At 71.7% G+C, this 56792-nt stretch carries 54 protein-coding genes and 2 tRNA genes (1 of these 56 running past the window's edge); 37 read left to right on the top strand and 19 right to left on the bottom strand.

The window, feature by feature from the left end; genetic code table 11:
* Nucleotides 1-1056, top strand: the 3' portion of a protein-coding gene (locus GVL05_RS11235) for an O-acetylhomoserine aminocarboxypropyltransferase/cysteine synthase family protein (RefSeq protein ID WP_159573192.1). It extends 252 nt beyond the left edge of the window; 1056 of the gene's 1308 nt are visible here — the last part of the coding sequence; the start codon falls outside the window, past its left edge; its stop codon occupies nt 1054-1056.
* A gap of 9 nt (nt 1057-1065) precedes the next feature.
* Entirely contained in the window at nt 1066-1998 is a 933-nt protein-coding gene (locus GVL05_RS11230; RefSeq protein ID WP_111084697.1) for a 4-(cytidine 5'-diphospho)-2-C-methyl-D-erythritol kinase, read from the top strand.
* 48 nt (nt 1999-2046) lie between these two features.
* On the opposite strand, the gene GVL05_RS11225 is transcribed toward GVL05_RS11230, so the two are convergent.
* Nucleotides 2047-3699, bottom strand: a complete 1653-nt coding sequence (locus GVL05_RS11225) for a glycosyltransferase family 39 protein (RefSeq protein WP_159573191.1) — start codon at nt 3697-3699, stop codon at nt 2047-2049.
* A gap of 95 nt (nt 3700-3794) precedes the next feature.
* Here GVL05_RS11225 and GVL05_RS11220 point away from each other — a divergent pair, with 95 nt between their 5' ends.
* Genes GVL05_RS11220 through GVL05_RS11195 form a run of 6 tightly spaced genes read left to right on the top strand, consistent with a single transcriptional unit; the run spans nt 3795 to nt 9079 of the window.
* Complete coding sequence (locus tag GVL05_RS11220; RefSeq protein ID WP_159573190.1) at nt 3795-4865, top strand: HesA/MoeB/ThiF family protein; 1071 nt, start codon at nt 3795-3797, stop codon at nt 4863-4865.
* A 52-nt stretch (nt 4866-4917) separates the two neighbouring features.
* Complete coding sequence (locus tag GVL05_RS11215) at nt 4918-5334, top strand: molybdopterin-binding protein (protein ID WP_159573189.1); 417 nt, start codon at nt 4918-4920, stop codon at nt 5332-5334.
* Complete coding sequence (gene modA / locus GVL05_RS11210) at nt 5331-6140, top strand: molybdate ABC transporter substrate-binding protein (RefSeq protein WP_159573188.1); 810 nt, start codon at nt 5331-5333, stop codon at nt 6138-6140. The genes GVL05_RS11215 and modA overlap by 4 nt, the downstream gene beginning before the upstream one ends.
* Before the next feature lie 3 nt (nt 6141-6143).
* On the top strand, nt 6144-6944 hold the full coding sequence (locus GVL05_RS11205; RefSeq protein ID WP_131846675.1) for an ABC transporter permease: 801 nt from the start codon (nt 6144-6146) through the stop codon (nt 6942-6944).
* Nucleotides 6941-7966, top strand: coding sequence for an ABC transporter ATP-binding protein (locus GVL05_RS11200; RefSeq protein ID WP_159573187.1), 1026 nt, complete (start codon nt 6941-6943; stop codon nt 7964-7966). Before GVL05_RS11205 ends, GVL05_RS11200 begins: the two co-directional genes overlap by 4 nt.
* 12 nt (nt 7967-7978) lie before the next feature.
* Nucleotides 7979-9079 carry a calcium:proton antiporter gene (locus GVL05_RS11195; RefSeq protein ID WP_131880481.1) on the top strand — a complete coding sequence of 367 codons (1101 nt, stop codon included), beginning with the start codon at nt 7979-7981 and terminating at the stop codon, nt 9077-9079.
* Nucleotides 9080-9366: 287 nt separating this feature from the next.
* Here the strand turns inward: GVL05_RS11195 and GVL05_RS11190 are convergent, their stop codons facing one another.
* From GVL05_RS11190 to GVL05_RS11180, 3 genes are read right to left on the bottom strand one after another with little or no spacing between them, the layout of a single operon-like run.
* Nucleotides 9367-9606, bottom strand: coding sequence for a MoaD/ThiS family protein (locus GVL05_RS11190; protein WP_159573186.1), 240 nt, complete (start codon nt 9604-9606; stop codon nt 9367-9369).
* A gap of 3 nt (nt 9607-9609) precedes the next feature.
* Nucleotides 9610-10656 carry a GTP 3',8-cyclase MoaA gene (gene moaA, locus GVL05_RS11185; protein WP_123338578.1) on the bottom strand — a complete coding sequence of 349 codons (1047 nt, stop codon included), beginning with the start codon at nt 10654-10656 and terminating at the stop codon, nt 9610-9612.
* Between the two features lie 5 nt (nt 10657-10661).
* Complete coding sequence (locus GVL05_RS11180) at nt 10662-12101, bottom strand: glycosyltransferase family 87 protein (RefSeq protein ID WP_159573185.1); 1440 nt, start codon at nt 12099-12101, stop codon at nt 10662-10664.
* Nucleotides 12102-12122: 21 nt separating this feature from the next.
* Between GVL05_RS11180 and GVL05_RS11175 the strand changes: the two genes are divergently transcribed.
* The 4 genes from GVL05_RS11175 to pheA all read left to right on the top strand — a co-directional run bounded on the left by GVL05_RS11175 (nt 12123) and on the right by pheA (nt 15558).
* A complete protein-coding gene (locus GVL05_RS11175) occupies nt 12123-13523 on the top strand; it encodes a molybdopterin-dependent oxidoreductase (RefSeq protein ID WP_200849203.1) in 1401 nt (466 codons plus the stop codon).
* On the top strand, nt 13520-13969 hold the full coding sequence (locus GVL05_RS11170; RefSeq protein ID WP_159573184.1) for a hypothetical protein: 450 nt from the start codon (nt 13520-13522) through the stop codon (nt 13967-13969). The genes GVL05_RS11175 and GVL05_RS11170 overlap by 4 nt, the downstream gene beginning before the upstream one ends.
* A gap of 9 nt (nt 13970-13978) precedes the next feature.
* Nucleotides 13979-14524, top strand: a complete 546-nt coding sequence (locus tag GVL05_RS11165) for a MarR family winged helix-turn-helix transcriptional regulator (RefSeq protein ID WP_133937665.1) — start codon at nt 13979-13981, stop codon at nt 14522-14524.
* Between the two features lie 77 nt (nt 14525-14601).
* A complete protein-coding gene (gene pheA / locus GVL05_RS11160) occupies nt 14602-15558 on the top strand; it encodes a prephenate dehydratase (protein WP_123338582.1) in 957 nt (318 codons plus the stop codon).
* 217 nt (nt 15559-15775) lie between these two features.
* Here the strand turns inward: pheA and GVL05_RS11155 are convergent, their stop codons facing one another.
* Nucleotides 15776-16852: a diacylglycerol kinase family protein gene (locus tag GVL05_RS11155; protein WP_159573183.1), complete on the bottom strand. Its 1077-nt coding sequence runs from the start codon at nt 16850-16852 to the stop codon at nt 15776-15778.
* A 72-nt stretch (nt 16853-16924) separates the two neighbouring features.
* Between GVL05_RS11155 and serS the strand changes: the two genes are divergently transcribed.
* The 5 genes from serS (at nt 16925) to GVL05_RS11130 (ending at nt 20325) form a co-directional block, all read left to right on the top strand.
* Nucleotides 16925-18187 carry a serine--tRNA ligase gene (serS, locus tag GVL05_RS11150; RefSeq protein WP_131880489.1) on the top strand — a complete coding sequence of 421 codons (1263 nt, stop codon included), beginning with the start codon at nt 16925-16927 and terminating at the stop codon, nt 18185-18187.
* The gene (locus GVL05_RS11145; RefSeq protein WP_159573182.1) at nt 18184-19047 is read left to right on the top strand and encodes an HAD-IIB family hydrolase; all 864 of its coding nucleotides are present in this window, start codon (nt 18184-18186) and stop codon (nt 19045-19047) included. The genes serS and GVL05_RS11145 overlap by 4 nt, the downstream gene beginning before the upstream one ends.
* A gap of 88 nt (nt 19048-19135) precedes the next feature.
* A tRNA-Ser gene (locus GVL05_RS11140) sits at nt 19136-19223 on the top strand.
* Nucleotides 19223-19765: a GNAT family N-acetyltransferase gene (locus tag GVL05_RS11135; RefSeq protein WP_133937663.1), complete on the top strand. Its 543-nt coding sequence runs from the start codon at nt 19223-19225 to the stop codon at nt 19763-19765. Before GVL05_RS11140 ends, GVL05_RS11135 begins: the two co-directional genes overlap by 1 nt.
* Nucleotides 19762-20325, top strand: a complete 564-nt coding sequence (locus GVL05_RS11130; RefSeq protein ID WP_159573181.1) for a GrpB family protein — start codon at nt 19762-19764, stop codon at nt 20323-20325. Before GVL05_RS11135 ends, GVL05_RS11130 begins: the two co-directional genes overlap by 4 nt.
* Nucleotides 20326-20335: 10 nt before the next feature.
* On the opposite strand, the gene GVL05_RS11125 is transcribed toward GVL05_RS11130, so the two are convergent.
* A complete protein-coding gene (locus GVL05_RS11125) occupies nt 20336-20737 on the bottom strand; it encodes a hypothetical protein (protein ID WP_123314187.1) in 402 nt (133 codons plus the stop codon).
* Between the two features lie 43 nt (nt 20738-20780).
* Entirely contained in the window at nt 20781-21476 is a 696-nt protein-coding gene (locus GVL05_RS11120; protein ID WP_159573180.1) for an SDR family oxidoreductase, read from the bottom strand.
* A gap of 85 nt (nt 21477-21561) precedes the next feature.
* On the opposite strand from GVL05_RS11120, the gene GVL05_RS11115 reads away from it, so the two are divergent.
* Nucleotides 21562-22017 carry a helix-turn-helix domain-containing protein gene (locus tag GVL05_RS11115; protein ID WP_131880498.1) on the top strand — a complete coding sequence of 152 codons (456 nt, stop codon included), beginning with the start codon at nt 21562-21564 and terminating at the stop codon, nt 22015-22017.
* 57 nt (nt 22018-22074) lie between these two features.
* On the opposite strand, the gene GVL05_RS11110 is transcribed toward GVL05_RS11115, so the two are convergent.
* Together GVL05_RS11110 and GVL05_RS11105 are read right to left on the bottom strand one after the other, a co-directional pair.
* Nucleotides 22075-23088: a LacI family DNA-binding transcriptional regulator gene (locus GVL05_RS11110; RefSeq protein WP_235035939.1), complete on the bottom strand. Its 1014-nt coding sequence runs from the start codon at nt 23086-23088 to the stop codon at nt 22075-22077.
* 74 nt (nt 23089-23162) lie between these two features.
* Nucleotides 23163-24398, bottom strand: a complete 1236-nt coding sequence (locus tag GVL05_RS11105) for a Gfo/Idh/MocA family protein (protein WP_123339021.1) — start codon at nt 24396-24398, stop codon at nt 23163-23165.
* 197 nt (nt 24399-24595) lie between these two features.
* On the opposite strand from GVL05_RS11105, the gene GVL05_RS11100 reads away from it, so the two are divergent.
* The 4 genes from GVL05_RS11100 to GVL05_RS11085 all read left to right on the top strand — a co-directional run bounded on the left by GVL05_RS11100 (nt 24596) and on the right by GVL05_RS11085 (nt 28658).
* Nucleotides 24596-25573 (top strand): carbohydrate ABC transporter permease, encoded by a 978-nt coding sequence (locus tag GVL05_RS11100; RefSeq protein ID WP_228506149.1) that lies wholly within the window; start codon nt 24596-24598, stop codon nt 25571-25573.
* 15 nt (nt 25574-25588) lie between these two features.
* Nucleotides 25589-26530, top strand: coding sequence for a carbohydrate ABC transporter permease (locus GVL05_RS11095; RefSeq protein WP_123291849.1), 942 nt, complete (start codon nt 25589-25591; stop codon nt 26528-26530).
* Nucleotides 26531-26554: 24 nt separating this feature from the next.
* Entirely contained in the window at nt 26555-27928 is a 1374-nt protein-coding gene (locus GVL05_RS11090) for a sugar ABC transporter substrate-binding protein (protein WP_123938368.1), read from the top strand.
* A 97-nt stretch (nt 27929-28025) separates the two neighbouring features.
* Nucleotides 28026-28658, top strand: coding sequence for a ScbR family autoregulator-binding transcription factor (locus GVL05_RS11085; RefSeq protein WP_134194579.1), 633 nt, complete (start codon nt 28026-28028; stop codon nt 28656-28658).
* Here the strand turns inward: GVL05_RS11085 and GVL05_RS11080 are convergent.
* From GVL05_RS11080 to GVL05_RS11060, 5 genes are read right to left on the bottom strand one after another with little or no spacing between them, the layout of a single operon-like run.
* On the bottom strand, nt 28621-29049 hold the full coding sequence (locus GVL05_RS11080; RefSeq protein WP_159573179.1) for a BLUF domain-containing protein: 429 nt from the start codon (nt 29047-29049) through the stop codon (nt 28621-28623). The two genes, GVL05_RS11085 and GVL05_RS11080, sit on opposite strands and share 38 nt — an antisense overlap.
* 12 nt (nt 29050-29061) lie before the next feature.
* On the bottom strand, nt 29062-30207 hold the full coding sequence (locus tag GVL05_RS11075) for an AI-2E family transporter (protein ID WP_123291852.1): 1146 nt from the start codon (nt 30205-30207) through the stop codon (nt 29062-29064).
* A 59-nt stretch (nt 30208-30266) separates the two neighbouring features.
* Complete coding sequence (locus GVL05_RS11070; protein WP_159573178.1) at nt 30267-31481, bottom strand: MFS transporter; 1215 nt, start codon at nt 31479-31481, stop codon at nt 30267-30269.
* Nucleotides 31482-31527: 46 nt separating this feature from the next.
* Nucleotides 31528-32148, bottom strand: coding sequence for a response regulator transcription factor (locus tag GVL05_RS11065; protein WP_123291854.1), 621 nt, complete (start codon nt 32146-32148; stop codon nt 31528-31530).
* Entirely contained in the window at nt 32145-33314 is a 1170-nt protein-coding gene (locus GVL05_RS11060) for a sensor histidine kinase (RefSeq protein WP_123938365.1), read from the bottom strand. The genes GVL05_RS11065 and GVL05_RS11060 overlap by 4 nt, the downstream gene beginning before the upstream one ends.
* Before the next feature lie 150 nt (nt 33315-33464).
* Here GVL05_RS11060 and GVL05_RS11055 point away from each other — a divergent pair, with 150 nt between their 5' ends.
* From GVL05_RS11055 to GVL05_RS11035, 5 genes are read left to right on the top strand one after another with little or no spacing between them, the layout of a single operon-like run.
* Nucleotides 33465-34583, top strand: coding sequence for an ABC transporter permease (locus GVL05_RS11055; RefSeq protein ID WP_123938364.1), 1119 nt, complete (start codon nt 33465-33467; stop codon nt 34581-34583).
* Nucleotides 34580-35281, top strand: a complete 702-nt coding sequence (locus GVL05_RS11050; RefSeq protein ID WP_132099876.1) for an ABC transporter ATP-binding protein — start codon at nt 34580-34582, stop codon at nt 35279-35281. Before GVL05_RS11055 ends, GVL05_RS11050 begins: the two co-directional genes overlap by 4 nt.
* A gap of 10 nt (nt 35282-35291) precedes the next feature.
* Nucleotides 35292-36014, top strand: coding sequence for an MSMEG_4193 family putative phosphomutase (locus GVL05_RS11045; RefSeq protein WP_123338602.1), 723 nt, complete (start codon nt 35292-35294; stop codon nt 36012-36014).
* A gap of 33 nt (nt 36015-36047) precedes the next feature.
* The gene (locus GVL05_RS11040) at nt 36048-36575 is read left to right on the top strand and encodes a DUF3090 domain-containing protein (RefSeq protein WP_123291859.1); all 528 of its coding nucleotides are present in this window, start codon (nt 36048-36050) and stop codon (nt 36573-36575) included.
* The gene (locus GVL05_RS11035) at nt 36572-37330 is read left to right on the top strand and encodes an SCO1664 family protein (RefSeq protein ID WP_159573177.1); all 759 of its coding nucleotides are present in this window, start codon (nt 36572-36574) and stop codon (nt 37328-37330) included. Before GVL05_RS11040 ends, GVL05_RS11035 begins: the two co-directional genes overlap by 4 nt.
* Before the next feature lie 363 nt (nt 37331-37693).
* Here the strand turns inward: GVL05_RS11035 and GVL05_RS11030 are convergent, their stop codons facing one another.
* Entirely contained in the window at nt 37694-39712 is a 2019-nt protein-coding gene (locus GVL05_RS11030; RefSeq protein ID WP_123673934.1) for a VWA domain-containing protein, read from the bottom strand.
* Nucleotides 39705-41090 carry an AAA family ATPase gene (locus GVL05_RS11025; protein WP_123673932.1) on the bottom strand — a complete coding sequence of 462 codons (1386 nt, stop codon included), beginning with the start codon at nt 41088-41090 and terminating at the stop codon, nt 39705-39707. The genes GVL05_RS11030 and GVL05_RS11025 overlap by 8 nt, the downstream gene beginning before the upstream one ends.
* A gap of 203 nt (nt 41091-41293) precedes the next feature.
* Between GVL05_RS11025 and GVL05_RS11020 the strand changes: the two genes are divergently transcribed.
* The 4 genes from GVL05_RS11020 to GVL05_RS11005 all read left to right on the top strand — a co-directional run bounded on the left by GVL05_RS11020 (nt 41294) and on the right by GVL05_RS11005 (nt 45659).
* Nucleotides 41294-42748, top strand: a complete 1455-nt coding sequence (locus GVL05_RS11020) for an MFS transporter (protein ID WP_327785639.1) — start codon at nt 41294-41296, stop codon at nt 42746-42748.
* Nucleotides 42749-42918: 170 nt separating this feature from the next.
* Nucleotides 42919-43599, top strand: coding sequence for a GntR family transcriptional regulator (locus GVL05_RS11015; protein WP_123938362.1), 681 nt, complete (start codon nt 42919-42921; stop codon nt 43597-43599).
* A 170-nt stretch (nt 43600-43769) separates the two neighbouring features.
* Nucleotides 43770-45083: an LCP family protein gene (locus GVL05_RS11010; RefSeq protein ID WP_159573176.1), complete on the top strand. Its 1314-nt coding sequence runs from the start codon at nt 43770-43772 to the stop codon at nt 45081-45083.
* A 487-nt stretch (nt 45084-45570) separates the two neighbouring features.
* Nucleotides 45571-45659, top strand: a tRNA-Ser gene (locus tag GVL05_RS11005).
* 141 nt (nt 45660-45800) lie between these two features.
* On the opposite strand, the gene GVL05_RS11000 is transcribed toward GVL05_RS11005, so the two are convergent.
* Nucleotides 45801-46997 carry an MFS transporter gene (locus GVL05_RS11000; protein ID WP_159573175.1) on the bottom strand — a complete coding sequence of 399 codons (1197 nt, stop codon included), beginning with the start codon at nt 46995-46997 and terminating at the stop codon, nt 45801-45803.
* 171 nt (nt 46998-47168) lie between these two features.
* Between GVL05_RS11000 and GVL05_RS10995 the strand changes: the two genes are divergently transcribed.
* A complete protein-coding gene (locus GVL05_RS10995) occupies nt 47169-47618 on the top strand; it encodes a MarR family winged helix-turn-helix transcriptional regulator (protein ID WP_123291868.1) in 450 nt (149 codons plus the stop codon).
* A gap of 64 nt (nt 47619-47682) precedes the next feature.
* Here the strand turns inward: GVL05_RS10995 and GVL05_RS10990 are convergent, their stop codons facing one another.
* A complete protein-coding gene (locus tag GVL05_RS10990; protein ID WP_123291869.1) occupies nt 47683-48678 on the bottom strand; it encodes a LacI family DNA-binding transcriptional regulator in 996 nt (331 codons plus the stop codon).
* Between the two features lie 97 nt (nt 48679-48775).
* Between GVL05_RS10990 and GVL05_RS10985 the strand changes: the two genes are divergently transcribed.
* The 5 genes from GVL05_RS10985 to GVL05_RS10965 all read left to right on the top strand — a co-directional run bounded on the left by GVL05_RS10985 (nt 48776) and on the right by GVL05_RS10965 (nt 55835).
* Complete coding sequence (locus GVL05_RS10985; protein ID WP_123291870.1) at nt 48776-49996, top strand: Gfo/Idh/MocA family protein; 1221 nt, start codon at nt 48776-48778, stop codon at nt 49994-49996.
* Nucleotides 49993-50997 (top strand): sugar phosphate isomerase/epimerase, encoded by a 1005-nt coding sequence (locus GVL05_RS10980; protein ID WP_159573174.1) that lies wholly within the window; start codon nt 49993-49995, stop codon nt 50995-50997. The genes GVL05_RS10985 and GVL05_RS10980 overlap by 4 nt, the downstream gene beginning before the upstream one ends.
* Nucleotides 50998-51169: 172 nt before the next feature.
* On the top strand, nt 51170-52162 hold the full coding sequence (locus GVL05_RS10975; RefSeq protein ID WP_235035938.1) for a MoxR family ATPase: 993 nt from the start codon (nt 51170-51172) through the stop codon (nt 52160-52162).
* Nucleotides 52162-53493, top strand: coding sequence for a DUF58 domain-containing protein (locus tag GVL05_RS10970; protein WP_159573173.1), 1332 nt, complete (start codon nt 52162-52164; stop codon nt 53491-53493). The genes GVL05_RS10975 and GVL05_RS10970 overlap by 1 nt, the downstream gene beginning before the upstream one ends.
* A complete protein-coding gene (locus tag GVL05_RS10965) occupies nt 53490-55835 on the top strand; it encodes a DUF3488 and transglutaminase-like domain-containing protein (protein WP_159573172.1) in 2346 nt (781 codons plus the stop codon). The genes GVL05_RS10970 and GVL05_RS10965 overlap by 4 nt, the downstream gene beginning before the upstream one ends.
* 348 nt (nt 55836-56183) lie before the next feature.
* Here the strand turns inward: GVL05_RS10965 and GVL05_RS10960 are convergent.
* On the bottom strand, nt 56184-56792 hold a 609-nt coding region (locus GVL05_RS10960; RefSeq protein WP_159573171.1), incomplete at its 5' end, for a TetR/AcrR family transcriptional regulator.

Here is a 56792-nt window from a genome sequence, read left to right as displayed (position 1 = left end):
GCGCTGGCGTCCGGCCAGGCGGCCACCTCGTTGGCCGTCCTCGGCGTCGCGCGGGCCGGTGACCACGTCGTGTCGAGTGCCTCGCTGTACGGCGCGACGTACACGCTGTTCGCGTCGACGCTGCACGACCTCGGCATCGCGTTCACCTTCGTGCAGGACCCCACGGACCTGGACGAGTGGGCTGCCGCGGTGCGTCCGGAGACGAAGGCGTTCTTCGGGGAGTCGATCCCGAACCCGCGCGGTGACGTCCTGGACTTCGCCGGGGTGGCCGGGGTCGCGCACGACGCCGGCGTCCCGCTCATCGTGGACAACACCATCGCGACGCCCTACCTGGTCCGTCCGATCGAGCACGGTGCGGACATCGTCGTGCACTCGGCGACGAAGTACCTGGCCGGTCACGGCAGCGCCATCGCCGGACTCATCGTGGACAGCGGCAACTTCGACTGGGCGGCTTTTCCGGAGCGGTTCCCGCAGCTCGCGACCGCCGAACAGTCCGGGTTCGCGAACACGAACTTCGCGTCGAAGTTCGGGCGGCGCGCATTCATCCAGCGCACCCGGTCGAAGCTCTCCGCCGACCTCGGTCCGGCGATCGCCCCCTTCAACGCCTTCCTGGTGCTGCAGGGCATCCAGACGCTCTCCCTGCGGATGGAGCGGCACGTGTCGAACGCCGCCGCCGTCGCGTCGTGGCTGGACGCGCACGACCAGGTGCTCGGCGTGCACTACGCGGGACTGCCGTCGTCGCCGTGGCACCACCTGCAGCAGCGGTACGTGCCGAAGGGGCCGTCGGCGGTCCTGGCGTTCGACCTGGACGGCGGGGTCGAGGCCGGACGGCGGTTCGTGGCCGCTCTCGAGCTGTTCGACCACGTGTCGAACATCGGTGACGTCCGGTCGCTCGTCGTGCACCCGGCGTCGACGACCCACGTGCAGATGACGTCGTCGGAGCGGGCAGCGGCCGGTGTGGGCGACGGGCTCATCCGGCTGTCGATCGGCCTCGAGCACATCGACGACGTCCTCGCCGATCTGGCGCGGGGCTTCGCGGCAGCCGCAGCGGGATAGGTTGGGGGCATGACCACGTTGGCCGCCCCGACCCGCGTGCGGACGCGCGCCCCCGGCAAGATCAACGTGTTCCTGTCCGTCGGTGCGCTGCAGGACGACGGCTACCACGACGTGGCGACCGCGTACCAGGCCGTGTCGCTGTACGAGGACGTCACGGCCGAGCACGCCGACGACTTCTCGGTGACCTTCACCGGCCCGATCGACACGTCGAACGTGCCGGTCGACGAGTCGAACCTGGCGATCCGTGCGGCCCGGCTGGTGGCCGACGCCGCGGGGCACCGGGGCGGAGTCCGGCTGACGATCGACAAGCAGGTGCCGGTGGCCGGCGGCATGGGTGGTGGCTCGGCGGACGCCGCGGCCACGCTGCTCGCCGTGGACACGCTCTGGGGCACCGCCCTCGGGCGTGAGGAACTGCTCCGTCTCGCCGCGCAGCTCGGCGCGGACGTGCCGTTCGCCTTCGCCGGGGGCACCGCCGTGGGCACCGGCCGCGGCGACGAACTCAGCCCCGCGCTGGCGAAGGGCGAGTTCCACTGGGTCCTCGCGCTGAGCGACGACGGGCTGTCGACGCCAGCGGTCTACCGTGCGCTCGACGAGCACCGGGAGCGCTACCGCGCCGACATCGCACCGGCGCCGTCCCACCCGGTGGTGGAGTCGAACGTGCTGCAGGCGTTGCGTGCCGGCGACCCCGACCTGCTCGCCGACTGCGTCCACAACGACCTGCAGGCCCCGGCCATGCGGCTGCAGCCCGGACTCGCGTCGACCCTCGAACTCGGCGAGAAGGCCGGAGCGCTCGCGGGTCTGGTGTCGGGCAGCGGTCCGACGGTGGCGTTCCTGGTCGGTGACCGTGACGCCGCGCTCGAACTGCAGGTCGAGCTCAGCGCCGCCGGCCTGGTCGCGCTCCGTGCCACCGGACCGGTGCACGGCGCCCGCCTCGTGCACTGACCGTCCGACAGACGCTGACCGTACGACGAGCGCCGATCGTCCTGACGGTCAGCGGCTGTACTTCCACAGGATGACCGTGTCGGTGTGCCAGTACCGCACCACGTGGAAGCCCTGGTCCTTGAGCGTCTCGGAGACCTCGGGGCGGATGTTCCGCGACTTGGCGCCGACGAACCAGACGGTGTCGATGTCGGCCAGACGTGCCGGCACGGTCGTGGCGATGTCGCCGTTCACGTTCCACAGCTGACCACGCTGCGCACCCGTGCTCGCCACCGCCAGGTCCCGCATGCCGCTGAAGGCCTCGGGGTAGGCGTCGGCGATGACCTGTGCCGTCGCGGTCGGGTGCTCCCACACACTGCCGTAGATCACTCCTTCGTCGGCGTCGGTGGTCACGTTCCGCTCGCGTTCGATGATCGCCGCCGCGTTCGCCCAGTGCGAGGACTGCTTGGCGTGCGGCAGCCGCACGATCGTCGACGTCGGCACGGACACCAGGACCATGCCCACGACGGCCATCGCGATCCAGCGTCGCGGGCGGATGGCCGTGATCGCCAGTCCGATCAGGAGCGCCACGAACGGCAGGCTGATGCTCGCGTACTTGGGGGAGTACAGGTGCTCGCCGGCGGCGGTCGCGGCGACCAGCAGCGCGGTGGGCACGATCGTCAGGGGCACGGCGACCCGGACGGCCTGCATGCGGAGCACGTCGCGGGCGGCCGGCGACGGGCGTCGGGCCGCGCGCACCGCCAGCACGACGGCGACGATCATGAGCAGCCACCCGAGGGCGGCGTACGGGTAGACGACCCCGAACCACGCGGTCGCGAACACCTGGCGCAGGGTGGCCCACCCGATGCCGGTGATCCAGCCGACCTGCTTGGCCTGACCGGCGGCGAGTCCGATGAACGGCAGGACCACGACGGCTGCGGCGGAGGCGGCGACGGCCCAGCGGACGACGACGGCGCGGTCCACCATCGCCGAGGGCACCGTGCCGCTGCGATCCGTCACCGCGGCCTGCCGTCGGGCAGCCCGGTCGGCGAATCCGGTCCACGCGAGCACGACGCCGTGCGCCACGACGGCGAGGGACAGGTACACGTTGAACAGGACGGCCACGGCCGCCAGCACGCCGTAGACGACCCACCACCGCGTCGCGTGGTGCCGCACCCGGGTGCGACGGACCGCGGTCAGGCCGACGAGTGTGAGCAGCGCGGCGAGGGTGGTGACCGTCGCGTACGGGCGGCCCTCGGTGCCGGCCCAGGCGACGCGGGGCAGCAGCAGGAAGACCAGACCGGAGACGACCCCGAGCCGGTCACCGCCGAGCCGCCGACCGAGCGGCACCACGAGCGCGGCGGCGATCCCGATCGCCAGGGCACTCGGGAAGCGGAGTGTGAACGGCGAGTAGCCGACCAGCGCGAGCCAGACGTGCATGAGCGCGTAGTACAGGCCGTGCACGGCGTCGACGTTCTGCAGTTCCGCCCAGAGCGCGGGCCAACTGCGCTGCGCGCTCGTCAGGGTGGCGGCTTCGTCGTACCAGACCGACGGCACCCAGGTGAAGGCGGCAGCGACGACCACACCGACCACACCGACGGTGATCTCCGGCGCACGCACCAGGGTCCGCACGGTCGACAGGGCGAGTGCCCGGAGCCGTGCGCGCGTCGACGTGTCCGACGTCGTGCGTCGGACCGTGACGGTGCCGGTGCGGGGAGAACTCACGCCCGCGACCGTACCGAGCGGCACTGAGCATCCGCCGCGTCCACCCGCTGAGCATTCACATGCAGGGATTCGGCGCGACCGGCCAGAATGACGGGATGGACCCCCTCGTCGCCCCCGTCGCAGCGCTCTCCCCGTGGCGGACACGGCTCGGCTCGCGGACCGCTGCCCTGTCCGACGTCGGCGCCGTCGGGCTCCGGCGGCTGGCCGCTTCACGCGTCCTGGTGGTCGGCGCCGGCGGGCTCGGGGCTCCCGTCGTCGCGTACCTCGCGGGCGTCGGACGGCTCACGGTGGTCGACCCCGACGTCGTCGACGCCTCGAACCTCGCGCGCCAGACGCTCTTCACCGCTGCCGACGTCGGATCGTCGAAGGCCGGGGTCGCCGTCGCCCGGGCCCGCGCCGTCGACCCGGAACTCGACGCCGTCGCCGTGGTCGGGTCCTTCACCCCGGAGCTCGTCGCCGGGCACGACGTGGTCGTCGACGCGGCGGACTCCGTCCTGGTCACCCGAGCGGTCTCGGACGCCTGCGCCGACGCCGGCGTGCCGTTCGTCTGGGGCACGGTGCTCGGTCACGACGGCCAGGTCAGCGTGTTCCGCGACGCCGGACCCGACGGCGTCGACTTCCACGACCTGCACCCCGAGGCCCTGCCCGACGAGGGCTCCTGCGCCCTGGACGGCGTCGTGCCGGCACTGTGCGGCGCCGTCGGAGCGGTGATGGCCGGACAGGTGCTGGCCCTGGTCACCGGCACCGGCGAACCGCTGCTCGGGCGCGTCCTGACCGTCGACGCACGCCGCTGGCGGTGGAGCGAGAGCCTCGTCCGGCGCGGACCGGCATCACACCGACCCGTCGTGGTCGCTCCCGCTCGGACCGACCGCATCGCTCCGTCGGCGCTCGCCGCGCGCCTGGCCGACCCCGCGGACCCGGTGGTCGTCGTCGACGTGCGCACCGACGCCGAACGAGAGGACGGCGTGGTCGCCGGAGCCGTCACGGGTGACGCGGTCACCGGCGACACCGATGCGGCGGACGTGGTCGTCTACTGCGCCCGTGGCCCGCGTGCGGACGCGTGGGCTGCCGCACAACCGGCCTGGAGGCACGTGGCGGTCCTCGACGGCGGGTTCGAGGCCTGGCGCCGCGAAGGGTTGCCCGTGGCGGTCGGGCACGCGTCCTGATCCGACACGATCGGGTCCAGAGCGCCGCTTCCGCGGCTAGGATCGTCGCATCATGACGCAACTGCGGATCCGCGATGCTGCTGCCTTCCTCGGGGTGAGCGACGACACCGTGCGCCGACTCGTCGACGGGGGCGCCTTCGACCGGGCCACCGACGACGCCGGTCGCGCCGTCGTCGACGGTCGACAGGTGGCCGAGTTCGCCCGGGCGCGGAGCACCGAGCTGGCCGCCCCGGACACCGGCGTGAAGAGCTCGGCACGGAACCGCTTCGTCGGCATCGTCACCGACCTGGTCGTCGACACCGTGATGGCGCAGGTCGAACTGCAGTGCGGCCCGCACCGCGTGGTCTCGCTCATGAGCGCCGAGGCGGTGCGCGACCTCGGGCTCGAGGTCGGGTCCGTCGCCGTGGCGTCCGTCAAGGCCACGATGGTCACCGTCGAGGCGCCCACCCACCAGGAGGACCCCCGATGACCCGTCGTTCCCGCTCGCTACTCGTGCCCCTCGCCGTCGTCGCGGCGCTCGGCCTGGCGTCGTGTTCCACCGCCGACGCTCCGGCCGGGTCGTCGTCGCCGTCATCATCGTCGAGCGCGGACGCAGGCGTGTCGGGCTCGATCACGGTGTTCGCGGCGGCGTCGCTCCAGAAGACCTTCACCACGCTCGGCAAGGACTTCGAGCTCGCGAACCCCGGCGCCTCGATCGAGTTCTCGTTCGCGGGGTCGAGCGACCTGGTCACCCAGATCCAGAACGGCGCCCCCGCCGACGTGTTCGCCTCCGCCGACGAGGCGAACATGGCGAAGCTGTCCGCGACCGACCTGGCGAGCGGGTCACCGGAGGACTTCGCGACGAACGTCCTCGAGATCGCCGTCGCGCCGGGCAACCCGAAGGGCATCACGAGCCTCGACGACCTGACCGGCTCCGACGTCCAGCTCGTCACGTGCGCCGCCCCGGTGCCGTGCGGCGCCGCGACGGCGAAGGTCGAGTCCGCCTCGGGCGTCGACCTGCAGCCCGTCAGCGAGGAGCAGTCCGTCACCGACGTGCTCGGCAAGGTCGAGTCCGGTCAGGCCGACGCCGGGCTGGTCTACGTGACCGACGTGCAGGGTGCCGACGGCAAGGTCGACGGTGTCCCGTTCGACGAGTCGAGCAAGGCCGTCAACACGTACCCGATCGGCGTGCTCAAGGCGTCCGAGGACCCGGAGCTCGCGCAGGCGTTCTCCGACTACGTCCGGTCCGCCACCGGCCAGAAGGTGCTCACCGCCGCCGGGTTCGGGAAGCCGTGACCCGTGGCCTCGCGGGCTGACGGACGGCCGCCGGTCGCCTGGTGGCTCCCGCTGCCCGCGGTGCTGGGCGGCCTGTTCGTCGTCGTCCCCGTGCTCGCGATGCTCGGTCGGGTCGACTGGTCGTCGTTCGTCGCCCTCGTCACCTCGACGGCGTCGCTCACGGCCCTCGGGCTCAGCCTCGGCACCGCGCTGACCGCCACGGCCGTCGCGTTCGTGCTCGGGTACCCGCTCGCCGTGCTGTTCGCCCGGTCCCGGTCACGGTGGGTGGGCGTCGCTCGCGCCGTCGTGCTGCTGCCGCTCGTGCTGCCGCCCGTCGTCGGCGGGCTCGCGCTGCTGGCGGCGTTCGGTCGCCTCGGGGTGGTCGGGGCGTTCCTCGACGACCACGGGCTGCACATCGCGTTCACCACGACAGCGGTCGTCATCGCGCAGACGTTCGTCGCCATGCCGTTCCTGGTCTCCTCGATCGAGGGCGCGCTCCGCGTCGAGGGGGACCGGTACGAGCGGGTCGCCGCGACCCTCGGCGCCGGTCCCACCCGCACGTTCCTCACCGTCACGACCCCGAGGGTCCTGCCCGGCATCGTCTCCGGACTGGTGCTCTGCTTCGCGCGAGCACTCGGCGAGTTCGGTGCGACCCTGACGTTCGCGGGCAGCCTGCAGGGGGTCACCCGGACCCTGCCATTGGAGATCTACCTGCAGCGCGAGGTCGACCCGGACACCGCCGTGGCACTGGCGGTCGTGCTCGTCGTGGTCGCCGTCGTGGTCATCGGTGCCTCGTCGCTCCGGACCCGGGGCGTGGCAGCGTGAGCGGGGTCACCGCACGCATCGTCGTCGAGCGACGCGGGGTCGACGTCGCCCTCGAGGTCGCGACGGCAGAGTGCGTGGCCGTCATCGGGCCGAACGGCGCGGGCAAGTCCACCGTGGTCGAGGCCCTCGCCGGCCTGCTGCCGATCGACGCCGGACAGGTGGTCCTCGGCGGCACCGTCGTGTCGGACCAGCGGCGGACCGTCCCCGCCCACCGCCGCCGCATCGGACTCGTCGCCCAGCGGCCCGACCTGTTCCCGTTCCTCGACGTGGTCGGCAACGTGGCGTTCGGCCCGCGGGCAGCCGGCGTCCGACGAGCCGCGGCCCGTGCCCGCGCGCTCCGTGCCCTGGCGGCCCTCGGCATCGACGACCTGGCGGGACGGAGCCCCGATGCGCTGTCCGGAGGGCAGGCCCAGCGCGTCGCCATCGCCCGGGCGCTCGCCACCGACCCGGCGGTCCTGCTGCTCGACGAACCGACGTCGGCGCTCGACGTCGCCGCGCGCGACGAGGTCCGTGCAGCCCTCCGCACCGCGATCGGCGGGCGCCCGAGCGTCCTGGTCACGCACGACCCGGTCGAGGTCGTCGCCCTGGCCGACCGGGTCGTCGTCGTCGAGCACGGCCGGGTCGTCGAGGACGGCACCCCAGCGGCCGTGCTCGGACGGCCCACGAGTGCCTTCGCGGCGGCGTTCTCCGGACTCGCACTGGTGCGCGGGACCGCCACCGCGGGTGGGATCGCCACCGACGGCGGGGGCGAGCTGGTGTCCAGGACGCACGCCGTGCCTCCCGGTCGGCCCGCCCTGGGCGCCTTCCACCCGACGGCCGCCGTGCTCACGCGGGACGGCGCCGGACCGGCGCGCACCGTCACGTCGCTCGAACCGCGGGACGGTCTGGTGCGGGTCCGCGCCGGCGACCTGGTCGCGGACCTGACCCTGTCGCGCGTCACGGCACTCGGCATCGGGCCTGGCGACGCGGTCCACGTGGACGTTCCCGCGTCCGAACTGGCGGTGTACGCGCCGCGCGGTTGAGACAATGGACGGATGACCTCCTGGTTCCCCAAGGCGTGGCCCGTGGCCATCCCGATCCTGGCGGCCGTCGTGCTCGCGTTCTCGTACGGCCGCTACGGACTCGGCACCGTGGTCGTGGCGATCGTCGCGGTCGTGCTCGCCGCCACCGTGCTCGCGGCGGTGCACCACGCCGAGGTCGTCGCGCACCGGGTCGGGGAACCGTTCGGGTCACTCGTGCTCGCCGTGGCGGTCACGATCATCGAGGTCGCGCTCATCATCTCGCTGTCGAGCTCCGGCGGTGCCCAGGCCGAGACCCTGGCGCGCGACACGGTGTTCTCGGCCGTGATGATCACGATGAACGGGCTGGTCGGCCTCGCGATCCTGATCGGGACGCTCCGGCACAACACCGTGCGCTTCAACCAGGAGGGCGCGAGCGCCGCGACGATGACGGTGGCCGCGCTCGCGGTGCTGACCCTGGTGCTGCCGACGTTCACCACCGGCACCGACGACGCGTCCTTCACCGGGACGCAGCTCGTCTTCGTGGCCGTGGCGTCGATCGTGCTCTACGGGCTGTTCGTCGTGACGCAGACCGTGGCCCACCGGGACTTCTTCCTGCCCGTGAACCGGTCAGGGGGTGTGCTCGCCGAGTCCGAGGACGCCCACGCCGCCCGGCCGACCGGTCGCGCGACGATGATCTCGCTCGCACTGCTCGTCGTCGCGCTCGTCGCCGTCGTCGGGCTCGCCAAGGTCGAGTCGCCCGCGATCGAGGCCGGCGTGGCCGCGGTCGGGTTCCCGCCGTCGTTCGTCGGCGTCGTGATCGCCCTGCTCATCCTGCTGCCCGAGGGCATCGCGGCGTCGAAGGCTGCCGCCCGCAACCGGATCCAGACGAGCCTGAACCTGGCGATGGGGTCGGCGATGGCGTCGATCGGTCTGACGATCCCGTCCATCGCGGTGGCGTCGCTGTTCATGCCGGGCACGCTGCTGCTCGGGCTCGGGTCGTCGCAGATCGTGCTGCTCGCGCTGACGATCGTCGCCGCGGTGCTCACCGTGCTGCCGGGTCGGGCGACGCGACTGCAGGGCGGGGTGCACCTGGTGATCTTCGCCGCGTTCATCGTGCTGTCCGTCTCGCCGTAGGGGGGCGCGGCGGCCGCGGCCGGGCGGCGCGGCGGCGGCGGCGTACCTGGTCGAATCGGGCGTACCTGGTAGGAAGTTCTGACCCGGTATGCCCGGAAACACCAGGCATCGCGGGCGTTCTGGGAAAGAACGGACACAGGGCGCGCAGACACGGGGACGAGTCGGGAGTACCAGGTCGTTCCGGGCGTACCTGGTCGGATCGGGCGTACCTGGTCGGAAGTTTCGACCCGGTATGCCCGGAAACACCAGGCATCGCGGGCGTTCTGGGAAAGAACGAGCGGGGGCGCTCAGCCGCCGGCGAAAGGGGGCATGACGTCGACGACCGCGACCCCGGACAGCGCGGTGGCCCGGTCGCGGGTGGTCACGCCGTCGACCAGGTACGAGCACCGCTCCTGCAGTGCACTCCATCGCGATGGGTCGGTGGCGGTGACCTCGCGCAGCGCCTCGTCGAGCGTGTCGGCCGCGGTGGTCAGCGTGTCCGCGCCGACCGCCGCACGGGCAGCGGCGAAGAACCGGATCGTGGTCATGTCTCAGCCGCCGATCGCGCTCATGCCGCGCGTCGGGTGCACGAGCTCGTCGCTGTCGTCGCCGTGGTCGCGCGGCTTCGCCCACATCGCCCGGCGCCACAGCTCGGCCAGGTCGTCGTCGGAGACCCCCGCGCGCATCGGCCCGAGCACGTCGGTCTCGGCGTCGGAGAACAGGCAGCTCCGGACGTTGCCGTCGGCGGTCAACCGGGTGCGGGTGCAGTCGGCGCAGAAGGACTCGGTGATGCTCGCGATGATGCCCACGGTGCCGAGTGACGCACCGGAGCGCGCGTCCTGCACCCGGTACCGCTCGGCCGGGGCGCCGTCACGCGGTGCCTCGTCCGGCGTCAGCACGAACGACGACGCCAGCAGCGCCCGGGTCTCGGCAGCGGTCACCATCTCGGTGCGGTCCCAGGCGTGGTCGGGGTCGAGCGGCATCTGCTCGATGAACCGCAGCTCGTAGCCGCGGTCGAGGCACCACCGCAGCAGCTCCGGCGCGGCCTCGTCGTTGATCCCGCGCAGCAGCACCGCGTTGACCTTGATGTCGAGGCCGGCGTCGTGGGCGGCGGACAGCCCGGCGATGACCTTGTCGAGGAACGGGCGGCGGGTCACGGTGGTGAACACGTCCGGGTCGACGGTGTCGAGCGACACGTTCACGCGCCGCAGCCCGGCGTCGTACAGGGCCTGGGCGCGGTGGGCGAGGCCGATGGCGTTCGTGGTGAGCGACAGCTCCGGGGCGTCGGGCAGCGCGGCGCACCGGGCGATCACGTCGACCAGGTCGTGCCGGAGCATCGGCTCGCCGCCGGTGAACCGCACCTTGCGCACGCCGAAGCGCGACGACCCGATCCGGACCAGCCGCTCGATCTCGGCGGCGGTCATCAGGGCGTCGTCGGGGGCGAACGGCAGCCCGGCGGCCGGCATGCAGTAGGTGCAGCGCAGGTTGCACCGTTCGGTCAGGGACACCCGCAGGTCGATCGCACGACGCCCGAAGCGGTCGACGAGCCCGGCGGACGCCGGGTCCACGGTCGTGCCGAGCAGGGTCGCGGGTGCCATGCGGCTCAGCGTACGTGTTCGACGCTCCGGAACGACAGCCGTTCCCACCAGCGCCGCCAGTCCGACCGGCTCGTGCGCAGGAGCGTCACCACCACGATGACGGCCACGGCGGCGAGCAGCCACCACCGGTAAGCGTCCGTCGACGGCCACACCCCGCGCAGCGCGATGGCGAGCCCGATCGACAGCCACTCCCACCGGCCCGACAGCACCACGAACGGGATGAGCAGCAGCGCGTACCAGGGGTAGCGCGGGGTCACGGCGAGGAACGTGACGCCGATCATCAGGACCTCGCCGGACCACGGCCGCGACGGGTCGGACAGCCGCCAGGCCACGAAGGCGGCGAGCAGCACGGCGAGCCCGACCACGACGGTCGCGGCGTCGCCCCGGAAGACCAGCGACACCAGGGCGAAGCGCGAGCCGTCCTCGTAGCCCTCCTCGCTCAGGTAGCCGGGCAGGTACCCGAGCACGTCGAGCCCCGTCGTCAGCACGTAGGGCACGTAGAGCAGGCCGAACACGGCGATGCCGACCGGGATCGCCCAACAGGAACGCCACCGGCCGAGCAACGGCGGGTACACGATCGCGGGGATGAGTTTGGTGGCCGTGGCCGCTCCGAGCGCGATCCCGCCCCAGATCGGTCGACCGAACGCGACGAGGACGGCACCCGCGGTCGCGAGCGCCGCGCCGAGGGCATCGACGTGCGAGTTCGTCACGGCCTCCGACGCCACGAGCGGCGACCAGGCCCAGAGCGCCGCCCACCAGGTCGGACGACCGGTCTTCCGCAGCACCACGACGAGGGCGATGGTCACCACGAGCGAGAGGAGCAGGCCCGCCACCTGGAACGGCATGTACTGCGCGGTCGCCGGCACGAACGCACGGACCGCGGCGAACCAGAGCTGCGCCATCGGCGGGTAGATCGTCGTCACGTCCGGCCGGTTGATCGCGGTGCAGTGGCCGTCCGCGCCGTCGCCGAGGCCGCGGAACCGGGGCTTGAGGTCGTCGCACGTGCCGTTCACCTTGTCCGGGAACAGCCAGTCGGGCCGCAGACCGGACAGTGCCGTGGACTGGGGGGTGTGCGCGTAGGGTGAGACTCCGGCATGCTGGACGATGCCGTCCCACGCGTACCGCGCCGAGTCGGTGCTGGTGCTCGGGGGGCCGGCCAGCGCCGCGAGGCCGACCACCACCGCCCCGACCATGACCACGGCGGTCATCCACCGGGCGTGCACGAACCGCAGCGCGAGCACGGCGATCACGAACACCGTCCAAGCGATCAGCGTCCACGCAACGAATGACGAACGAGTGTCGGATCGGAGGAACCCCAGATGCGTGACGCCGAAGGCGATGACGCCCGCGAGGGCCAGTACTCCGACGACCGCGCCCACGACGGCGAGGCGGGCACCGGGTCCGACGGCGGAGGACGGTCGGACGGCACGCAGTCGGTCGCTCATGGTCCGTCGAGGCTAGCGGGCGTGCGGCACCTGCTGTTCGAGGCGCGGGCCGCGCTGGCCTCGCCGAACCGGAACGCGCGCTCCGCGGTGGTGCTCGGACGACTGCTCGGCATCGCCTTCGTGGTCTGCTTCGGCACCGGCATCTACAGTCACCTGCTGCAGGAGCCCCTCGGCTGGATGCGGTTCCCGACCCGGCCGACGCAGCTCTACCAGTTCACGCAGGGCCTGCACATCACCACCGGCATCGCGATCATCCCGCTGCTGCTGGCGAAGCTCAACACCGTCATGCCCGCGCTGGTGCAGGTCCCGCCGGTGCGCGGCGTGCTGCACCTGTTCGAGCGGCTGTCGATCGCCGTGCTCGTGTCGGCGTCGATCATCCAGGTCACGACCGGCCTGCTCAACACGTACCAGTGGTACCCGTGGCCGTTCCCGTTCCGCCAGGTCCACAACGCGATGGCGTACGTGATCATCGGGTCGCTCATCATCCACATCGCGTCGAAGCTGCCGGTGATCGCCCGCTACTGGCGGAAGCGCGACTCCTACGACGAGCAGGGCCGGTTCATCGTGGACCCCGCGTCCGGCAGCGAGTTGCTTCCCCCGGTACGGGAGGCCCGCCCCGCGTCCGCCCCGCCGGCTGCGGGTGCCGAAACGGCCCAGTCCACGGCCCCCGGCCTGCTCGGCCGCGTGTTCCGCTGGATCGACGGCGTCGACGCGGTCAAGGCGGTCGAGGCGGTCGACGCAGCCCCGGACGAACCGGCGGCCGATGCGCCGGAGCCGACCCGGGCCTCCCGGTCGGTCGAGGAGCGCGCACAGGGCCGACGCCAGCGGATCGCACGACGCGGGTTCTTCGGTGGCGTGACGGCCGCGGTCGTCGGCGTCGTCGCCCTGACGGCGGGGCAGTCCTCGAAGCTCGCTGAACCGTTCAACGTGTTCGGCGCGCGCCAGCGCGGTCTCGGCGCGAACGGCCTGCCGGTCAACCGCACCGCCCGCGCGGCGGGGGTGCTCGCCAGCGCGACCGCCGCGGACTGGACGCTGACCGTCGTCGGACCCGACGTGACCCGGACCTTCGTGCGCGCGGAACTCGTCGCCCTCGGCACCACCGAGGTCGACCTGCCGATCTCGTGCGTCGAGGGGTGGAGCCAGATGGGCAGCTGGAAGGGCGTGCGGATGCGCGACCTGCTCGGCGCCGTGCAGGCCGAACCCGGATCGCACGTGCGCGTCACGAGCCTGGAACGACACGGCGGCTACCGGATCATGGACATGGGGCCGGAGTACGCCGAGGACCCGACCACCCTGGTCGCGCTCGAGCTGAACGGTTCGACGCTCGACCTGGACCACGGGTTCCCGGCGCGGATCATCGCTCCGGGGCGACCGGGCGTGCTGCAGACCAAGTGGATCGAGAAGATCGAGGTGCTGCGGTGAAGGCCGCGCGGATCGTGCTCGTCGTGCTCGGCGTGCTGGTGATCGCGTTCGGCGCCTACGTCCTGGTGACGTCGGTCAAGCCGAACCGGATCGGCGGGCTGGCGACCTGGCTGCTCGGCGCGGTGATCCTGCACGACGCGATCCTGTCGCCGTTCGTCGTCGGCGCCGGACTGCTCCTGCGTCGGGCGGGGCGGTCGCTCCGGGCGTGGGTGCTCGTCGTGGTGCAGACGGTGATCGTGCTCGGCAGTGTGCTCGCCCTCGTGGTGCTGCCCGAGATCGCGGCGAAGCGGCACGGGCAGAAGAACCCCACGATCCTGCCGTTCGACTACGGCACGCGGTTGCTGATCGTCGAGGGGGTGCTGCTGCTCGCGGTGGTGGCGGTGCTCGTCGTCGGGGTGGTCCGTGCGCGGCGGACGGCACTGGTTAAAGCGACAACCATTCGGTAGGATGCAGACATGACCGACGAGACCCCGTGGCTCACCCGCGAGCAGCTGCGCGCGTGGATGAAGCTCGTGGCCGTCATGGAACTCCTGCCGGCGGCGCTCGACCAGCAGCTGCAGCGGGACGCGGACCTGACGCACTTCGACTACATGGTCATCGCGATGCTCTCCGAGACCGACGGCCGCACGCTGCGCATGTCGGCGCTGGCCTCGGCGACGAACGCCTCGCTGCCCCGGCTGTCGCACGTGGTGTCCCGGCTCGAGAAGCGCGGACTCGTGACGCGCTGCCCCTCGACCTCGGACCGCCGTGCGACCGACGTCCGGCTCACCGACGCCGGGTACGCCACGATCGTCGAGGCCGCTCCGGACCACGTCCGCACCGCACGCCACGTCGTGATCGACGCCCTGAGCGTCGAGCAGGTCGTCCAGCTCGACGGCATCGCGGCCGCACTGCTCACACGGCTCGACCCCGAAGGGCGGTTCGCTGCCCTGACGTACCCGCGGGACGACGACGACACCGCGATCTGCGAGGCCCGGCTGACCGGCGCCAGCACTGACTGAACGGCGCTGTGCGCCCGCGTCTGCGCCCGCGTCTGCGCCCGCGTCTGCGGGCTCGGTCGTTGCAATAGGCTCGGCCCATGACCGACCCCGCCGCGCCGTCCGACACGTACTCCTACCTCGGACCCGCCGGCACCTTCACCGAGGCGGCCCTCAAGCTCGTCGAAGCCGCAGCCGGCAAGCCCTGGCGGAGCGTCAACAACGTCGGTGAAGCGCTCGACGACGTCATGTCCGGCCGCTCGGTCGGCGCGGTCATCGCGATCGAGAACAGCGTCGACGGCGGCGTCAGCGCGACGCAGGACGCCCTCGCCCGGATCCCCGGCGTACGGATCGTGGGGGAGTACCTCGTGCCGGTCGACTTCGTGCTCGTCGCGCGCCCCGGCACCGTGCTCGCCGACGTCCGCACGGTGAACGCGCACCCGGTCGCGTACGCGCAGACCCACAACTGGCTCGAGGCGAACCTGCCCGGCCACGGTCACATCCCGGCGTCGTCGAACGTCGCCGCCGCGCTCGCCCTGCTCGAGGCGAACCCCACCGCCGACGCCGCCGTCGCACCGCCCGGCATCACCGACCACCACGACGTCGTCGTGCTCGCGTCGTCGATCGGTGACAACGCCTCGGCCGTGACCCGCTTCGTGCTCGTGTCCAAGACCTTGGCGCTGCCCGAGCCGACCGGTGCCGACAAGACGAGCGTCATCGTCGAGCTGCCGGCCGACCACCCCGGCGCCCTGGTCGACATGCTCGAGCAATTCGCGACCCGCGGGATCAACATGGGGCTGCTGTCATCGCGGCCGATCGGCGACGAGCTCGGCCGCTACCGGTTCGTCATCGACCTGGACGGGCACGTGCAGGACGAGCGCGTGGCCGACGCCCTGCTCGGCCTACGACGGTTCAGCCCGCGCGTGACGTTCCTCGGCTCGTACCCGCGAGCCGACGGCGCGCAGCCCGAGGTGCCGGCGCGCTACTCGGACGCCGCGTTCGTCGAGGCGCGGGACTGGCTGCGCGCCATCGTGTCCGGCGAGCCCGACGCGGGCTGACGCGCGGCGGTGCTGTCTGCGGTGCTGCTCGGTGCGGTCGCTCGGTGCGGCTCTTGTCGGCCGGTGCGAGGTTGCCCGCTCCGTGCGCCGCTACAACCTCGCACCGAGCACGCAACCGCGCACGGGGTGCGCAACGCTGCACGGTGCGCGGCTGCCTCAGCCCGGACCGACCTCGCACGGAGTGCGCAACGCGGCACCGTGCGGAGCCCGCCGCCCCTCAGCGCTTGCGGCCGCGCACCCAGCTCGGCCGCGGCTCCACCGTCGGCACCTTGACGGTCAGCGAACCGGGGTCGATCCGCGCACGGAACGCCGTGATCTCGCCCACCGGGTCGCCGTCGATCTCGAACTCGTCGGGCTTCTCGAGCCGCAGCGTGAACTCCTCGCCGCGCATGTACCGCAGTGGACGTTCCTGCTTCGCCGCCGTCGTGATGCGTCGACCGATCAGCGTCTCGGACAGCGCCGAACGCCGGAACCAGCGCAGGATCCCGTTCTCCCAGAACACGCGTGCACCGATCCGCACCCAGCCGAAGAAGCCGCGGGGGCGCATCACGACGATGTCGAACACGCCGTCGTCGATCTCGGCGTCGGGCAGGAGCATCGCGTTCGCCTGCAGCATGCCGCAGTTGCCGACGATGACCGAGTGCGCGCGCACCGAACCGTTGCGGGCCGACTCGTCGAGCCGGTACTTGAACTCGAAGCCGTCGGTGTCCCGCACGGAGCGGAGCAGCGAGTCGAGGTACGCGAGCCACCCGACGCGCTTCTTCAGCTCGGGCCGGGTGTTCGCGATCATCCGGGCGTCGAGTCCGAGGCCCGCCATCACGACGAAGCCGAACTGCTCGCGGGCGCCGTCCGGCCGCTCGATGCCGATGAGGCCGAAGTCGATCGCCCGCTCGTGGCCGGAGAAGATGGTGTGCGCGCTGCTCGCCAGGTCGTCGAGGGGGAGCTTCATGTTGCGGGCGAGCAGGTTGCCCGTCCCGCTCGGCAGCAGCGCGAGCGAGGCACCGGAGCCGTGCACGACCTCGGCGACCGCGCGCACGGTGCCGTCGCCGCCCGCGGCGGCGACGACGTCGGCTCCCGCGTCGAGCGCTGCGCGGGCCATGCCCCCGCCCGGGTCTTCCTCGGTGGTCTCGAACCAGAGCGTCTCGGCCCAGCCGGCTTCCTGCTGGTGCTGTTCCACGGTGGCCTTGAGGGTCGGCAGGTGGACCTTGACCGGGTTGTAGACCACGGCAGCCGTCCGGTGCTCGGTGGGGAGGGCGTCCTGGTCCGCGGGCGCGGTCTCCGAAGGGGTCGACATGGGATCAACGGTACCGATCGGACGCTGCGAGCGGCGGGTTCCTCCCCATGGCGCCGCCTCTAGGATGGAGCGGTGATCGATCCCCAGCTGCTTCGTGACAACCCGGACGTCATCAAGGCCTCGCAGGAGTCCCGCCGCGCATCCGTCGCCGTGGTCGACGAGGCCGTCGCTGCCGACGCCGCCCGACGCAGCGCGATCACCGCGTTCGAGTCGCTCCGCGCCGAGCAGAACGCCTTCGGCAAGACCGTCGCCAAGGCCCCGAAGGACGAGAAGGCCGCGCTCGTGCAGCAGGCCCAGGCGCTCTCGGCCCGGGTGAAGGAAGCCCAGGCGACCGTCACCGCGGCCGAGGAGACCTTCAACTCCGTCGTGCGCGCCATCCCGAACGTCGTGCTGCCCGGCGTCCCGGCCGGTGGCGAAGAGGACTTCGTCACCCTCCGCACCGTCGGCACGAAGCCCGAGTTCGACTTCGAGCCGAAGGACCACGCCGACCTCGGCGAGCACCTCGGCATCATCGACATCCCGCGCGGCGTGAAGGTCTCCGGCTCGCGCTTCTACTTCCTGCGCGGCCTCGGCGCCCGGCTCGAGATCGCGCTCATGTCGCTCGGCCTCGACCGCGCCATCGCTGCCGGCTTCGAGCCGCTCATCACCCCGACGCTCGTCCGCCCCGAGACCATGGCGGGCACCGGCTTCCTCGGCGAGCACGCGGCCGAGGTCTACCGGCTCGAGGCCGACGACCTGTACCTGACCGGCACGAGCGAGGTCGCCCTCGCCGGCTTCCACGCCGACGAGATCCTCGACATCGAGAAGACCGCGCACCGCTACGCCGGCTGGTCGACCTGCTACCGGCGCGAGGCCGGCTCGGCGGGCAAGGACAACCGCGGCATCCTGCGCGTGCACCAGTTCAACAAGCTCGAGATGTTCGCCTACGTCCACCCGGACCAGGCCGAGGCCGAGCACGAGAAGCTGGTGTCGTACCAGGAGCAGATGCTGCAGGACCTCGGGCTGCACTACCGCGTGATCGACGTCGCCGCGGGTGACCTCGGCACGAGCGCGGCGAAGAAGTACGACATCGAGGCCTGGGTCCCGACGCAGGGCACGTTCCGCGAGCTCACCTCGACGTCGAACTGCACGACGTTCCAGGCCCGTCGCCTCGACATCCGGTACCGCACCGAGAGCGGCAAGACCGCCCCGGTCGCCACCCTGAACGGCACCCTCGCGACCACCCGCTGGATCGTCGCGATCCTCGAGACCCACCAGCAGGCCGACGGATCCGTCGTCGTGCCCGAGGTGCTGCGCCCCTACCTCGGTGGCGTCGAGGTGATCGAGCCCCGATGAGCACGCAGGGGCGGTTCGTGGACGGCGCCGCGCAGGGCGCGGGCGCCGGTGCTCCCGCCCGCACGAAGCGGTGGCTGGTCGCGCTCGACATCGACGGCACCACGATGCGCGAGGACGGCGTCATCACGGAGGCCGTGGTCGCCGCCGTGCGCGATGCCGAGGCCGCCGGGCACGAGGTCATGCTCTCCACGGGCCGCAGCGAGGGCATGACGGTTCCGCTGCTGGAGACCCTCGGCATCGAGCCGAAGTACCTCGTCTGCGCCAACGGCGCGCTGACCCTGACCCGTCGTCCGGACGGGTCCTACGAGCGTGTCCACGTCGAGCACTTCGACCCGAGCGACGTCCTGCAGACCATCCGTGGTGCACTGGAGAACGCGGCCTTCGGCGTCGAGGACGAGACTGGCCACTTCCGGTTGTCCGAGAACTTCCCCGCCGACACCATGACCAACGCCGGCGAGCTGGTGCCGTTCGAGCAGCTGCTCACGGTCGAGGCCACCCGCGTCGTCGTGATCTCGCCGGAGCACGGGCTCGAGGAGTTCCTGCAGATCGTCGAGGACATGGGCCTGCACAAGGTCTCGTACACGGTCGGGTGGACCGCGTGGCTCGACATCGCACCAGAGGGCGTGACGAAGGCCACCGCGATGGAACGCGTGCGCGAGTGGCTCGACATCCCGCGGTCGCGCGTCTTCGCGGCGGGCGACGGCCGCAACGACATCGACATGCTCCGGTGGGCGTCGACCTCCGGTCGCGGCGTCGTGATGGGCCAGGCACCCGACGACGTCGTGGACGCCGGCAACGAACTCACCGGTGGCGTGTCCGACGACGGCCTGGCAGCGGCGCTCGACTCCCTGCCGCGCTGACCCCGGCATGCGCTGACGCGCACGGCGGACGGGAGGCCCGTTAGACTTCCCGGGACGCGGTCACGTCTCGCCACGTGGTCGCGTCACTGGAGGGTTGTCCGAGCGGCCGATGGAGCCTGTCTTGAAAACAGGTGGGCAGAGATGTCTCGTGGGTTCGAATCCCACACCCTCCGCCATGGACACCCGGTTGCGCCTGCTCCGCGTCGACGACGCGGCGACGCTCGCCGCCGTCATCACCGCGAGCGCCGAGCACCTGCGCCCGTGGGAGCCGTCCCGGGCCCCGGCGTACTTCACCGAGCAGGGCCAGCACGACGTCATCGTGCAGTCGCTCGCTGCGGAGCGTGCCGGCACCGCGGTCCCGTTCGTGATCGAGTCGACCGACGGTGAACTCCTCGGGCGCATCACGCTGAGCGGCATCACCCGCGGAGCCCTGCAGTCGTGTGCCATGGGGTACTGGATCCGCGCCGACCGGCTGCGCCAGGGCCACGCCTCCCGCGCCGTCGCCGCCGCTGCCGTCCACGCGTTCGACGTCCTCCGACTCCACCGGGTGCAGGCCGAGACGCTGCCGGAGAACGTGGGGTCTCAGCGTGCCCTCGAGTCCGCGGGGTTCAAGCGCTACGGGTTCGCGCCGGAGTACATCACGATCAACGGAGCCTGGCGCGACCACGTCATGTTCCAGCTCCTCGCACCCCCTCCTGCCACGCGGCGCACTCGATGATCGAGGTCGTCGAGTACCAGCCGTCGTGGCCCGTGCGGTTCGCGGTGTTGCGGGACGCGTACGCCGCAGCCCTCGACGCCGCCGGTGCGCCCTACCGCAGCATCGAGCACGTCGGCAGCACGTCGGTGCCCGGCCTCGCGGCGAAGCCCGTGATCGACGTCGACATCGTGGTCGGTGCCGGCGACGTCGCGGCGGCGGTCGCAGCGCTGTCCACGATCGGCTTCGAGCCACGGGGCGACCTCGGTGTCCCCGACCGGCAGGCCTTCCGGACACCCGAGCGCTTCGCCCCGAGCAACACCTACGTCGCCAAGGTCGGATCGCTCTCGCTCCGGAACCACCTCGCCGTCCGCGACGTGCTGCGCGCCGACCCGGCCCTGCGCGACGAATACGCCGCCGTGAAGCGCCGGGCGGCTGCCGAGGCCGAGGACATCGACGACTACATCGAGCGCAAGAGCGAGGTACTGGCCCGGATCCTGCTCGCCGGCGGCTTGTCGGACCGGGAACGCGCCGCCATCACGGCCACGAACCGCCGGATCACCGGCCGCGGCGCCGGCGGTTGACCCGTCCCGCTCACGGCACGAACGGCAGCGGGTACGGCATCAGGAGTTGGCCGTCGGTGAGCGGCATCAGCGCCGCCATCCCGACCAGGGAGCTCGTGACCAGCGCGACCGCTGCGAACCACCACGCCGATCGGCGGCCGCGGCGTGCCCTCCGGGCGGTCAGCAGCAGCAACCCGAAGCCGATGACGTGCGCGACCACCACCACCGGGAGGCCGAGGGACAGCGCGCCCTCGTTCGGGTGCGAGAAGTCGTCGGCTGAACGTCGGTTGTCGACGTCGGACGCCAGGTACAGCCAGAACCACGTGGCGAAGCCCGCGACCGTCCCGAGCGCTGCCGTCACCCAGAACAGGGCCGCCCACCCCGCGGACGTCCACCCCGTGCGCCGCTCCGACACTGCCCCCGCCGTCCCCATGCGGTCATGGTAGCGGCGGGGGCTGCCGGGTCGTCCACGAGTGTCAGGCGGTCGCGAGCGCCGGGTACAGCGCCGCCAGCGGCGCACTGAGTCCGGCACGGACGTCACGGCTGACCTGGTCCGCCAGGACCTCGTGCTCGCCGGCCTCGACGGCGTCCCAGATGAGCCGGACGATGTCGGCCGGGTCGGACTTCTCGACGTCGAGCCCCGCCGTCATGCCGGTGTCGGTGTAACCGAGGTGTGCGCCGACGACCTGGGTGCCCTGGGGTGCGAGCTCGAGGCGGAGCGAGTTCGTGATCGACCAGAACGCTGCCTTCGACGCCGAGTACGCGCCGGCCAGAGCGACCCAGCTCAGAGCCGAGTGCACGTCGATCAGTGCGCCGCCGCCGATCGAGGGGGCGAAGGCCTTGGCGACACGGAGCGCGCCGAAGACGTTCGTCGCGAAGATGCGCTCGACCTCCGCGACCGAGGTGTCGACGAGCGGGTCGGCGCCGGCGATCCCGGCGTTGTTCACGACGATCGTGGTGTCCGCGGCGGCACGGGCTGCGGCGTCGACGCTCTCCTGGCTGGTGACGTCGAGGGCGAGCGGCACGATGCGATCGTCGTCCCAGGTGCGCGGGGTGCGGGCGGTCGCGTAGACCTTGGCAGCGCCGCGGTCCAGGGCCTGCTGGACGAACTCGGCGCCGAGGCCGCCGTTCGCTCCGGTGACGAGGACGATGGAGTTGGTGAGGTCGGTCATGAGGGGCTCCAGACGAGAGAAGTTGAGTACGGAAACCGAACCTAGCACGTTGTGTCCGGAAATCGAACCCAGCTAGGATGAACGCATGCTCGGCATCCTCGGCGGCGACGAGCGCTGCCCCATCGCACGGTCCCTCGACGTCCTCGGCGAGAAGTGGACGCTCATGATCGTGCGTGACGCCCTCGCCGGTTCGACGCGCTTCAGTCAGTTCCAACAGAGCCTCGGCGTCCCGCGCGAAGTCCTGACCGCACGACTGGCCTCCCTCGTCGACGGGGGAGTGCTCGAGCGCACGACCTACAAGCCGGAGGGTGCCCGGGCGCGCGAGGAGTACGTCCTCACCGACGCCGGCCGCGATCTCTCGCTGGTGCTCCTGGCGCTCGGCGGCTGGGCGGATCGGTACCGCCCCACGGAGCTGACGTCGGACCTGCGCTTCGTCGACACCGATTCCGGCGAGCCGGTCGAAGCGGTCGCGGTGACGCAGGAGTCCCAGCAGCGTGTGCCGCTCCAGCGGCTCACCGCCGTCATGGACCCGGCCACCTGACGGACGGGAGGCCCGTGGCGGCCCCGCCCCGCGCCTCCAGGACGGTTTGGTGGTGCGTCAGCGACGCACGTCGCACCCGCAACTCGCGCCCAGGACCAACTCGGCGGGCACCAGGTCGCGGTGCCACTGGTTGTCCGCGTCGAGCCCGAGCACACGGTCGACGGCGGCGGTGGCCATCGTCTCGATCGGCTGCCGGACCGTCGTGAGCTGCGGGTTCGTGTAGTCCGCCTCGGCACCGCCGTCGAACGACACGATCGCGACGTCCTCCGGTGCGCGCAGCCCGAGTTCCCACAGCGCCCGCAGCACACCGACGGCCTGCATGTCCGAGCTGACGAAGACGGCGCGGGGTCCCGTCCCGTCCGCGAACATGCGCAGGCCGGCCTCGTACCCGCCCCGTCGGGTGAAGTCGCAGCGCACGATCGGGCCGTCCGGCAGCCCGGCGTCGCGCAGGGCCCGCATCCAGCCCTGTTCACGGAGTTCCATGGAGCCGGCGTGCCCCATGACGAGGCCGATCGACCCGTAGCCGTGCTCGACCAGGTGCTGGGTGCCGTCGTACGCGCCCCGCAGGGCGTCGACGCCGATGCTGGCGTACTCGGGCACCTCGAAGAAGGTGTTGAGCAGGACCATCGGGATGCCCGGGTCCGACACGGTGGACAGGTCCGGGTGGGTCATGATGCTCGTGACGATGATCCCGTCGACCTGGCGGGCGGACAGGCTGCGGAGCCGCTCGCGCTCCTGGGTGGCGTCGCCGTCGCTGTTGGCGAGCAGGACGTCGTAGCCGCGGGCTGCTGCGGCGTGGGTGACCTCCACGGCGAGCTCGGACCAGAAGGGGTTGTCGAGCTCGGGCACGATGAGCCCGAGCATCTTCGACGACCCGGTGCGCAGGGCCTGGGCGCTGGCGTTCGGGCGGTACCCGAGGACCCGGATCGCGTCACGGACCCGGGCGGCGGTGGCCGCCGCGACGGGGCGGGGGCCGTCGTGCACGACGTAGCTGACGACGGAGGTGCTCACGCCGGCGTACCGGGCGACGTCGGCGCGGGTGACCGCCCTCGGGGTCGTCGGGACGCTCACGGGTGCCACCTTCGTCGGCTCGGAAGTCGCGTTCGGGTGCCGGCCCGTGTGGACCGACACCCGAACACCACTTGCTATTCGCTGGCGATACTAGACGAGGGCACCGCCGAGGTCGTCTCCGGGGCGTCCCCGAAGTCCGGCACCTCGAGGCGTGCGCCGCCCTGCAGGGCCGACTGGTGGGCGATGATGCCGGGCAGCGTGAAGCGTGCGGCGGTCCAGGCGTTCACCGGCGGCAGGGTCCGGTCGACGACGGCGCGGACGAAGTCGTCGGCCAGGAACTGGTGCGAGCCCTCGTGCCCGGTCGGCACGCCGGCGTACTCGGCGGGCAGGCGGTCGGTGTCGTGCACCTCGGCGTAGCCGGACACGAACGCGTCGCGCAGCGAGGGGTCGACGCCGGCGAGACGCGGGTCGTCGAGGTCCATCGTCGCCTGCGTGTTGATCTTGTCGCTGATGTCGTGCGAGTCCTCCTTGTCCTGCCAGACGCTGGTCTTCGCGAGCTGTTCGAAGCTCGCTTCGGTGCCGAAGTAGCGGAAGCGGGACTCGCGGATGTGCGACGGGTAGCCGACGCGGCGCATCTCGTTGATGCGCATGACGCCGCCGTTGTCGAGCTCGAACAGGGCGGTGGCGTTCGAGAAGTCGTTGTCGAACTGGCTGACGTCCTTGTCGAAGACGCCGTCGCCCCGGTCGTCCTTGACGCCGATGCAGCTGACGCTGACCGCGTGGCCCGGGATGGCGCCGAGGACGCCGCCGACCGAGTGGGTCGGGTACAGCATGGGCGGGTAGCTGGCGGTGCGCTTCCAGTCCTCGCCACCGCTGAACTGGTACGCGGCGTAGAACCCGAGGTCCATGTCGTGCACGTAGTCGCCCTCGGAGTAGAAGACCCGGCCGAAGGCGCCGTCGGCGACCTGCTTGCGGGCGAACACCGTCGCGGGGTTGTAGTAGCTCGTCTCGCCCATCATGTAGGTGAGCCCGGTCTCGCGGACGGCCTCGATGATGTCGCGGATCTCGTCGACCGAGATCGCCATCGGCACCGCCGAGTAGACGTGCTTGCCGGCGCGGAGCGCCTTGACGACGAGCGGACCGTGCGTCCAGCGCTGCGTGAAGATCGCGACGGCGTCGACGTCCGAGGCGAGCACGGCGTCGAAGTCGGCGAACGTGCCGTCGAGGTGCTGCGACTCGACGAGCTCCGACGCGCGGTCGTCGACGAGGTCGGTCACGAAGACGCGGTCGACGTCCGGGTGGAGCTTGAACAGCTTGGCGAACTGGGGGGCGAACTGGCCCGCGCCGACCATTCCGACAGAGATCATCAGTGACCTTTCCAGGGTGAGGGATGCGTCGCCGGGCAGGTCGCGCCGATGCGATCGACCGCCATCCTGACACGATTGTCTACACGTGACAACCCCGGATTCGGCGCGTGAAAGAGCCTCTTGCCACCCGGTGTCACCACGTGTAGATTCCCGGCTCACGGACTGCTGCACGTCAGTCCACCGCAGACGAAGGAGTCGCGATGGCCACCGAGAGCCCTGTGTCGTCACCCTTGACGACCGCCAGCACGAGACGGAGGAGTCGGGCAGCCGACCTCCCGCTCGCCCGTACCACCGTCCCACGCCGCCGCCGTCCCCGGAACGACCTGTGGCTCGCGCTGCTGTTCATCGCGCCGGCCGCGATCGGCTTCGTGGTGTTCCTCGCCTGGCCGACCGTGCGGGGCATCTACCTGAGCTTCACGTCCTACAACCTGCTCACCGAGCCGGAGTTCACCGGGCTGCAGAACTACGCGCGGCTCGTGCAGGACTCGATCTTCTGGCACTCGATGGTCGTCACGATCGAGTACGTGCTCATCAACATCGTCATCCAGACGGTCGTCGCACTGTTCATCGCCGTGATGATGCACCGCCTGACGAAGTCGACCTTCGTGCGCGGCATCGTCCTGGCGCCCTACCTGGTGTCGAACGTCGTCGCGGCGCTCGTCTGGCTGTGGATCCTCGACACCCAGCTCGGCATCGGCAACGAGATGCTCGCGGCCCTCGGCCTGGACCGCATCCCGTTCCTGCAGAGCGACGTCTGGGGCATCCCGTCGATCGCGCTCATCAACGTGTGGCGGCACGTCGGCTACACGGCGCTCCTGATCTTCGCCGGACTGCAGTCGCTGCCCGAGACGGTCTACGAAGCCGGCCGCATCGACGGTGCGAGCGAGTGGAAGATGTTCTGGCGCATCACGGTGCCGCTGCTCCGCCCGATCCTGTCGCTGGTGCTCATCATCACGGTGATCGGGTCGTTCCAGGTGTTCGACACCGTCGCCGTCACCACGCAGGGCGGCCCCGCGAACGCCACGAACGTCGTGCAGAACTACATCTACAACCTGGCGTTCGGCCGGTTCCAGTTCGGCTACGCGTCCGCGGTCTCGGTCGCGCTCCTCATCGTCCTCAGCATCATCACGATCATCCAGTACCGCCTCACCCGCTCGGGTGAGTCGGACCTGGACTGAACGGAGCGCCGCACCATGACCACGACCCTCACCCGTTCCGTCACCACGAAGCGTCCGCCCCGACCCGGAGCCGGCCACCGTCGCCGTCCGTCGGTCGGCCGCGTCCTCGCCTGGGTCGCGATGATCATCGTCATCGTCGTCACCCTGTTCCCGTTCTACTGGATCCTGCGCACCGCCCTGTCGTCGAACGGTGCGATCAACTCCGACCCCACGTCGCTGCTGCCCGTCGGGTTCAGCCTGGGCGGGTTCGAGCGGGTCCTCGGCCTGCAGTCCACCGAGGAGGCCCTCGCCCAGGGTGGCTCCGGCGCTGCCCTGAACTTCTGGCGGTACCTGCTCAACTCCGTGATCGTGTCGACGCTCGTCACGGTCGGCCAGGTGTTCTTCTCGGCCGCCGCCGCGTACGCCTTCGCCCGCCTGCGCTGGCCCGGACGCGACAAGGTCTTCGGGGTGTTCCTCGCCGGCCTGATGGTGCCCGCGATCTTCACGCTGCTGCCGAACTTCACGCTCATCAAGCAGCTCGGGCTCGTCGACAACCTGCTCGGCATCGCGTTGCCGACGATGTTCATGACCCCGTTCGCGGTGTTCTTCCTGCGGCAGTTCTTCCTCGGCATCTCGAAGGAGGTCGAGGAGGCCGCGCTGATCGACGGCGCGGGCAAGGTCCGGGTGTTCTTCCGGCTCGTCATCCCGATGGCCGCTGCACCGATCGCGACGCTCGCCGTACTGACGTACATCACGAGCTGGAACGACTACTTCTGGCCGCTCATGGTGTCGTACACGGACAGCTCGCGGGTGCTCACCGTCGCACTCGGCGTCTTCAAGTCGCAGTCCCCACAGTCCGGCACCGACTGGGCCGGGCTGATGTCCGCGACCCTCGTGGCGGCGCTCCCGATGATCGTGCTGTTCGGCGTCTTCGCCAAGCGGATCGTCAACTCCATCGGCTTCTCCGGGATCAAGTAGCCCCGGCTCGGACAGGACCACACCATGACGAACAACCTCTCCCGCCGCGCACTGTTCGCGGGCGGCGCTTCAGCCCTCGCCCTCGGTGCGCTCGCCGCCTGCTCGTCCCCGAGCCGGGGGACCGCCTCGAAGAGCGGCGCCCGCACCGTGAGCTACTGGCTCTGGGACTCCAACCAGCTGCCCGCCTACCAGCAGGTCGCGAAGGCCTTCCACCGCGAGAACCCCGACATCACGGTGCAGATCACCCAGCTCGGGTGGGCCGACTACTGGACCAAGCTGACGGCCGGGTTCATCGCCGGCACCGCGCCGGACGTCTTCACCGACCACCTGACGAAGTTCCCGCAGTTCTCCGACCTCGACGTGCTCTACAAGCTCGACGAGCTCGACGCGACGAAGTCCATCAGCGACGACGACTACCAGTCCGGCCTCGCCGAGCTGTGGAAGGGCCAGGACGGCCACCGCTACGGCTCGCCGAAGGACTGGGACACCATCGGGATGTTCTACGACCGGAAGGCGATGCAGAAGGCCGGCGTCTCCGACGACGAGCTCGCCACGCTCGAGTGGAACCCCGACGACGGCGGCTCGTTCGAACGGATGCTCGCGCACCTGACCATCGACTCCAAGGGTCGGCGGGGTGACGAGCCCGGCTTCGACAAGGAGAACGTCGAGGTCTACGGCATCTCGTCGAACGGGTCCGGCGGCGACGGCTTCGGCCAGACGCAGTGGTCGCCCTTCACCGGGTCGACCGACTGGTTCTACACGAACGAGAACCCGTGGGGCGACAAGTTCCGCTACGACGAGAAGACCGTGCAGGACACCCTCGCCTGGTACTACCGCCTGGCCGACAAGGGCTACATGGCGAAGTACGGCGTCTTCTCGACGACGACCGGTCCCGACGTGCAGCTCGGCGCGGGCAAGTGCGCGCTGTCGTTCAACGGTTCGTGGATGATCGGCACGTACCTGAACATGAAGGACCTCGACATCGCCGTCGCCCCGACGCCGATCGGGCCGACGGGCAAGCGGGCGTCGATGTTCAACGGGCTCGGCGACTCGATCACGAAGCAGGCGAAGGACCCGGAGGCGGCGGCGAAGTGGGTCGCGTTCCTCGGCAGCGACACCGCCCAGGAGATCGTCGGCCGCGCAGGCGTCGTGTTCCCGGCCCGTCCCGCCGGTACCGAGGCGGCGGTCGCGTCGTTCCGGAAGCGCGGGCTGGACGTGTCGGCGTTCACCCGGCAGGTCGAGGAGAAGACCACGTTCCTGTTCCCCGTCACCCGCAACCCGGCGGACGTGCAGGCGCTCCTGCAGCCGGCCTTCGACAACGTCTACGCGAACGGCAAGCCGATCTCGACGTTGACCGGCATCAACGAGCAGGTCAACAACCTGCTGGCGCTCACCTGAGCGCGCGGGTCGCCTGACGCGGTCTGACGCGACCACCCCTCGGTCTGGAGGCACGGGGCACGCCCGCCCCGCGCCTCCAGACCGTCAGACTGGTCACGTGGAACGACGTGAGCAGATCCTGGTGGCCGCTGCGGAGGAGTTCGACCGCGTCGGCTTCGCCGCCGCGACGATCGCGGCCATCGCCCGCGGGGCGGGCGTCTCGCAGGGGGCGCTGCACTTCCACTTCCCGACCAAGCTGGCCCTCGCGCTCGGTGTGATCGACGAGCAGAACGTCCGGACCTTCGACGTCGTGAGCCACACCGAGCAGTCACCAGCAGCTGCCCTGGTCGGCGCCTCGCGAGCCATCGCGGACCTGCTGCGGACCGACCCGATCGTGCGGGCGGGCATCCGGTTGTCACTGGAGCGCGGCGAGTTCCACGCGGCCACGGTCAGCTTCTACGAGCAGTGGATCGGCGGGATCGTCGACGTGTTCCGGCTGGCGATCGCGAGCGGCGAGCTCCGCACCGACCTGACCGCGGAACAGCTCGGCGCCACCGTCGTGCCGTACTTCACGGGCGTGCAACTGGTGTCCGACGTCCGCACCGGGCGGGCCGATCTGTTCCCCGCGGTCGCGACGATGTGGCGGGTGGTCCTGACGGCCACGGCTGACCCGGCGCACCGCGACCGGCTGCTCGGCGTCGTCGACGAGGCGTTCAGCGGTCGTGGAGTTCGCGGTCGCGGAACCACTTGAGCAGCCACGCCGCGCTCGTGCGGTCGAACGACCGCGGGAAGTCCGTCTCGCCGGACAGGAACGGACTGAAGCCCGGCTCCGCGTGGACCTCCGCGTCGTCGAGCGAGCGGTAGGCCATCGACCAGCCGTCGAATCGTCGTCGCTCGATGTCCTCGCGGATGAGCGACTTCACCTCGCCGTGCCGCGGATCACGGCTGATGGCGGCGAACCGGTCGTCGACGCTCCACGCAGGGCCCTCGAGCAACTGCATGAAGCGGCCGCCCTTCACGACGAGCAGCCCGGAGACGCCGAGCGCCTCGTTGCGGAGCCGTGAGCCGTCCAGCAGCGTCGCGAGGTCGCCGTCGTCGAAGGGGACGACGGCGCGACTCATGTAGACGATGGAGACGAGCACGGGTCCATGGTGTCAGTCGGCGGGGAGTTCGTGGGCCGTGACGTCCTCGTTGCGCTTCTTGCGCCACGGACGCGCGGGGGTGTTCGGGCCGTCCCAGACCAGGATCGCGCCCCACGCGGCGGCCAGCAGCGGCACCGAGATGATGGCACCGGTGATGCCCGCCAGGACGGTGCCCGCGGTCAGGCCGATCAGGATGACCAGGCCGTGCAGCTTGAGGGTGCGTCCCATCAGCACCGGCTGGAGCAGGTTGCCCTCGAGCTGGTTCACGAGGATCACGATCCCGACGACGATGAGCGCCTGGACGGGACCGAGTGCGACGAGCGCGACCAGGGCGGCGAGGATGCCGGCTGCCGTCGCACCGACGATCGGGATGAAGGCCGTGATGAACACGACGACGGCCAGGGGGAGTGCCAGCGGGACGCCGACGATCGCGATGCCGACACCGATGCCGATGGCGTCGACGGCGGCGACCGTGGCGGTGCCTCGGACGTACCCGCCGAGGGTCGAGACCACGCGGTCGCCCACCCGGCGTGCACGGTCGTAGCGCTCACCGGTGAACGGGCGGAGCAGGAACTCCCAGATGCTCGGGCCGTCCTTCAGGAAGAAGAACAGCACCACGATCATCAGCACGAGGCCGGTCAGGAAGTTCGCGGTGGCCGAGGCGCCGGCCAGGGCACCCGAGCCGAACTGCGCACTCGTGATGAAGTCGGTGACGGACGCCACGGCGTCGTCGACCTGCTTGTCCGAGATCGAGATCGGCAGGTTCTTCGCGAAGTCCTGCAACTGCTGGAACCCGTCGACGGCCGACTTCTGCAACTGCGACCACTGGTTCTCGACGGCGACGACGATGAGCCACCCGATGAGCCCGAGCACCGCGAGGACGCCGATGAGCACCGCGAGGGTCGCGAGGACCGACGGCACCTTGTGCTTGCGCAACCAGGACACGATCGGGTGCATGGCCGAGGCGATGATGAGCGCGAGGAGCACCGGGATGGTGACGACGCTCAGCACGCTGCCGGCGTAGACGACGCCGGCGATGACCACGACGACGATGATCACCTGCAGGCACCGCGTCGCCAGGCGGCCCGTCGAGTCGGACCACGCCGCCTGGATCTTCGAGGGGGTGGTCGGCTGGGGGCTGTCGCGGAAGAACGGCATGGGATCGACCGTACTGATCCGCGGGGCGGCGCGCCCGGACCCGCGCCCGGCGTCGCGGATCAGGTGGAGACGGTCCGCCGGACGTCGACGTCGTGGGAGTCCCGTGCGGCGGGCGCGACGACGAAGGCGGCGACGAGCAGCACGAGGGGCACCAGCATCGCCGCCTGCAGCCCGAGGTGCTCGCCGACGAAGCCGAGCAGGGGCGGTCCGACCAGGAACGCGATGTACCCGGCGGTGGCCACGACCGACACCCGGCGGTCCCCGTCGGTCGGGTGATCACCCGCTGCCGAGATCGCGAGCGGGAACCCGAGCGCGATGCCGAGCCCCCAGACGGCGGCGGCGATCGCCGTGACGACCGGACTCGGCGAGACGACCACGAGCAGGACCCCGATCCCGCCGACCGCGGCGCAGAGCCGGACGACCGGGCCCCGCCCGAGCCGCGTGACGAGCGGGGTACCGGCCGACCGGCCGATGAGCATGGCGAGTGCGAACCCGGTGAAGACCAGCGAGCCGACCGCTTCCGGGGCGTCGTGGTCGGTCGTCATCAGGAGCGGGAGCCAGTCGCTGGCGGCACCCTCGGCGAAGGCCATCGCGAGCGTGATCACCGCGATGAGCGCGAGCTGCACGGTGATGACGGAGCGGCGGGTGGCCGTGGTGACGCGGGACGCGCCTGTCGCGTCCTCGGCGTCGGCTCCGTCCGTCTGCACCGTCGCACGCGGCAGCGGCTGCAGGTTGAGGGCAGCGAACGCCGCGAGTGCCGCCATCACCGCAGCCCCCACGAGCAGGTGCACGAGCACCGGTGTCCGGGCAGCCGTCATCGCGATGCCGACGACCCCGCCGACGACGGTCCCCAGGCTGAAGCAGGCGTGCAGCACCGGCACCACCGGGCGGCCGATGCGCCGTTCGACCGCGGCGGCCTCGACGTTCAGCCCGATCTCGGCGACCCCGGACCCGAACCCGATCAGGAAGAGCCCCGCCCAGACACCCGCCGGCACCTGTGCCGGAGCGAGCAGGGCGACCAAGACCATCCCGACCACGGGCAGTGCGCCACCGAGCAGGATCAACGGTCGTGTCCCGAGCCGTCGGACGAGCGCACCGGCACCGAGGATCCCGATCATCGACCCGATCGACAGACCGAGGAGCACGAGCCCCATCGCCTCGATCGACGCCCCGAGTTCGTCGCGGATGGCGGGCGTCCTGGTCACCCACGTGGCGATGCCGAAGCCGGTCATCGTCGACGTGGCGAACAGGGCCCCTCGAGGGTGCCGGGTCATGTGACCATCTGATCGGTCCGCCGACGGCCCGTCAAGGGTGCGGTCGTCAGCGGAGCATGCCGAGGGCGCGGGCCTCGGAGACCGCGGCCGTGCGCGAGGACACCCCGAGCTTCGAGAACACGTGCACCAGGTGCGACTTCACGGTGGCGTCGCTGATGTGCAGGCGCGCGGCGACGGCGCCGTTCGACGCCCCCTCGGCGACGAGGCGCAGCACCTCGAGCTCCCGCGCCGACAGGCTCACCGACGGGGCGCGCATCCGCGCCATGAGCCGACCCGCGATCGTCGGCGCGAGGGCGCTCTGTCCGGACGCGGCGGCGCGGACGGCCGCGACGAGTTCGTGCGGGGGCGCGTCCTTGAGCAGGTACCCGCTCGCGCCGGCCTCGACCGCACCGAGGATGTCCCCGTCGGAGTCGTAGTTCGTCAGCACGAGCACGTACGGCGCGGCGTCGAGCGCGCGGATCCGTCGCGTCGCGTCCGCCCCGGTGAGGTCCTGCCCGAACTGCAGGTCCATGAGCACGAGTTCCGGCGAGAGCCGGGCGGCGAGGTCCACGGCTTCGTCCGGGGTGGACGCCTCACCCGCGACGACGATGCCGTCCGTGCCGTCGAGGAGTGCTCGGAGCCCGGCGCGGACCACCGGGTGGTCGTCGGCGATGAGGATGCGGATCACCGGACCTCCAGGATCGCGACGAGCGTCGTCCCGCGGCCAGGGGCCGAGTCGACCTCGAGCCGGCCGCCGAACTGCTCGACGCGCTCTTCGGTGGCACGCAACCCGAACGAGTCCGTCGTGCCCGACCGGTCGTGGACGGCGACCGGGTCGAAACCGACGCCGTCGTCCGCGATGGTGAGCCGGGCCTCCTGACCGTCCACGGTGAGTGACAGTCGGACGTGGGTGGCCGCGGCGTGCTGCACCACGTTGGCGACGGCGCCCTGGGCGATGCGGAGCAGCGCGGTCTGGACGTCCATCGGCAACGAGGCCTCCGCGACGTCGACCGTGACGTCGAGGCCGTCGCGCGACCACTGGGAGCCGGCCAACCGTTCCAGCGCTGCCCCGAGTCCGCGTTCGAGCGCCGGTGGTGCGAGTTCGCGGATGAACCGCCGGGTGTCGGCGAGGCCCTCGGCAGCGGTCTCACGGGCGAGCCGGATGTGCTCCGTCCCCGGACGCTCCCCGTCCGCGCGTTCGGCCGCGTGCAGCAGCATCTGGATGCTCGACAACCCCTGCGCGACGGTGTCGTGGATCTCACGGGCCAACCGGGCCCGCTCGGCGAGGACGCCCTGCTCGCGTTCGGTGACGGCCAACCGGTCGCGCGTGGCGAGGAGCTCGGCGACCAGGGCCTCGCGTTCGACCGCCTCGCGCGCGAGCGCCCGGTACCCCAGTCCGATGAGCAGTGCGACGCCCGCTCCGACCAGCGGACCGACCACACCACCGACGGTGAAGCCGCCGTGCAGTCCGAGGGCGACGACGGCGACCAGGGTCGCAGTGATGACGGCCACCGGTCCGACGATGCGCGGCAGGACGTGCAGGTACAGGAAGAAGAGCGGGAAGACGAGGTAGGCGGCCTCGGGGACGCCGACGAGCAGGGCGATCCAGACGAGGGTCAGGGCGATGAGCCAGACCGCACCGGCGACCGTCCGACGGGGGCCGTCGCCGCGCGCGACGACCGCCCCGAGCAGGTACACGCCCGCGAACACCGCAGCCAGGGCCAACCGCACCCACGTGCCGGCGCCACCGTCCACGAGCACCCGCACGACGACCAGGGCGAGCAGCGCGGCCGACAGCACGTGCAGGCCGGTCCGCAGACCGACGAAGACCGGGGTGAGGGTGCTGTGCGCCATGTGCTCCCCAGCGTACGGAGGCACCGGCCGGTGGGGATCAACCGAAAGTTCGATCGGAGGACCGAACCCTCCGGCGATGCCGGGTGGGAGCACCGCGGCGAGGCTGGGAGTCGTGGTCGTGGAAGGTCTGCGACCCGGGAAGGGAACCCCGTGTTCGTCGCTTGGCGCGATCTCCGGTTCGCCCGTGGCCGGTTCGTCCTCATCGGCTCCGTCGTGGCGCTCATCACCCTGCTCGTCGGGTTCCTCGCCGGGCTCACCGGCGGGCTCGCGTCGCAGAACGTCTCGGCGGTGCTCGACCTGCCCGGCGACCGCCTGGTCCTGCAGCAGCCGTCCACCGGGCAGCCGTCGTTCGGCGACTCCACCATCGGGCAGCGGGCCGTGGACGGCTGGCAGGCGGCCCGCGGGGTCGACGACGTGGTGCCGGTGGGCATCGTCCAGGGCCGGGCGACGGCACCTGGCGCGGGGTCCGGCGCTGCGGGGTCGGGCGCTGCGGGGTCGGGCGCGGCCGTCGGCGTCGCGCTGGTCGGGCTGCCGACGGGAGCACGGTCGACCCCCGTCACCGATATCGCACCCGGTCGCGACGACCAGGTCGGGCTGTCGTCCGGTGCTGCGGCCGACCTCGGCGTGCAGGTCGGCGACCGCATCACCGTCACCGGGACGGACTACCGCGTCGCCGTCGTCGGCGGCGACGCCTGGTACAGCCACACACCGGTGCTCGCCATGACCCCGGAGGCGTGGGCCGCGGCCGACCGGCGGCTCGGCGGCGACGGCGCGCCGACCGTCCTGGCCGTCAGCGGCAGCCCGGACTGGGACGCCGTCGCAGCGTCCACCGGCACGTCCGCCGCGTCGCCGCTCGGGTCGCTGACCGCCCTCGAGACCTTCCGGTCCGAGATCGGGTCGCTCGGCCTGATGATCGTCATGCTCTTCGGGGTGTCCGCGCTCGTCGTCGGGGCGTTCTTCACGGTCTGGACCATGCAGCGGGCCGGCGACGTCGCCGTGCTCAAGGCCCTCGGCGCGAGCACCGGATCACTCGTCCGCGATGCGCTCGGACAGGCGCTCGTCGTGCTCGTCCTGGGGATCGGCGTCGGGATGCTGGCCGTCGTCGGACTCGGCGCGCTCGCCGGCGGTGCACTGCCGTTCCTGCTCAGCCCGGTCACCACCGTCGTGCCGGCCGCCGCGATGGCCGTCCTCGGACTCGCCGGCGCCGCCGTCGCGCTCCGCACCGTCACCTCCGCCGACCCCCTCACCGCCCTCGGGAGCAACCGATGATCACCCTCGACGACGTCACCCTGACCTTCCCCGACGGCGACCGGCGGATCACCGCGGTCGACCACGTGTCCCTCGTCGCCCGGCCCGGCGTCGTGACCGGCATCACCGGCCCCTCCGGATCGGGCAAGTCGTCGCTGCTCGCCGTCGCCGCGACGCTCATCCGGCCGGACTCCGGTCGGGTGCTCATCGGCGACGTCGACGCGGCCGCGCTGTCCCGGGACGAAGCCACCGCCCTGCGGCGTGCGCACATCGGGATCGTGTTCCAGCAGTCGAACCTGCTGCCGTCGCTGACCGCACGGGAGCAGGTGCTCGTGATGGCGCACCTCGGCGGCCGGCACCCCGCCGGAGGTCGTCGCGCGGGAGGGCTCCGGGACCGGGCCGACGACCTGCTGGACGCGGTGGGGCTGTCCGAGCACCTGGACAAGCGGCCGGCGCAGCTGTCCGGCGGGCAGCGGCAGCGCGTCGCGATCGCCCGGGCACTCGTACACGAACCCGACGTCCTGCTCGTGGACGAACCGACGAGTGCGCTGGACCAGGAGCGCGGCGCGGCGATCATGGAGCTCATCGCCCGACTGACGCGCGAGCGGGACACCGCGACGATGCTGGTCACCCACGACCTGGTGCACCGCGGGACCCTCGACGAACTCGTCACGGTGGTGGACGGTCGGCTGGCCGGGGCGTCGGTGATCGCCGCCTAGGATCGGGCACATGGCGACCGTCCTCCTCGTCCGACACGGACGCACCACCGCGAACGCCACGGGCGTGCTCGCCGGACGCACCGCCGGCGTGCGACTCGACGCCGTCGGCCGGAAGCAGGCCGACCGCACCGCGGAGCGCATCGCTGCCGTGCCGGTCGTCGCCGTCGTGTCGAGTCCGCTCGAGCGGTGCCGGCAGACGGCCCGGGCGATCCTGGAGCGACAGTCGGGCGACCCCGCGTCGGCCATCGAGCGGGCGATCACCGAGGCGGACTACGGCGAGTGGCAGGGGCGGAAGCTCGCCGACCTGGCGAAGGAGCCGCTCTGGCGGACGGTGCAGGCGAACCCGAGCGCCGTGGTGTTCCCCGGCGGCGAGTCCATGCAGACCATGCAGTCCCGGGCGGTGTCGGCCGTCCGGCGCATCGACGCCGAGGTCGAAGCGGAACACGGGCCCGGAGCGGTCTGGGTCGCGGTGAGCCACGGCGACATCATCAAGTCCGTCCTGGCCGACGCGTTCGGCATGCACCTCGACCTGTTCCAACGCATCGGCGTCGGGCCGGCGTCGGTGTCGGTCGTGCGGTACGGCGAGCACCGGCCCGAGGTGGTCGCGACGAACACCGAGTCCGGCGATCTCTCGTGGCTCGCGACCGCTCCGGCGCCCAGCGGGGACGCAGCGGTCGGCGGCGGAGCCGGACATCCGGAGGCCCCGTCCGAGGCAGGCCCTGCCAGACCCTGAACGGGCGCAGGCCCGCACTCCTACAATGCGGGTATGCCCTCCATCGTCCACGGCTTCGACTGGCCGGACCGCCTCGTCGTCGGCACCATCGGCCGTCCGGGCGAGCGCGCCTTCTACCTGCAGGCCCGCTCCGGCAAGCGCGTCACGAGCGTCGCCCTCGAGAAGGAGCAGACCGCCGTGCTCGCCGAGAAGATCGACGAGCTGCTGGACGAGGTCGCCACGGTCGAGGCGAACCGCTTCAGCGTGCCGGACACGGCCCCCGTGGAGCTCCGCGACCCGGAACCGCTCGACCAGCCGGTGGAGCCCGAGTTCCGTGCCGGTGCCCTGAGCCTGGGCTTCGACCCGTCGACGGCGCAGGTGGTCATCGAGGCGTACCCGATCGACGACGACGTCGAGATCGTGTCCGAGGAGAGCGAGGACGGCCTCGAGATCGAGGCGGTCGTCGAGATCCCCGAACCCGACGAGCTCTTCCAGGTCAAGATCCCGGTCGGCACCGCTCGCGCGTTCGTCGAGCGCACCCGCGAGATCGTCGCCGCCGGCCGTCCGCCCGGCGACGCATGAGCGACGGCTCACTGAGCATCACGGCGCGGATCCGCGAGGCCTCGAACGCGACGTTCCTGGCCGAACTGGACGGTGAGGCGGTCGTGTACAAGCCGATCGAGGGGGAGCGCCCGCTCTGGGACTTCCCGGACGGCACGCTCGCCGGCCGCGAGGTCGCCGCGCACCTGGTGTCCGAGGCGTTCGGCTGGGGCATCGTGCCACCGACGTGGCTCGGTGACGGACCGTTCGGCCCCGGCATGGTGCAGCGCTGGCAGACGATCGACCCGGACCAGGACGCCGTCGACCTCGTCACCCCCGAGACCGCCGAGGCGGACGGTTCGCCGTGGCTGCCCGTGCTCGAGGCGATCGACGAGCACGACCAGCCGGTGACGCTCGTGCACGAGGACTCTGAGGCGTTGCGCCGCATGGCCGTCTTCGACGTCGTGGTGAACAACGCCGACCGCAAGGGTGGCCACGTGCTGGCGATGCCCGACGGACACCGGTTCGGTGTCGACCACGGGCTGGCCTTCCACGTCGAGCACAAGCTCCGCACGGTGCTGTGGGGCTGGATCGGGGAGCCGCTCGGGCCGGACGAACTCGAGGGGCTCGACCGGGTGTCGGAGGCGCTCCGCGGTGCCCTGGGCGACGAACTCGCCGAACACCTGACGCCGGAAGAGGTCGACACGGTGCGCGCGCGGTGTGCGGCGCTGCGGGCCGTCGGCATCTTCCCGCCACCGCCGGGGCACGGCCCCGCGGTGCCGTGGCCCTTGTTCTGACGCACCCGTCGTGAGCCGGCGCGCCGGCCCGGCCTGCCGTGGCGACCCCGGCCGGCCGTGGACGCCCCGGTCCGGGACGGTGGGGCCCGTCGGGTCCGGACCCCACCGACCGGTCCGCGTCCGTGATCCGTGGACGCGGAGACCCGTGGCGTCCGGTGGAGTGCGCCGTTGCACTCCGGGACCCCGCGGGAGTCGACCGGTCGAGAACGGATCAGGTGCACTCGGCCGACCGCTTCCGGCGCGCCGACGAGGTCAGCGCGGGAAGAACGATCACGGCGGCCGGGGTCTGGGGCAACTGTGGTGGCGCTCAGCATACGACCGTGGAACCCCGCGCAACAGCCCCTGTCGGGATCGACTCGGCGGCTAGTCGAACAACGACTGCCCGCCGCGGCGCGACCCCAGGTACGACCCCACGACGGCGACACCGAGGTCGTCGTTCTCCGGAGCGACGACCGAGCCGTCCACCCGCTTCGCCATCGCGTCGATGAACCGTGCGAGCCCCGGGTCGTCGCCGAGGCGGAAGAACGTCGTCTGGGCGCCGAGCCGACCGGCGTTCTCGAGCTCCCGAACGGTCAGTGCGATCGTCACGGGGTCCGGCGGGTAGTCGAACCACACCTGTCCGTTCGGCTCGAGGTGCGACGTCGGTTCCCCGTCGGTGACGATGAGCAGCACGGGTTGCGCGGTCGGGTGCTTCCGGAAGTGCCGGTTGGCGAGGAGCAGCGCGTGGTGCAGGTTCGTGCCCTTGTCCCACATCGCGTCGAGACCCACGAGCTGCTCGATGTCCACGACCTCGGCCTCGCGTCCGAACGCGATGAGCTGCAGGTCGTCGCCGCGGAACCGCGTCGAGACGAGCGTGTGCAGCGCCAGGGCTGTGCGCTTCATCGGCACCCAGCGGTCCTCCATCGCCATCGAGAACGACGTGTCGACGAGCAGCGCCACGCAGGCCTGTGTGCGGGACTCGGTCTCCTGCACCTCGACGTCGTCGATGGTCAGGCGGACGCCAGGGCCGACCCGCCCGTCGGCCGCGGTCCGGGTCAGCGCGTTCGTGATCGACCGGGTGACGTCCCACGGCTCGGTGTCGCCGTACGCCCACTGCCGGGTCGCGCCCGAGGGTTCGCCGGCCGCGCCGGACTGCCGGATGTCGCGGGCACCCTGTCGGCCGGACATCCGCTCGGCGACGTCACGGAGCAGGCTCTTGCCGAGCTGCCGCATGGCCTTCGGGGTGAGCCGGAGCTGCCCGTCCGCTCCGCGGCGCATCGCCCCGGAGTTCCGCAGGGCCTTCTCGAGCTGCTGCAGGGTCCTGGCGTCCACGGCGGCCTCGGCACCGAGCTGCCGGGTCAGGGCGTCGAGGTCCAGGTCGTCGAGCTCGGAGCCCGGTCCGGACTGGGCGAGTTGGTCGGCGAGGGCGTCGAGGTCGGCGATGTCCTGGAAGACCCCGGTCCCGTCGCCGAGTCCGAGCCCCTGGTCGCCCTCCATGCGCTCGGATCCGCCCCAGTCCTCACCGGGGCGGAGGGACCGCAGGTTGCCGTCGAGCTGGGACAGCTGCCCCATCAGGTCGGGGGAGCCGAAGGCCTGCTGGGCGAGGGCGTCGAGTTCGTCGCGCTGCTCCTCGGTCATCGAGTTCCGCATGCGCTGGGCGGCGGCGGCCCGTGCCGCGAGGTCGTCGAGCAGCTCGTCGACGTTCGCGGGGTTCGACGGGAAGTACTCCGCGTGCTCCGCCATGAACGCGTCGAACTGCTCCTGCGAGTCGGTGCCGGCGCGGTGGTCCTCGAGCAGCTGGTTGAGGTCCTGCATCATCGCGCTGACCGCGGCACGGTCTTCGTCCGTGGCCCCCTCGAGCGCCTGCTTCATGCCCGCGAAGCGCTGGTCGAGCACCTCACGGCCGAGCAGGTCCTTGATCTCGTCGTACTTCTGCCGGGCCTCGCGGCTCGTCCAGTCGTACCCGCCGAGCTCCTGCACCGCGGCGGCCGGCGACGGGGACAGGCTGTCGAGCTGCATCTCGGCCAGGGCGCGGTCGCAGTCGTCGAGCTCGACGTTGCGGGCGAGTTCGCCGCGTTCGGCGCGGAGCGCCTGGTCGAGCAGTTCGCGGACCTGCTGCAGGGTGCCGTCGAGGTTGTTCTTCGCGGTGAGTTCGCGGCGCCGTTCCGCGACCTTGCGCGCGAGGTCGTCGAGTCCGCGCTGCGTCCGGCCGCCACGGCGCAGGAACTCCCGCATCGCGCGCTCCGGTGAGGTGCCGGTCATCACGTCCTGCCCGATGGCGTCGAGCGCTTCGGCGAGGTCGGCGGGCGGCGCGAGCGGATCCGGACCGTCGTGGTACTTCCCGTACAGCGCTGCGGCGCCGTACCGGGTGTCCCGCGTCAGTCGTCGGTTCTGCCTAGCCATAGACGGCTTCGCCCCCGCCGGACTCCTTGCTGATGCGGCGGGCGAGGAAGAGCCCCTCGAGCGCGAGTTCGATCGCACCCGCGCGCTCGCCGTCGTTCGTGGCACCGAGGCGTTCGCAGACCTGGTCGTACAGGTCGGACTCGCCGATCGACGGCAGCCCCTCGAGGAACGCCCGCGCCCCGACCTGTTCGCCCGTCGTCACCATCGTCCCGCCGTCGAGCGCCTCGACGAGCACCCCGAAGTCGAATCCGCGGAACCGGGCACGCACCGTCTCGGCCGTGGCGGTCCGCAGCAGGTGCTCGAGGACCTCGTCCGCGCGGTCCTCTTCGCCGTTCTCGAACTCGATCTTGCCGCCGAGCACGTCGACCGCCGTCTCGAGGTCGATCGGTCGCGCGACGGCCTCCGGCTCGCCCTGGCGTGCTGCACGGTGCACGGCCGCCGCGGCGACCGTCTCGGCGCCGGCGATCGCGAACCGGGCGCTGACACCGCTGCGCTGGTCGACCGCGCTCGACCCGCGCAGGGCGCGGGTGAAGCGGGCGAGGATCTCGACGATCGCGTCCGGCACCTCGGCGGTGAGCTGCGCCTCCTGCCGGATGACCGCGATCTCGTCCTCGAGTTCGATCGGGTAGTGGGTGCGGATCTCCGCGCCGAAGCGGTCCTTCAGCGGGGTGATGATCCGGCCGCGGTTCGTGTAGTCCTCCGGGTTCGCGCTGGCCACCACGAGCACGTCGAGGGGGAGTCGGAGCACGTAACCGCGGATCTGGACGTCGCGTTCCTCCATCACGTTGAGCATCGCGACCTGGATGCGTTCGGCCAGGTCCGGCAGCTCGTTGATCGCGACGATGCCGCGGTGGCCCCGGGGGACGAGTCCGAAGTGGATGGTCTCCGGGTCGCCCAGGCTGCGCCCTTCGGCGACCTTCATCGGGTCGACGTCGCCGATCAGGTCGGCGACGCTCGTGTCCGGCGTCGCGAGCTTCTCGACGTAGCGGTCGTCGCGATGCCGCCACGAGATCGGCAGGGCGTCGCCGAGGTCGTCGGCTCGGCGGGCGCTCGCGGTGGTGATGGGCTCGTAGGGGTGCTCGCCGAGCTCGGAGCCGGTGATCACCGGGGTCCACTCGTCGAGCAGGCCCTGCAGGGTGCGGAGCAGGCGGGTCTTGCCCTGGCCGCGCTCACCGAGCAGGACGACGTCGTGTCCGGCGATCAGGGCACGTTCGAGCTGCGGGATCACGGTCGTCTCGAACCCGTGCAGGCCGGGCCAGGGGTCGTCTCCCGCGCGCAGCGCGGTGAGCAGGTTGTCGCGGATCTCGGCGCGGACCGTCTTCTGGACGTGGCCAGAAGTGCGGAGCTCGCCGACCGTGCGGATGTCGGGTCGGGTCACGTTCTGGACGTTACGCCGTTGCGGACGGGAGGCGCGGTGCCAGCTGGCACCGCGCCTCCCGTCCGCTTGTGGGTTTCCATAGCAACCGCAATGATTGAGGCTCCGGCATCGGAGCCGGATTCGATAGGGGGATCCGGCTCCGAGCCGGCCCCGTCGTACCGAATGTGAACCATCTCGCCGATCTCGGCGTAGGTTCCCCTCTCGTGAGCAGCACGAACGGGGCGATCAAGAGCCTGGTCCCCGCCAGGATGGACAGACTGCCGTGGACCAGGTTCCACTGGAGTGTCGTCGTCGGACTCGGGGTCTCCTGGATCCTGGACGGGCTGGAGATCCAGATCGTCTCCAACGCCGGCTTCCAGGCCGACCTGAACCTGTCGACGCAACAGGTGACCTCACTCGGCACGATCTACCTGGTCGGCCAGGTGGTCGGAGCGCTGGTGTTCGGACGCATGTCCGACCGGCTCGGGCGGCGCAAGCTCTTCATCCTGACGCTCGCGATCTACCTGATCGGCTCGGGCATCGCCGGTCTCGCCCAGGACTTCTGGTTCCTGGCCGCGTTCCGGTTCGTCGCCGGCCTCGGCATCGGCGGCGAGTACGCGGCGATCAACTCGGCGATCGACGAACTGATCCCCGCGAAGTACCGCGGCCACGTCGACATCGCCATCAACGGCACCTACTGGGGCGGCGCCGCGCTCGGCGCCTTCGCGAACATCTACCTGCTCGACACGGCCAACTTCTCGGAGAGCATCGGCTGGCGCATCGGCTTCTTCCTCGGCCCGGTGCTCGGCATCGCGATCATCTTCCTGCGGCGGCACATCCCCGAGAGTCCGCGCTGGCTCATGACCCACGGGCGCGAGGAAGAGGCCGAAGCGACCGTCACCCAGATCGAGGAGGCGGTCGAGAAGTCCACCGGCAAGCGGCTGCCGGACGTCGACGAGTCGAAGGCCATGACCGTCACGCCGACCGACCGCGTCGGGTTCCTGACCATCGCGCGCGTGCTGCTCAAGCAGTACCCGACGCGCACCCTGGTCGGTGCGTCGATGATGATCACCCAGGCGTTCCTCTACAACGCGATCTTCTTCACCTACGCGCTCGTCCTGACGAACTTCTTCGGCCTCAAGACCGCGCAGACGTCGATCTACTTCTTCCCGTTCGCGATCGGGAACCTGCTCGGACCGATCATCCTCGGTCGGTTCTTCGACACGTGGGGCCGTCGGCAGATGATCTTCCTGACGTACCTGGTGTCGGGGCTCGTCCTGGCGACCTCGGCGTTCCTCTTCCGCGCCGACGCGATCTCCGCGACGGTGCAGGTGGCCTTCTGGTGCGTGTCGTTCTTCTTCGCGTCCGCCGGTGCCTCGAGCGCGTACCTGACGGTCAGCGAGATCTTCCCTCTCGAGCTGCGGTCGCAGGCCATCTCGTACTTCTTCGCGCTCGCGCAGGTCTTCGGTGCGGTCGCACCACTGATCTACGGTGCCTTCATCGGGGACGGGTCCTCGCGTGAACCGCTCTTCTGGGGGTACCTGCTCGGGTCCGCGGTGATGATCGGCGGTGGGGTGATAGCCCTGGTCTTCGGGGTCGATGCCGCACGGAAGGGGCTCGAGGACGTCACCCAGCCCCTGTCCGTCCTGACCGGGGACGCGGAACAGCAGCGGCGCTGAACAGCAACGGCGGCCATGCAACATTCTGTATTCAGAGTGTTTAGCGCGGCCGTCGTCGTGGTGTCACGGTGCTGGCATGGCACTCCTCCACAGCGCGACACCCACCACGACGATCCACGACGGTGCCGGTGCGGTCGGCCAGGGTGACCGCCGTGCGTGAGGCTGGCGCGATGGAGCAGTCACCGATGCGTGTCGGCCGGGGCGACCGCGACCCCCACGGCCTCCGGCGCAGTCTGTTGCGCGACGCGGTCTTCCTCCGCCTGCTCGACAGCGTGCTGCGCGGCGAGTACCGCCGCGGGCAGCGCCTGCGCCTCGACACCATCGCCGAGGACATGCGGGTCTCCCGCACGCCGGTGCGCGAAGCCCTCGTCTCCCTCGAGTCCCATCAGCTCGTCACCGTGCAGCGGTACGTCGGCGTGGTGATCACGCAGTGGTCCGTCGGGCAGATGACCGAGCGCCTGCGCATCGCCCGGGCGCTGGTCGTCGACCCGCCGGTGAGCGGCACGGGCCACGACGACCGCTTCGACCCGGCCTGGCTCCGCGAGTGCTGGACCGAAGCCGGGGCCTTCGTCGAACTCGCCGCGTGGTTCCTCCGGCGGCGCGGCGCCTCGGTCAGCGCCGACTGGATGCTGTCGCAGCGCACCGTGCTCGACACGTTCTTCACCGACGACATCGCACTGGCCAACGGGATCGACGCCGTGGTCGACCGGGCGCGGCGACTCGACCTCGTCGACCAGGCCGTGCGGGCAGCGGAGCGTGACGCGCTCGACGACTGCGCCGTGGTGCTGCTCGAGCTCGCGGCGGCGCTCATCGCCCTGCCGGACCGGTTCCGGGTGGCCGTGGCTTCCTGAGCCGTCCCGGCTGCGGGTTCGTACAGGTCGGCGCCACGGCGCACGGATCCGGGGGTCGACGGTGGCCCGGTGGCCTCGCTCTGACGTCGTTCGCACTGGATCGCCAGGGACCTCCGTGGCAGCCTTGACCGGTTGCCACCCCGGCGCGTCCACCGACGACAGGAGAGCCCGTGAACGACGTCCGCGATCGCTCCCACCGTCTCAACCGAGCCGACGGGATCGCACGGCACGGACGTCTCCGTCGGTCCGGACCCTTCCGGACCGTCGCTGCGCTGGTCGCGAGCGTCGCCGCAGTCGCGCTCGTCAGCACCGCCTCGGTCGCCGCGATCGCCGCGAAGCAGGTGACCGACGACCTCGGTGACGGCGTGCAGATCGAGGGGCAGCCCGCGCCGCGGTCGAACGGCACCAAGGCCCCGTCGCTCAGCGCGTACAAGGGCGGCTTCAACATGCTCGTCGTCGGGACGGACAACGACCCGGACCAGTCCGCGGAGTTCGGGGAGCGCGATGCCACGCTCAACGACGTCAACATCCTGCTCCACGTGTCGGCCGACCACACCAACGCGACCGCGGTGAGCATCCCCCGTGACCTCGTCACCCCGATCCCCGCGTGCAAGAAGACCGACGGCTCCGGGACCGCACCGGCCATGGCTGCGCAGCCGATCAACACCTCGTTCAGCGACGGCGGGCTGAACTGCGTGACCCAGACCGTGCAGGGGCTCACCGGCCTGGACATCCAGTACTCGGCCGCGGTCTCGTTCAACGGCGTCATCGAGATGTCGAACGCGATCGGTGGTGTGCCGGTCTGCGTGGCGCAGCCGATCGAGGACCCCTACACCGGGCTCGACCTGCCCGCCGGCACCTCGACCCTGCAGGGCGACGAAGCCCTCGCGTTCCTCCGGACCCGGCACGGCGTCGGTGACGGTTCCGACCTCGGCCGGATCTCGAGCCAGCAGGTGTTCCTGTCGTCGCTGCTCCGGACCGTGAAGTCGAACGACACCCTCACGTCGCCGCCCACCCTGTACAAGCTGGCCCGCGCCGCGGCGTCGAACATGCAGCTGTCCCAGAGCCTGAACGACATCGGGACGATGGTGCAGATGGGTCGGGCGCTGCAGGACCTCCCGCTGTCGCAGGTGAACTTCGTGCAGTACCCGGGCACGACCGGCGGCACCGGGGTCTACGAGGGCAAGGTCCAGCCGACGACGTACCTGGCGGACCAGTTGTTCGCGAAGATCAAGGCGGACCAGTCGTTCTCCCTGGGGGAGGACAGCACGGGCATCGGGTCCGAGGCGAACGCGGCGCCGTCGGCAGCGACCTCGGCGCCGGCTGCTGCGGCGCCGTCGGCTCCGGCGTCCGCACCCGCGGCTGCCGCGCCGTCGTCGCCTGCCGCAGCTGCTCCTACGGCATCCGCGACGCCGGAGACCATCGACGGGCTCGAGGGGCAGTCCGCCGACCAGGAAACGTGCTCCAAGGCCTTCGGCTACTGACCCGGCGGCTCGGGCTCTGGCTCGCCGGGCCCCTGCCCCGCTCGTCCCGCCCCGCGTCTCGCGAAAGCGACAGTCTGCCGCCGAACATCGGCGGCACACTGTCGCGCTGACGGCACAGACCACGGGCCGTGCTGGGGCACTGTCGCTTTCGCGTACTGGTCGGCCGCCATGCCCGGACGCAGAAACGGGGGCGCGGTGGTGGACCGCGCCCCCGGAAGCCGCTCCCCGAGCGGGCGCCAGGCAACCGGGCGCGCCGGGCCCGGCTCGGAGAGCGACGTCGGTGCTGTGTCGCGACTACGGGGACGAGCCCCGGAATGTGATCGCCGCGTCTCGATGATGCTATTCACCGGGGTACGTCGGGACAACCCCGAGGTGTCCCCACTTCGGGGGACCCGCGTTCCGCGACCGTGCCACGCGCGGGGGTGCGGTCGGGTCGAGAGTGGCCCGGTCCTCCTGTATGGTGGTCGGAGCGCTCGCGAGAGTGCTTGGAGACGTCGCATAGTCCGGCCGAGTGCACCACCCTGCTAAGGTGGAGTCCCCTTTAGGGGACCGAGGGTTCAAATCCCTCCGTCTCCGCACTCCATGAAACCCCGGTCCGATCGGACCGGGGTTTCGTCGTCTCCGTGCTGGTCTGCACGCCGCGTGAACCAGGTTCCGGACACGGCACCGCGGAACGGCGTGGTGCTGTGTCCGGAACCTGGTTCCGCCGGGCTGCCGTCAGGCCGTCGCGACGCTCCCTGTCGAGGTCAGCTCGCCAGCCCCGCGCGAACGCCCACGCCGCACGGCGCCCATGGCGACGAGCGTCAGGGCCACGGCGGCCAGGGTGATCCCGGCGCCCGCCCAGATCGGCGACGTGTAGCCGAGCCCGGCGGCGATGGTGAGCCCACCGATCCAGGCACCGAGCGCGTTCCCGAGGTTGAACGCGGCGATGTTCGCCCCGCTCGCCAGGGTCGGCGCGTGGTCTGCGTACTGCATCACGCGCGTCTGCAGGGCCGGCACGGTCGCGAACCCGAAGGCGCCCATGAGCACGAGTGCGATGACGGTCAGCACGGGCGAGGTCGCGACGAGGGCGAACAGCCCGAGCACCACGGTGAGGGCGACGAGCACGACGAGCAGGGTCCGGTCGATCGAGCGTGCGGCGAGCTTGCCGCCGACGAAGTTCCCGACGAACAGCCCGACGCCGAACACCACGAGCAGCCACGGCACCGCTGACGACGGGAACCCGGACACCGAGGTCAGCGTGTACGCGATGTAGGTGAACGCCCCGAACATCCCGCCGTAGCCGAGCACGGTCATGCCGAGCGACAGCCACACCTGGCCGGAGCGGAAGACCCCGAGCTCGCGGGCCAGTGACGGGGTCTCGGTCTGACGGACGGCGGGGACGAGCACGAGGACGCCGACCAGGGCGACGACACCGATCGCGACGATGGCCCAGAAGGTCGAACGCCAGCCGAGCGCCTGGCCGAGGAACGTGCCGAACGGCACCCCGAGCACGTTCGACGCTGTCAGCCCCGTGAACATCAGGGCGACCGCGGAGGCGCGCTTCGAGCGCTCGACCATGTTCGCGGCGACGACGGAGCCGATGCCGAAGAACGCTCCGTGGCAGAGTGCCGCGATGACGCGTCCGGACATCATCACCTCGTAGGTCGGTGCGATCGCCGACAGCGTGTTGCCGATGATGAACAGCACGAGCAGCCCGATCAGGACGGGCTTGCGGGGGAGCCGGGTGGTGGCTGCGGTCAGGCCGAGGGCGCCGACGATGACGGCGAGTGCGTAGCCGGTGACGAGCCAGCCGGCCGTGGTCTCGGTGACGCCGTAGTCGGCGGCGACCTCGGGCAGCAGGCCGGTGATGACGAACTCGGTCAGTCCGATGCCGAATCCGCCGAGTGCGAGGGCGATGAGTCCCGCGGGCATGGGGGTTCCTTCCGTTGTGCGGTGGCGCTGTGCCGCGTACGCTGGTTGTTGCAGACGCGCGGCATCGATAGTTGCACACGCGGGGTATCAGCGCAAGCAAATGCACGCGCCCGCAACGACCGCAGCGACCGACCGCAGCGACCGACCGCGCAGCCGACCAGAAGGAGCCCGATGTCCGTCGACGACACCTCCACCGCTGTCCGTGCCCACGGCTGGCGCACCCTGGCGGCACTGCACGGCTTGATCGAGACGCGACTCGAGCGCGCGTTGCGCGACGTCGACCTGTCCGTGGTCGAGTACACCGTGCTCGACGCGCTGCGCCGACAGGACGGCTTCCACATGCGCATGCAGCAGCTCGCACGCGCGGCGGCCCTCAGCCCGAGTGCCACGACCCGGCTGGTCAACCGACTCGAGGAACGTGCGCTGCTCACCCGCGTGCTCTGCGCCGACGACCGCCGCGGGCTCTACACGGAGCTCACCCACGCCGGTCAGCGGCTGCTTGATGCGGCCACGCCGATCCACGCCGCTGCGCTCGAGGGGGCGCTCGCCGAAGCGCGCGAGGTCCCGGAACTCGAAGAACTCGCGGTCGCGGTCGACCGGCTCGAGGGTGCCAGCGTCTGATCCGTCGGCCGGGAGGCCCGGATCACCGCCGCCCCGCGCGCTGCGGTCGCGGGGTGGTGGCGTCTCAGGCCCGCGGCGGCGCCGTCGTGGACCGCACGACGAGCGACGGCGGCACCAGGACCCGGCTCGGAGCGGGTCGTTCGGCCGCGCCGACGAGCTCCACGAGCCGGTTCGCCGCGAGCCGCCCGACCTCGTCGTTGTGCGGGTCGACCGTGGTCAGGCGCAGCAGGGGTGAGGCGGCGAGCGGGGTCTCGTCGTTGCCGACCACCGAGACGTCCTCGGGGACCCGGAGTCCGGCTTCGCGGACGGCGGCGATCGCGCCCATCGCCATGACGTCGTTCGCGGCGAACACCGCCGTCAGGTCCGGGTGGTCCCGCAGTGCGCGGCGGGTGCCCTCGTACCCGGTCGTCTCGGACGTCGGGCCGTCGCCGTAGACCAGTGGCGCGATGCCGGACGCGACCATCCGCGCGACGGTGCCCTCGCGGCGGACCGCAGCCGGGCCTCCCGAGCCGGTGACGTGGACGATGCGGCGGTGACCGAGTCCGATCAGGTGATCCGCTGCCAACCGGCCGCCGGCGGCCTCGTCCGAGGCGACGACGTCGAGCCCGCCGGGCACGTCGGCTCGGGCGCCGGCGACGACGACGGGGGTGTCGGCCGGCACGACGAGGTCGGGGAAGCCCTCGGCGGCGAGGACGACGCCGTCGACCCGTAGCGAGACGAGGTCGTCGAACGGCGAGGAGTCGAGGTGGGCGTTCGCACGGGTGTCCGCGAGGGTGAGCCGCAGGCCGTGCGGTGCGAGCGCGTCGCGGATGCCGTCGAGCAGGGGGACGAACCACGGGTTGCGGAAGTCGTCGACGATGACGCCGACGGTGCGGGTCCGGGTGCCGGCGAGGATCGCGGCGGCGCGGTTGGGGCGGTAGCCGAGCTCGGCGGCCGCCGCGAGCACGGCCGAGCGGCGTGCGTCGGAGACGCCCGGATCGTCGCGGAGCACCATCGAGACGAGTGACTTCGAGACGCCGGCACGGGTCGCGACGTCGATGATCGTCGGGGGTCGTGACACGCGGCTCCTTGACAGGACATGGGGTGGTCGGGCTACAGTCTACCGACACGTTCTGGAACGTTCCAGAATCGGCACCGGACTTCTCGAAGGAGAGAACATGAGCGACAGCATCGGCGTCGCCGTCATCGGGGCGGGCATGGCGGGCAAGGCCCACATGGCCGCGTGGCGGAACGCACCCTCACTCTTCGCCCCGACGCTGCCGCCCGTGCGGCTCGTGTCGATCGGCGACGTGTACGAGCCGTTGGCGGCCGAGGCTGCGCAGCGCTTCGGCTACGCCCGCCACGACACGGACTGGCGAGCCATCGCCGAGGCCGACGACATCGACGTCGTGAGCGTCGTCGTCGCGAACAAGCTGCACCGCGAGATCGTCGAGGGGCTGCTGGCCGCCGGCAAGCACGTCCTGTGCGAGAAGCCGCTGTCGGACTCGCTCGAGGACGCACGGGCGATGGCCACCGCGGCCACCGAGGCATCGCAGCGCGGGCTCGTCGCCCGCGTCGGCTTCACCTACCGCCGCGCCCCTGGCCTCGCCGCGATCAAGCAGCTCGTCGAGGACGGCACGCTCGGCCGTGTCCTGCACGTCTCCGCCCGTTACTGGACCGACTACGGCTCGTCGCCCGACGTGCCCTTCTCGTGGCGCTTCGCGGGTGCCCCCGGCACCGGAGCCCTCGCCGACGTCGGCTCGCACCTGGCGTACGTGGCCGAGTTCCTGGCCGGCGAGGTGCAGAGCGTCAACGGCGGCATGTTCACGACCGCCATCACGAAGCGCCCGATCGCCGCCGGGTTCGCCCTGCGCGGGCAAGCCGTCCCGCTGACGGGTGAGTTCGCCGACGTCGAGAACGACGACTACGCCACCTTCAACGCACGCTTCGGTGACGGCTCCGTGGTGGGCTCGCTCGAGGTGTCCCGGGTCGCCACGGCGCACCCGAACGGCCTGGTCATCGAGGTCTTCTGCGAGAACGGTGCAGCGCGCTGGGACCAGGAGCGCGCCTCGGAGATCGGCCTCGCGCTGCAGTCCGACGGCTCCCGCCTCGGTGGCTACCGCCAGGTCGTCCTCGGCCCGGACCACCCCTACGTCGCCGGAGGCATGGCGATGGACGCGCCCGGTGTCGGCTGGGGGCAGAACCAGATGTTCGAGTACCAGGCACGCGCGTTCCTCGACGAGGTCGCCGGCGTCGCGGACCCGCTGCCGGCCAACGCCACGTTCGACGACGGCGTGCACAACATGGAGATCCTCGACGCGGTGGCACGGTCCGCCGGGGCCGGTGGGGCCTCCCTCGAGGTGCCGTCCGTCCGCACCACCGAAGGAGCGCACGCATGAAGCTCGGTCTCTACAACGCCATCTTCCACGACCGGCCGCTCGCCGAGGCCCTGACGGCCATCGCGGGCAACGGCCTGACCGGCATCGAGCTGAACACCGGCGGCTTCCTGCCGCCGGTGCACGTGCCGGACATCGACGCGATCCTCGAGGACGACGCAGCACGTGACGCCTTCCTCGCGCAGTTCGAGGGCACCGGGGTGTCCATCGCCGGCCTGAACTGCAACGGCAACCCGCTGCACCCGGACCGAGCGATCGGTCAGGCCCACGCCGAGGACATCCGGCGCAGCATCCGTCTCGCCGCCCGCCTCGGGCAGGACCGCGTCGTCACGATGTCCGGGCTGCCGGCGGGCGAGCGCGGCGGCACCCGACCGAACTGGATCGTGAACGCCTGGAACTCCGCCGCGCTCGACGTCATCGAGTACCAGTGGAGCGTCGCCGTGCCGTTCTGGCAGGAGATCGACGCCCTGGCGCGGGAGCACGGGGTCAAGGTCGCGCTCGAGCTGCACCCGCAGAACGTGGTGTTCAACCCGGCGACGATCCGCGAGCTCGTGCAGCGCGGTGGCCTGACGAACACCGGCGTCGAACTCGACGCGAGTCACCTGTTCTGGCAGCAGATGGACCCGGTGGCGGTCGTCCGCGACCTCGGCGACCTGGTCTTCCACGCCGCCGCGAAGGACGTCCGGATCAACCCGCACGCGGCCATCAACGGCGTGCTCGACAACTCGTTCCGTCGGCTGTCGCCGGACGAGCCGCGCACGAACCTCGGTGGCGACGAGTGGGCCAACGAGTGGCCGAAGCCGTCCGCGTGGGACTTCGTCGCGCTCGGCAAGGGCCACGACGAGGCGTACTGGTCGGCGTTCCTCGAGGCCCTGCGCGAGGTGGACCCGGACATGTGGGTCAACATCGAGCACGAGGACACCGAGCTCGGTCGCGAAGAAGGGGTCGCGGTCGCCGCGAAGGTCCTGCTCGCAGCCGACACGGCGCTCACGACGCGCGCGTGAGTCGCGTCTGAGACGCACCACGTGATCCGGACGGGAGGCCCGTGGGACGTGCGCCGATCGGCGCACGCTCCACGGGCCTCCCGTCCAGTGCGCATCGGTGACACGCCCACCGGGCGCTGTCACCGGACCGATGTAGCATGCACGACACCTGTCCCGAGACGAGGAGCCCTGCGTGCCGGAGCCGACCGACCCCGCCTTCCCCCTCGAGCGCATCCGAGAGGTCGGCGACGCCATCGTCGCGTCCGTCTCGACGGTGATCGACGGCAAGACCGAGGCGATCCGCACCGCCCTCACCGTGATGCTGGCCGAGGGACACCTGCTCGTCGAGGACGTCCCCGGCGTCGGCAAGACGGTCCTGGCGAAGGCACTCGGCGCCTCGGTGGGCGGCTCGGTGAACCGCATCCAGTTCACGTCCGACATGCTGCCGTCGGACGTCACCGGGGTGAACATCTTCGACCAGTCCTCTGGCACGTTCCGGTTCTCACCGGGGCCGGTGTTCGCGAACGTCGTCATCGGTGACGAGATCAACCGCACCAGCCCGAAGACCCAGTCCGCCCTGCTCGAGGCGATGGCCGAGTCGCAGGTCACGGTCGACGGCGTGACCCGGCTGCTCGACCGCCCCTTCATGATCGTGGCGACGCAGAACCCGATCGACATGGAGGGCACCTACCCGTTGCCCGAGGCCCAGCGTGACCGTTTCATGGCGCGCATCACGATGGGGTACCCGAGCGTCGACGCCGAACGGCAGATGCTCGCGAACCGCGGCGGCGGCGACCCGCTGTCGCACCTGCGACCGATCGTCGACGTGACCACGCTGCGCGGGATCATCGAGGCCGTGGCGAACGTCCACATCGCCCCCGACGTCGAGGCGTACGTCATCGCGATCGTCCGCTCCACCCGCACCCACCCCGACCTGGTGCTCGGCGCCAGCCCCCGCGCCACGCTGCACCTGGCCCAGGCAGCCCGTGCCCACGCGGCGTTGCTCGGCCGGCCGTTCGTCACGCCGGACGACGTCGCCGCCCTGGCACCGATCGTGCTCGCCCACCGGCTCGTGCCGGTGGCGCGCGGACTCGGTGGCACGGGCGAGGACACCGTGCGCGAGATCGTCGTCCGCATCGTCTCCGACACCGCCGTGCCGTTCACGGCGACCCCCGTCCGCTCCTGATGCCCGGCCGATCGGCACCGTCGTCGCTGCTGCGGCGCACCGGTGCCGCGCGCTCGACGCTCGGGCGCTTCGGCCGCCGCGGGCTGTCCCTGCTCCGGCGCACGCCGTTCCCCCGTCCGACCGTGCGCGGCTGGACCGTCATCGCGATCGGCATCGGGCTGATCGGGGGCGGACTCGTGGGCACCACCAGCGTCGCCGTCTCGGCCGGACTGCTGCTGCTCGTGCTCGTCGTGCTCGGCATCGTGATGGCGTTCGTGGTCGCCGCACCGCTCCGGGGCAGCCGGAGCACGGCCCGCGCGATCGTGCAGGTCGGCGAGGTGTACCGCGAGCGGATCACCCTCGGCAGCACCAGTCTGCCGATCGGACCGCGGTCGACCCTGCTCGTCCGCGAACAGCTCGAGGACGCCTTCGCCAGCGCGTCCGAGGCGGAGACCTACGCGCTCGTCGGCCCGGGCCTGCCGCCAGCGGTGCTCGACGTCGAGGCACTCGCGATGCACCGCGGCCGCACGCTCGTCGGACCCGTCACCATCCGGGTCGAGGACCCCTTCGGCCTGCTCCGCATCGACCGCCCGGTGGTGCCGGCGGAAGAGGTCGTCGTCGTCCCCACGAGCGCACCCCTCGCCGCGATCGACACCGGCGCCCTCGCCGGGGCCGTCTCCGCCGACGAAGGACGGGTCGGGCAGGGCGGGTCCGCCGACGACAGCGAACTCCGGCCGTACCGTCCCGGCGACCCCATCCGTCGGGTGCACTGGGCGCAGAGTGCCCGCCGCGGCGAACTGCACGTCCGGCAGACCACGCAGGCGCAACCACCCGAGGCCGTCATCGCGCTCGACGTCCGGCGCGAGTCCTACCAGGGCCTCGGGCGTGAGGACCTGGCGGAGCTGTCCGACCTGGGCGGTGACCAGGCCTTCGAGCACGCGGTCGTCGTCGCCGCCAGTGTCGCCCGCGCCCTCGCCGCCCGGACCTCGCGCGTCGTGCTCGTGAGCGACGGACCGTCCGGCAGCACCCGGCACGCCGGTGACGTCGGCGGCCTCACCGACGTGCTCGTCGGACTCGCGGACGTCCGGCTCCGCAGCGACGCCCGTCCGGTCACCGAGGTCCTGCCCGAGGTGCGCGGGCGGGACGTGCACGGCATGACCGCGGTGGTCACCGGCAACTGCACCGCCGAGCAAGCGGCCGAACTCGTGACGGCGACGAGCGGATCGAGCCGCGGGATCATGGCGACGATCGTGCCGCCGGACCCGGTGGTCCGGGGGATCCTCGACCGCGGCGGTTGGCGCACCCTCGTGGTGCCGGTCGCCGGGGCGACCGCGTCCGGAGCCGCACGGTGAGCGGCGCCGCTGCGTCGTCGCGTCGACCCGTCGACGTGCGTGAGGTCCTGGACCGCGACGACGACACCCGTGACACCCCGAGCACCTGGGTCGTCGCGCTCGCCCCGGTGCCCGTGCTCATCGCCGCGCTCGCGATCCGCCCGCTCGTGCAGGGCACCGCCTGGTGGGTGTCCGGCGTCGTGGTCGTCGCGGTGCTCGTGGCCGTCATGCTCGCGGTGCGTCGCCGGGCCCCCGGGGTCCGGTTCGTGGCACTCGTCGCCACCCTCGTGCTGTGCTCGTGCGCCGCCGCCCTGGTCAACGACGTGCAACCCCTCGGCTGGCTCGACGCCGACGGGGCGCTGGGCGAGACGCTCGCCGCCATCCGCCTGAACCCCGCGCCGTTGCCGCAGACCGACGCGATCCGACTGGTCGTGACCGTGTCGATCGCCTGGGTGGCGGGCGTCTCGTTGTTCCTCGCCGCGATCGCCCGGATCCCGTCGCTCGCCGCCGCGCCCGCACTCGTCATCCTCATCGTCCCGGGGATCATCACCGGACAGCCGGCGGGCACCGCACTCGTGATCACCACGGCCGTCGCCTTCCTCGCCCTGCTGTGGCTGTCGGTCCGACCCGTGCAACGAGCGGTCCCGGCCGCGGTCGTCGGTGCGATCGGGCTCGTCGTCGCGATCGGCCTGCCCGCGATCGTGCCGCTCAACGCGAGCTGGCTGTCCGGCGTCACCGGGGCCATCCAGTCGCCGATCCAGCCCGGGCGACCCGGCACCCTGCTCGAGCTCGGCAACGACCTGCGGCAGCCGAGCGAACTCGAGGTGCTCCGCTACCGGTCGTCCGACGGCCAGCCCGAGTACCTCAAGCTCGCCGACCTGGACGAGTTCGGCACCGGGGACTGGGTGCCGACGGTGACGAACGCCGCCGAGGCCGACACCGCCGACCAGCAGCAGTGGGCCGAGGGCGTGAACCCGCGCCTGGCGACCCGCGGCGACGTCACGGTCCGGATCACCGGGCTGTCGAGCACGTACCTACCGGTGCCGTCCGGGGCGGTGTCGATCGAGTCGCGTTCCACCAACCTCGACCTGTCGCAGTGGCGCTGGATGGGGTCCTCGAGCACCGTGCGGTCAACCGGTCCGGCCACGCCGCGCGGTGCGACGTACGAGGTCTACGGTGCCTCGACCTTCGCGAACGCGTACCTCGACGCCGTCGCGGCCTCGGGTGTCCTGTCCCGTGCCGACGGCCGGGGGTTCCGCGAGCCGAGCGGTGACCAGCTGCAGACCGACCTGACGCTGCCGAAGGACCTCCCCGCGAACATCACGTCGACCGCGGAGCGGGTGGCCGGGGCCGCGTCCGACGACTACGCCCAGGCCCGCGCCCTCGAGCAGTGGTTCCGCAGCGACCTGTTCACCTACTCCGAGACGGCCCCCGTCGAGCAGGGCTACGACGGCGACAGCATGGACGTCGTCTCGACCTTCCTGCAGGTGCGCGAGGGCTACTGCGTCCACTTCTCGTCGGCGATGGCCGTGATGGCCCGGACGCTCGGCATCCCGTCCCGGATCGCGGTGGGGTACCGGGCCGGGGCGGCGCAGCCCGACGGCGAGTACGCGGTGTCGAACCGGCAGCTGCACTCCTGGCCCGAGCTGTACATCAAGGGGGCCGGGTGGGTCGCGTTCGAGCCGACACCGGACTCCGACGCGGCAGCGCAGCCCTCGACCGAACCCACGGAGACCCCGACCGCCGCGACGCCCGAGTCTCCGCTGCCCGCGCCCGAGCAGTCCGCACCCGCCGAGTCCTCGGCGACGCCGACCCCCTCGGCGTCGGCGCAGCCCGGTGCGGCCGGTGCCTCGGGTGGCAGCGGTCCGGCCGGCCTGCTGTTCGGCGCGGCACTCGTCCTCGCGTTGCTCATCGCCCCCGGACTCGTCCGAGCGCTCCGACGGCGGTCACGGTTGTCGGCCGTCGCCGCTGGTCGCTCACCCGCGGTGAACGCCTGGCGTGAGGCCCTCGACGACGTCGCCGACCACGGCTACGCCCCGGGGCTGGCACCACCCGGTGACGCAGCGGCTGCGGCCCGGACCGCGCGGGCCGTCCTCGGACGACTCCGTCCGGTGCTGCCGGCCTCGGCGCTCCCGCACCTCGACGCCGTGGTCGACGCCGTCGACCGTGAACGGTTCGCGGCTGACGGGGTCGCAGTGGTCGACGGCGAGGCGCTCGTGCGGCACGTGCAGCAGGCGCGGGAGGCGCTCGACGCCTCGGTCTCCGGTGGACGGGTGCTGCGGTCGCGCCTGCTGCCGCCAAGCCTGCTGCCGTCGTCCGCGTGGTCGCACGAGGGCCGTCGGCGCTCCCGTCGCCCTGCCTGACCCGGGCTCACCGCTCGTCGCACCGTGCGAGGGTCGCCGGGTGGTGCGAGGTTGACGGCTCCGTGCGGCGCTACAACCGGGCACCGAGCGGTCAACGCGGCACGGGATCGCCGCGGTCGCACCGTGCGCCGCCGCGCCGCGCCGCCGTCGCACCGTGCGAGCGTTGCCGGGTGGTGCGAGGGTGACGGCTCCGTGCGGCGCTACAGCCTGCCACCGAGCGGTCAACGCGGCACGGGATCGCCGCGGTCGCACCGTGCGCCGCCACGCCGCAGCGCCATGCCGCCGCGCCGTGCGCCGCCGCGCCGTGCGCCGCCGCGCCGTGCGCCGCCGCACCATGCCGCCGCTCGGTCAGCGGCGGCGGACGACCGCCTCGACCAGGGCGGCGATGACCTCGCCGGGGTCGACCCCCGGCAGCGCAGGCCCGTCGAACACGACCCCGACGTTGGCGGCGACGAGCGCCGTGGCGAAGGCGTCGAGCGGCATGCCGGCGTCGACCTCCGGGTGCGCCCCGAACCACAGTCGCACCAGCTCGTGCACGCCGTCCTGCAGCACCCGTCGCTGCCGCACGAACTCGGGCAGCAGGTCGGTGTGTCGGATCGCGTAGGCACGGAACTCCGACAGCAGGGCGAACTGCGCGCGCTGGTCGTGCCGTCCGAAGGCCGCTCGCACGACGTCCGCGATGTCCGCCGCGGCGATGTCGGCGCGGATGAGCTCCTGCAGCGACCCGAGCACCAGGTTCGTCCCGCGCTGCATGACCTGCGCGAGCAGGTCCTCCTTCGACGAGAAGTTCGAGTAGACCGCGCCCTTGCTGAACCCGGCACGGGCGGCGACCTCGTCGAGACGCGCTCCGTGCACGCCCTGTTCGGCGAAGACGGCAGCGCCGGCGATGAGCAGACGTTCTCGGACCTCGGCCCGTGGTGTCCGCGGCGTGGGGGAGTCGGAGACGTCGTCGTTCAT

The sequence above is a fragment of the Curtobacterium sp. 18060 genome, assembly GCF_902706105.1.
Lineage (GTDB): Bacteria > Actinomycetota > Actinomycetes > Actinomycetales > Microbacteriaceae > Curtobacterium.
This window is presented reverse-complemented; position numbering and strand designations above follow the sequence as displayed.

What these genes read in the sequence shown, in the direction of transcription:
- modA (WP_159573188.1), top strand. Translation starts at nt 5,331, where the DNA reads ATGACCCGTCGTTCCCGCTCGCTACTCGTGCCCCTCGCCGTCGTCGCG.
- GVL05_RS11000 (WP_159573175.1), bottom strand. Translation starts at nt 46,997, where the DNA reads ATGCCCGCGGGACTCATCGCCCTCGCACTCGGCGGATTCGGCATCGGA.
- GVL05_RS11090 (WP_123938368.1), top strand. Translation starts at nt 26,555, where the DNA reads ATGACGAACAACCTCTCCCGCCGCGCACTGTTCGCGGGCGGCGCTTCA.
- pheA (WP_123338582.1), top strand. Translation starts at nt 14,602, where the DNA reads ATGACCGACCCCGCCGCGCCGTCCGACACGTACTCCTACCTCGGACCC.
- GVL05_RS11130 (WP_159573181.1), top strand. Translation starts at nt 19,762, where the DNA reads ATGATCGAGGTCGTCGAGTACCAGCCGTCGTGGCCCGTGCGGTTCGCG.
- GVL05_RS11145 (WP_159573182.1), top strand. Translation starts at nt 18,184, where the DNA reads ATGAGCACGCAGGGGCGGTTCGTGGACGGCGCCGCGCAGGGCGCGGGC.
- GVL05_RS11220 (WP_159573190.1), top strand. Translation starts at nt 3,795, where the DNA reads ATGGACCCCCTCGTCGCCCCCGTCGCAGCGCTCTCCCCGTGGCGGACA.
- moaA (WP_123338578.1), bottom strand. Translation starts at nt 10,656, where the DNA reads ATGGCACCCGCGACCCTGCTCGGCACGACCGTGGACCCGGCGTCCGCC.
- GVL05_RS11190 (WP_159573186.1), bottom strand. Translation starts at nt 9,606, where the DNA reads ATGACCACGATCCGGTTCTTCGCCGCTGCCCGTGCGGCGGTCGGCGCG.
- GVL05_RS11215 (WP_159573189.1), top strand. Translation starts at nt 4,918, where the DNA reads ATGACGCAACTGCGGATCCGCGATGCTGCTGCCTTCCTCGGGGTGAGC.
- GVL05_RS11070 (WP_159573178.1), bottom strand. Translation starts at nt 31,481, where the DNA reads ATGACCCGGCACCCTCGAGGGGCCCTGTTCGCCACGTCGACGATGACC.
- GVL05_RS11045 (WP_123338602.1), top strand. Translation starts at nt 35,292, where the DNA reads ATGGCGACCGTCCTCCTCGTCCGACACGGACGCACCACCGCGAACGCC.
- GVL05_RS11165 (WP_133937665.1), top strand. Translation starts at nt 13,979, where the DNA reads ATGACCGACGAGACCCCGTGGCTCACCCGCGAGCAGCTGCGCGCGTGG.
- GVL05_RS11040 (WP_123291859.1), top strand. Translation starts at nt 36,048, where the DNA reads ATGCCCTCCATCGTCCACGGCTTCGACTGGCCGGACCGCCTCGTCGTC.
- GVL05_RS11060 (WP_123938365.1), bottom strand. Translation starts at nt 33,314, where the DNA reads ATGGCGCACAGCACCCTCACCCCGGTCTTCGTCGGTCTGCGGACCGGC.
- GVL05_RS11135 (WP_133937663.1), top strand. Translation starts at nt 19,223, where the DNA reads ATGGACACCCGGTTGCGCCTGCTCCGCGTCGACGACGCGGCGACGCTC.
- GVL05_RS10970 (WP_159573173.1), top strand. Translation starts at nt 52,162, where the DNA reads ATGCCCGGCCGATCGGCACCGTCGTCGCTGCTGCGGCGCACCGGTGCC.
- GVL05_RS11115 (WP_131880498.1), top strand. Translation starts at nt 21,562, where the DNA reads ATGCTCGGCATCCTCGGCGGCGACGAGCGCTGCCCCATCGCACGGTCC.
- GVL05_RS11075 (WP_123291852.1), bottom strand. Translation starts at nt 30,207, where the DNA reads ATGCCGTTCTTCCGCGACAGCCCCCAGCCGACCACCCCCTCGAAGATC.
- GVL05_RS11015 (WP_123938362.1), top strand. Translation starts at nt 42,919, where the DNA reads ATGGAGCAGTCACCGATGCGTGTCGGCCGGGGCGACCGCGACCCCCAC.
- GVL05_RS11180 (WP_159573185.1), bottom strand. Translation starts at nt 12,101, where the DNA reads ATGAGCGACCGACTGCGTGCCGTCCGACCGTCCTCCGCCGTCGGACCC.
- GVL05_RS11155 (WP_159573183.1), bottom strand. Translation starts at nt 16,852, where the DNA reads ATGTCGACCCCTTCGGAGACCGCGCCCGCGGACCAGGACGCCCTCCCC.
- GVL05_RS11095 (WP_123291849.1), top strand. Translation starts at nt 25,589, where the DNA reads ATGACCACGACCCTCACCCGTTCCGTCACCACGAAGCGTCCGCCCCGA.
- GVL05_RS11230 (WP_111084697.1), top strand. Translation starts at nt 1,066, where the DNA reads ATGACCACGTTGGCCGCCCCGACCCGCGTGCGGACGCGCGCCCCCGGC.
- GVL05_RS11035 (WP_159573177.1), top strand. Translation starts at nt 36,572, where the DNA reads ATGAGCGACGGCTCACTGAGCATCACGGCGCGGATCCGCGAGGCCTCG.
- GVL05_RS10995 (WP_123291868.1), top strand. Translation starts at nt 47,169, where the DNA reads ATGTCCGTCGACGACACCTCCACCGCTGTCCGTGCCCACGGCTGGCGC.
- GVL05_RS11050 (WP_132099876.1), top strand. Translation starts at nt 34,580, where the DNA reads ATGATCACCCTCGACGACGTCACCCTGACCTTCCCCGACGGCGACCGG.
- GVL05_RS11125 (WP_123314187.1), bottom strand. Translation starts at nt 20,737, where the DNA reads ATGGGGACGGCGGGGGCAGTGTCGGAGCGGCGCACGGGGTGGACGTCC.
- GVL05_RS11195 (WP_131880481.1), top strand. Translation starts at nt 7,979, where the DNA reads ATGACCTCCTGGTTCCCCAAGGCGTGGCCCGTGGCCATCCCGATCCTG.
- GVL05_RS11120 (WP_159573180.1), bottom strand. Translation starts at nt 21,476, where the DNA reads ATGACCGACCTCACCAACTCCATCGTCCTCGTCACCGGAGCGAACGGC.
- GVL05_RS10980 (WP_159573174.1), top strand. Translation starts at nt 49,993, where the DNA reads ATGAAGCTCGGTCTCTACAACGCCATCTTCCACGACCGGCCGCTCGCC.
- GVL05_RS11100 (WP_228506149.1), top strand. Translation starts at nt 24,596, where the DNA reads ATGGCCACCGAGAGCCCTGTGTCGTCACCCTTGACGACCGCCAGCACG.
- GVL05_RS10985 (WP_123291870.1), top strand. Translation starts at nt 48,776, where the DNA reads ATGAGCGACAGCATCGGCGTCGCCGTCATCGGGGCGGGCATGGCGGGC.
- GVL05_RS11030 (WP_123673934.1), bottom strand. Translation starts at nt 39,712, where the DNA reads ATGGCTAGGCAGAACCGACGACTGACGCGGGACACCCGGTACGGCGCC.